A 57,671-nucleotide genomic window follows, 5' to 3' on the forward strand; every position below is an offset into this window, starting at 1 on the left:
ATTTATATTCCAGTATGGATAGATTAGAAACACTTTTTGTTTCTAAACAATTAATCATTACTTTTGTATTTATATTCCAGTATGGATAGATTAGAAACTATCAGATTTAATGTAAATGTAGTTTTACCATCGCCATTTATATTCCAGTATGGATAGATTAGAAACAGAATTAGAAGCTGATGAAATAATACTAAAAAAGTAATTTATATTCCAGTATGTATAGATTAGAAACATTAGCTAACCTTTTACAAGTTCGACCAAAATTATAATTTATATTCCAGTATGGATAGATTAGAAACCTGTAAATCCAACTGCAATGCCTGCAACTGGTGCGGATTTATATTCCAGTATGGATAGATTAGAAACAATGGACAATCATAAAATTAATAGCTTTAAGATTTAATTTATATTCCAGTATGGATAGATTAGAAACGCCGCACGTTCTCCACCCAGATAAAAAAAGTTTTTATTTATATTCCAGTATGGATAGATTAGAAACGATACATCTACAAACGCAATATTGAACAGCGGAGAAATTTATATTCCAGTATGGATAGATTAGAAACGGAACATTTTAATGCTATTATACCTATAGAGAGTTTATTTATATTCCAGTATGGATAGATTAGAAACACACCTTTTTACCCTATGCTTTTTTTATAAAAAGTGTATTTATATTCCAGTATGGATAGATTAGAAACGGAAGCGGTTACAGTTTACAAGCCTTATAAAACCGAATTTATATTCCAGTATGGATAGATTAGAAACTTATCAATTAAGTGGTGTTTGTGTAGATGAAGACATTTATATTCCAGTATGGATAGATTAGAAACTCGGTGTCGATAGCCCTATATATGTCAAGTAAATACATTTATATTCCAGTATGGATAGATTAGAAACAGGTATAGCATCACTATGAAGACGAGACAAAACAAAATTTATATTCCAGTATGGATAGATTAGAAACAAGAAAAACCATTTTATCTATACTGCATTATTGATAATTTATATTCCAGTATGGATAGATTAGAAACTAAAGTAATACGTTTACCTATCTCTTTAATAAATGCATTTATATTCCAGTATGGATAGATTAGAAACCTGTTTATTTAAGACATCTAAATCTAAAGTGTGTAAATTTATATTCCAGTATGGATAGATTAGAAACCTATAATAAAAGAGTGTATACAATGAATAAAACAAAAATTTATATTCCAGTATGGATAGATTAGAAACCAATTACAACATACTGTATAATTATCGAAATGAATAATTTATATTCCAGTATGGATAGATTAGAAACAAACAGTAGCTTTTAGGAAACAGCAAGGGCAAGTTAAATTTATATTCCAGTATGGATAGATTAGAAACTTTTATTATATGATAAAATATATAAAATGATATATCATTTATATTCCAGTATGGATAGATTAGAAACACATAAATTATTTAATATACAACATTCTTTTAATATATTTATATTCCAGTATGGATAGATTAGAAACTGTTATAGATGATTATTATAAAACTATAGATTAAAGATTTATATTCCAGTATGGATAGATTAGAAACTAAAATAACAGTGTATGAAAATACAATAACTAAAGAATTTATATTCCAGTATGGATAGATTAGAAACCCGTTTTATCATCATAAACACTATCATTTTGAGAAAATTTATATTCCAGTATGGATAGATTAGAAACCCTAATAATGTTTGCATATTAAACTCCTTTTAATATATTTATATTCCAGTATGGATAGATTAGAAACCAAAATTAAAAGGAGTTTAATATATGGAAACAATACAATTTATATTCCAGTATGGATAGATTAGAAACTACTAATTCTAAACAAGATATTACTATTGATAGTAAATTTATATTCCAGTATGGATAGATTAGAAACCCATTGAAAAAGCTGTTTATATTCTTCAGCTTTCAAATTTATATTCCAGTATGGATAGATTAGAAACGCTTGCCCCTTCGCCGTCTCTGCCCATAACAGTGTTATTTATATTCCAGTATGGATAGATTAGAAACATTAAAAGAAATTAGCAACATATTAGAAATACATATATTTATATTCCAGTATGGATAGATTAGAAACCTTATTTTTTAGATTTATATAATAATACTATTGTGTATTTATATTCCAGTATGGATAGATTAGAAACGCAGCAGAAGTTATTAATTCTATTATTTGTTTATAATTTATATTCCAGTATGGATAGATTAGAAACAAAAGCAACAATAAACATTGGTAAGGAAATAAAAGAATTTATATTCCAGTATGGATAGATTAGAAACTGAATTAGTTTGTGTTGGTTCTTTTGATCGTGCCTCATTTATATTCCAGTATGGATAGATTAGAAACTCAGATTTCTGAGCCTGGTTTGTTAGATCATGTTTAATTTATATTCCAGTATGGATAGATTAGAAACCAAGCTTACCATCAGTCAAACCGTTTGCATATCCTGCATTTATATTCCAGTATGGATAGATTAGAAACATTAGTATGGAATAAACAAACAGGTAATCTAGTGAGATTTATATTCCAGTATGGATAGATTAGAAACTTTTATTCTTCTAGTTGTAAGTGAAGAGTTTATGCGATTTATATTCCAGTATGGATAGATTAGAAACTAAAATGAAGTATACATAATAAATATATATAGTAGATATTTATATTCCAGTATGGATAGATTAGAAACATATACTTCGTAATCTTGTAAAGAGACGTCAACCTCATTTATATTCCAGTATGGATAGATTAGAAACCCTTATAGAATAACATTTAATAAAGATAGTAAAGGATTTATATTCCAGTATGGATAGATTAGAAACAACTATGTTTGTAGCAACAGGGCTTGTAAAAATAGAATTTATATTCCAGTATGGATAGATTAGAAACTTTATGGTCTAGTATATATAATTCGGATATGCTTTGATTTATATTCCAGTATGGATAGATTAGAAACCAACAAAATCATCTGACTTACAATAAATATTTTCATCATTTATATTCCAGTATGGATAGATTAGAAACAAATTGTACCAATTCTATTTGTTGTTTGTTATCATCATTTATATTCCAGTATGGATAGATTAGAAACATTTAATTAACCTTTACCTACTTCAGCAACAACAGCATTTATATTCCAGTATGGATAGATTAGAAACCCTTACTTGGTAGCAGATGAAAATAAAAATGCAGTAATTTATATTCCAGTATGGATAGATTAGAAACTCCCAAGTATCTTGGTCTTTGAAGTGTCTCATCTTTATTTATATTCCAGTATGGATAGATTAGAAACCAGTCAATTTGATATTGTAGATAGTCCCATAAACTACATTTATATTCCAGTATGGATAGATTAGAAACAAAACTGTATCTAACAAACAAAGTTATTAAAAATATATTTATATTCCAGTATGGATAGATTAGAAACTTACAAGACTGTAAAAATGAAAACTTGTATTTAAGATTTATATTCCAGTATGGATAGATTAGAAACATAGATAAAAAACAACTACAATCATCATCCATGTAATTTATATTCCAGTATGGATAGATTAGAAACAGAAAACAAGTAAAGGTTATAAAAGTGTGCAGTTGAAATTTATATTCCAGTATGGATAGATTAGAAACTTGACAAAAGAATAAAAAAAAATAAAATAAAACTAATTTATATTCCAGTATGGATAGATTAGAAACCAAATTGACTGTATACCAGACGAAGAAACATTACCACATTTATATTCCAGTATGGATAGATTAGAAACTGGTCGATTCTTCCAGGTGTTCCGAACTGTGATATATTTATATTCCAGTATGGATAGATTAGAAACACATAGCTCATTGACACCCCTTTTTCGTTAGAAAAATTTATATTCCAGTATGGATAGATTAGAAACGTTAATGCGTTTTCTGTGTCTACCCCTTTTATTAGTATTTATATTCCAGTATGGATAGATTAGAAACTGTTTAATATATTTAGTGTCATTCCTCCCAAGTATCGATTTATATTCCAGTATGGATAGATTAGAAACTTCAAATGGGAGGACAAGAAGCACCACAACTAGGAAATTTATATTCCAGTATGGATAGATTAGAAACCCTACATCAATCATAAAATCTCCTAATTTTCGACATATTTATATTCCAGTATGGATAGATTAGAAACAATGCATAGTATTTATAATTCTGCTACTTCTGTTGTATTTATATTCCAGTATGGATAGATTAGAAACACAAGCAGAAAAAGCAGAAAGAGAAGCACACGAGACCATTTATATTCCAGTATGGATAGATTAGAAACCCGTAAATTTGCGACTTTTTCATAATTTATACTGTTAAATAATCAATATACAACAATACATAATGATAAAACAGTTAATAAACATATTTTTGATAAAAAATATCTGTCGATAAAGTGTAATTTTTTAATAATTAGACATCGACGATAATAATATTCTATATAAAATTAGAAGTATTGTCAATACTTTCTTCTACCAAAAATTCTTTATCAAGCCATTTTTCATTACGGCTTTTAAAAACTATACAAGAATCTTTTCCTTTTCTTAAAATGTCAAAGAGCTTATTTTTTAATTCCAAATACTGTACTTTTGAAAGTTCTCCTTCAAATACAGATTTTTGTATATGATTAAGATACGCCTTGCAAGTTTTAAAAACAGTTCTTGCAACTCTGGCACCATCTTCGTCATCTGTTTGTATATCATAAACTAATATTAAATACATTTATTTTACCACCATATTATAAAAGGTTTGTATTCCTTTTCATTAAGCAAATGTTTGGATATTTTATATAATTCCAATCTAATCAAATGTTTATATGAAACATCTTTATTTAAACTTCTATGTTTTATTGTTGTTAATAATCTTTTTTCCAATTCTTCCATTATAGTTTTTAATGCTTTATCTTTAATCCTCAAAAAATTACTTTCTTTATCAAAATCATTTTCATTTATCATATTTTTATTTAGCAGTGTGAATATTAATCTATCTACTATTAGTGGTTTAAAAATTTCTGCAGCATCAAGAGATAATGAAAATCTTTTAGTTGATGGTTCATGTAGATAACTTATAGTAGGATTTAATTGTGTTTTATAAATCTCTGATAATACTTTTGTATAAAGCAGTGAGTTTAAAAAACTTATAAGTGAATTAACCATATTATCCGGCGGACGTTTTACTCTTTTTTCAAAGTCTATTTCCTGATTAATAATTTTTTTCCAAGAACTATAATAAACTTTATGAATGTTTCCTTCAATTCCCATTATTTCATTTATATTATAATAGCTATTTAAACTAGATTTTAATTTTTCTATTGATTCAATTTCTTCCTGCAAATCTTTTCCTCTATTAGCATAATATTTTAAATTTCTTAATATATTCTCTGCTGCTCCATAAACAAATTTTTTGGCAAGCAGACTTCGTTTATCATAATCACTGTAATGCATAACCTGATGAACAAGTAAATCACCAGAAACTAATTTTTCTCTAGGATAAAAACTTCCAGCATAAAATTCATAATAATTAAAAAAATGTACACATATTCCCATTTGTGATAAAAAATTAAGCAGTTTAGTATTAATTGTTACTTCAGAAAAAATATATATGTCATAAATTACTTCTATAGGTAAATCTCTTTTTTCTCCGTTTGATTTTATAAACTGTAAAGTATTATCTTTTCTCTTAAGTTCTCCGCTTGAAAATAAATAATAAGATTTACTCATAAAAATAATTCCCCCTATATATAACAAAACTCATAATAAGCACATTTTTTACAGGAACTTTTATTAATAGTCTCTGGTATATTTTTTTCAGATAGAGTTTGATTTATAATTTCAAGTCTTTCCAAAATTTTTTCATTATCTCTTTCTTCAAGTAACACTTCTTCTTTATATCTTTTTGAAGGTATATTTAATTCGCCTTTTATATTATCAAATCCATGCTGTTTTAATATAAATAAATAATATTTTATTTGATTAATAGCCATTTGTTTTTCTTTATCAGATTTTTTTACTTCATGTACAATATTATCTTTTAAAAAATCAATATTTACTTTATTATCTATCATAAAGTTATGTTTTTGATTTGTATAAGTATTTTCATCAATAAACTTTCCAATCTGTACAAGTTCATTTTCTCCTTCAAAAGATAAATTATGATAAGAAAGCCATACCTTTCTCATACATAGAAAACTATAAGAATAAATTGTTCCTGTTACATAATTTATATTTTCATCATTCATAAATTAATCCCACATAAGAGAATCATCTTTTTTATCAAGAAGTCCAAATTCATCATCATATTTCAAATCAACAATAAATATTTTATTAGTTTTATTTCTGTTCAGATTTATTTCTATATTCGTATTGCTTTTAAATCTTTTATAAGTTTTTATTGAAGTTGTAAAGCCTAATAATTCTTTTTTCTTTCTTATTAATTTCTCATAATCTTCTTTAGTTAATTTTTTTAAGTTTAATAATTCATCATATTCTTTTATTATATTATTTTCTTTACTAATTAAATCTTCGTAAATATTTAAAGGCATTACTGTTACATTATCTATTTTTCTAAAAAGCTCATCGCATTCTCCTTTATCAATAGCAGCAGGAGTAAGATTTGTAATATCTTTTAACGCCTCTTTTATTTTTGATAAATATTCACTATTTTCTAATTCATCATAATCATAAACTTTATTTATAAAATCCTGTTTATCTTCTTCAGTAAATATTTTATTATCATAGCTTTTTATGTAATCAACAGATCGGTCATATATTTCTTTATCATATACATAAGGAACACCATTTTCACTATTATAAATAAATATATTAGGTTCATCTTTTTTATAATTTCTGTTTCTGTAAACTCTACCCATTCTCTGAAGCAAACTGTCAGCAGCAGACATATCAGTATGAAGTTCATCAAAATCTATATCCAAACTAGCCTCTACTATTTGAGTTGATATCCATATACCGAAAGTTTCATCTCTTTTATTTTCATCATTAGGAGCGAAGTTTTTTATTTGTTCTTCTTTTGATTTTCTGTCTTTCATTATGAATCTTGAATGAAGAAGATTAATTGTTATATCATTATTTTTTTCTTTAATTAAATCTTTCAAGTACTTATAAATCTCTTGAGATTGATTAACCGTATTACAAATTATAAGTACTTTTTTATTTTCAGCACTTTTAAGTATTTTATTATAATCAAATTCTTTTTCATCAATAAATTTTATGAAATGCCTTTTAATACTTTTGTTATCATTATCAAGTTTAAAAAAAGCATTATGAGGCATTTCAAATTTAATATTATTTTCTTCCATCAATTTTTTTATTATAGGAGGAAGTGTGGCAGTCATAATGCAGAACTTGCCTCCTATATCATTTATCACCTTAAGCCCATAGATAATAAAAGCAGTTATTTCCGGAGTATATGATTGTATTTCATCGATTATCAATTTACTATATTTCAAAGTAGCTGGGAAAATTTCTGTTCCTAAAGATTTAAACACAAAATAAAAAAGCTGATCTATAGTACAAACAGTAAAAGGAAAAGAAAGTTTTTTACTTTTATTATATTTATCAAGCACATCATCGATACTCATATCATTATCAAGCATATCGTTAACGCTGTCAGAATGTAAGAAAGTTATTTTTTCACTGTTATAATAATTTTCTTTTATCCTATCATAAATAGCATTGATAGACACTTTCAAAGGAAGAGTATAAAAAGTTTTTGAATTTCCTGCCCAAAGCAAAGCCCCTTCAGTTTTACCTATACCAGTAGAAGCAATCACAACTATATTATTATTTTGATTTTTAAGCATATACTCTTGGCATTCATTGGGCTTAAACTTTCCTAAAACTTTTTTGGAAGCGTCATCACTTTGTATTTCTATTTTCTCATCATAAGCACTAGCAGCATAATCCAATTTGTTAAGCATTCCTTTTATAATGATATAATTTTTCCAAATATCATAAGAAGGATTATAATTTTCTTTTATAGCATTCATTGATACGCCTAAATATTTGCATTTAAGTTTATCATTATAAATTTTTTTATAAAATGCAACATCATTATCAACGATTGTTTTTATATCAGCAGAACTTATTTCTAAACCATTATTATTTAAAGCTTTTCTTGTATGATGATTATAAATAGCACTTGATAATGCTTTTATTTCATCTTCTGAAAATTTTTCTTCTAATTCATTAATATTCAAAAAAGCACAGCTTAAAATACCATGCGGAATTTCTTCAATGTTTAGCTCTTTATATAATTTCTCTAAATCATTATTAATTTCAAAATTTTGATTTATACTTTTATAAATTTTCTTTTGAAATTTATAATTCATCTTTCCCAAGTCATGAGTTTCGCATGCTATTTTTATAAGCTCTAATTCTTTTTCATTAAAATATTTTTCATACATACTTTTAAAATCTTCAAATAATTTTATAAGATTTTCAGTATGTTTTTCAATGCTTTCTGTATGATATGAATCATTATATTTATTGCTTTTCGCTAAAAAATTTTCTTTTTCCATTATGCTAAAAATAATCCTAACTTACTATTTTTTTCTTTGATCACATCTTTTTTAAAAGTTAATACACTTCCTTTATTTATATATTTTGCTTTAACTTTTTCTTTCCAATAGCGTATATTAGTTTTTTTATTAATATCAAAAACTTTATTCAAATTATAAACGGTGCCTATTAATTCTTCTTTGTTTCTTATATTATCAATCATACTGTAAGGCATATAAGCATCATAAAGCATTTCTATTTCATCAGTTTCTTCAGTTTCAACTATACTTACTTTATCGATTCTTAATATATCCTCATGACGTCCTAAAGCAGGATATACGGAAGGTCTTTTTAAACCATTCTCAATAACTTCAAATAAACTTTCATCTTCAGGAACAATATGAATAATTAAATTAACATCAACTATTACTTCAGCATATCCAAGTCCTTTAGTAATGCCGTCAAAACCTCTGTCATCATTTTTTACTTTTAATTGATGCCTTGAAGGATCGTATTTAATTCCGAAGAAATATCTAGTATACAAATCAGTTAATGAACTTTTTGTTTCTCCTTGAATACTTATTTTCATTTCTCTGTATCCGTCTAAAAAATTGCAAACTTTATGAATCATTCCTATAACAGTAGAGTAGGGAGGAAGTTTAAAGCTTTCCTGAAATTGTATACTAGAAGGCCTTTTATAATTTGGCATGTTTTGATAACATTCTAGTTTAATAGCTTTTGTTATATTTTTATCATGCATAATATTCATCAACCTTTTTAGATAATTCATCTATAACATAAGATACACTTTGTGCTTTTAATTTTTCTTTTATTTCTTCAGTATTTGAGAACATTGAATCTACTAATCCGCATATAGTGTTATTTTTTATTTCTGTATCCAAGTCAAGAACATTTGTTATAGTTTTTATTTCCAAATTATTTTTATTAACTTTTAATCTATTTTCAAAGAAAGGATTTTTTATATTATAAACTCCGCCTATTATGAATATAGGACTTAAATTTTCTCTCCTTCCTCTTATATCTCTGTATAAAGTTTTTAATACTTTTAAAAGCTCTTTAACTCTTTTGGCTTTTTCTTTATTATCAATTTCATGTTTGTCTTTGTTGTTTTCTTTATCTTTTATAATTTCATCTATTCCAACTTTATCCAAATCTATAGTTACAGTGTATGCATAGTATGATTTATGTATTTCACTTTGAGCAATAGCATTATCCATACCGCCTCTTTTAGCAAGTGCCATATTAGTAAGAAAATCTAAATCAGAATTATAACTTTCTAAAGCAATGGCATTACTTAATCTAACAACTGCATTTCTAGTATTTGAAGAACCATTTACACTGTTTTTTCCTGTTTTCATGTATCCGAAAAAATCTATTTCAGGATAATTTTCAATAGAAGCATCTTTTTCAAATTGTACAACCTTATCAGCATTAGAAACTTTTGTATTATCCCAACCTAATTGATTTATAATATTATATCTTAATGCCTGTCTTGATATATAACTGTAGCTGTTTCCATCTCCTCTGCTTAACTTTTTTAAAGAGCTTATATTTCCGAAACTCTCTCCATAGTTTGCACTTTCTGCTTCAAATATTATACTTAATGTTAATCCTTTATTTTCCATGTTGTTATTCTCCTTTAATTAAAATAATTATTATTTATTACATATCATTTTCTTTTGATTCATCATTTTTATCTTTATCATCTTTATTGTCATTTGATGAGCCTTTGAGTCCTAGTATATAAGCATTACCAATGGTTTTAAACTCTTCATCGCTTTTAAAAATATTTAGAAATATGTTTGGTATGCTTAAATTCATTCCAGCATAAAGCCTTGTAATATTACTCAAAAATAAATCTCTGTTTGAAGTATGAACATAATTTATTAATTGATAAACTAAGCCTCTTAATTTGTTATCAGCTTCTTTATTCTGCTCATTTGTTAAATTAGCATTATCTTTAGCACCTATTAATTTGTGTCTCATTTCATTGCCGTTTTTATAGGCTATATATGCTAAATCAAATTGTTTTTGCATATTCTTATCCTCCTTCAAAATTTTATTATCCAAAAACATAGTATCTTTTGCTATTTGTATTCTTAATATTTTAAATATTGTTCTTATTAAAAAATTATTGTTTTCAATTTTTAATAATGTAAATATTAAATTCCATTGATTTCTAAAGTTTAAAATATTTTCCAGACAATCTTTATAAATATCAATCCAATAATCATCAGTTATTTTTATTGATTTTATTTTTGCTATATAATTAAGTTCTTTTTTCATTGACTCAATAATTTGAAGCGAGTCTTTTCCTATAGTATTAAATAAATAGTGATTTTTATCTCTTATAATTACTTGAATGGATTTTAATTCTTTAGTTTTTTCAGCTAATAGCCTTCTTATTATTTCATTGTATGCAGTATAAGTTTTATTTTCTTCATTGTTATTTGAAAAGTCTATTCTGCCATTCATTTTTATTAATGCATCTATACTGTCATTTTGATTAACGAATATCATACTATTTGATATATCTATAAATCCTAAAGGAGTACATGCATATATGTAATTGCATAAAGCACATATAAAACTGTCCGGATTATAATTCCAAAATGCAGATTTTTTTCTATTTGTATCAACACCAACTTCAAATAAAAAAGTAGTATCAATATCTTTATTTATGCTTTCATTACAAACTACACAATTATAATTATATTTCTTTTTATTATTGATAAGTTCTTTTAATGGCTTTTCAAATGATTGATAAAACATTTCTTTTATATCTTTTTTTGAATTTGCAGGAAGTAAGAATGCTTTATTTTCCCAGAACTGATTTATTTTAGTATACATTATATTTTTCATTAAGAGGGTATCTCTTACTTCTTTATTATTTTCAAAATCTGATTTTATTTCTTTTAAGTAAGGTTTTATCTGTTCTATATCAAAATTTTTTGCTTTTATAATTTCTTTTATTTTTTCTATATTATCTTGTATATTTACTGAAATACCTTTAGCCGTTAAAGTTTCTAATCCTGTTTTTATACTTGCGGCAGAAAAGTAATCTATTATATTTTTTATATCATCTTTATAATCTTTATTTTCTTTGTCATTTAATATGATATCAATTTTTTTAATGCTTTCTGATATATTAGTTTTATCTCCAAATTTTTTAACTATTCTATCAATATACATTTGAGATAAATCTGTATTGAGTAAAAATTCTTTTTTTACAAATAGAGTTTGACCATATAAATAGTAATCTTTTTTGTCTTCTAAACTTTCGCCTTTTTTAGCTTTTGATTCTTCCAGCACTTCAATAAATCCAATAACTCCAGCATTGAAAAGGAAAGTATCAAGATTAATTTCAAAATATTCGCTTTCAAGTTTATTGTTTTCTTTATCTTCTAAAGTTAATTCTTGTTTAGTATCTTTTTTTGTTCTTGGCATAAAAAATCCTTAAATAAAAATATCATAAAACTTCAAATAATCCGAAACCCTCGCTTCGTCTGCTTCCTATTCCTGTTTTGTAGAGATTGTTTAATAGGGTAGTGTCCCCTTCCAAACAGAATTTTCCAAAAGAGGCACTGATTAAATTTTCTTTGAATGGTACTACTGTTGTTTTTGATTCTTCTTTTATTATATTTCCATTTTCATCTGTTGTTTTTACAGTTATTAATTTTATTTCAGAGCTTTCAAAATTGAACTCTTTGGCAATTCTTTCTACTGATTGATTTAATATAGAGTTAAAATTTTCATCTTTGAAAGTTAAATAAATGTCTTTGTTAGTTTCTCTGTTATGATTGCGTAGTATTAGAGGGCTTAAAAATTTTATTAGTACTTTATTTTTGTTTATAGCTTTTTCATTTAGCATAGTTATTTTTCTTAATGTCATAATCATAGAATTATTATTATATGTGTATTTTTTATTTATCATGCTGTTGAATGAATTATAAAGTTCTATAAAAAGCTCATTATCAAATATAGAGAAAGTTATATTAATGTATGTTTGATTATTATATGTTTTAGAAATTTCTATGCTGCTGTCATTTATTTTAGCATTTGGAAGGAATACCCCGAAAGTAAAAGCCTTCATTTTTGTATTGTCTTTATATAGATCATTGTATGTATTAGGATATTGATTTTCTAATGCATGTTTAATAAAACTTATAATGGCAAGTCTGTATTCTTTAATAATGATATTACTTTCTAATTCAAAGTTAAGATTTATTCTCATATATGTATCCTTATGTATATTTATATAATTAAGATTATTATATAAATGTTATGTAAATATAATATAGTAAAAATAAATAGTATTGTCAATGAAAAATCAGTGATAATTTATAAAAAATATAGTATAAATATTTATCGATTAGCTAAATTGTAATTATATAATATGAAATTAAATTATAAACAATATATAGTTCTGTATTTAGGTAATTAAAAAAGGATTTAATTTACATAATATATGGATAAAATTTATCAAGCAAATTTGTATTATACCGAAAATATTGAAAGTAGATTTTTTGCAAGTGTATTGCCAAAGGCGGTTTATATTTATGTATAAATATGTGATAGAAGGTTCAAACAATATTGGAGGCGTATTAAAAGTATCAGGTTCTAAAAATGCATCATTGCCATTGCTTGTTGCATCTATTTTAACAGATGAGCCTGTTATACTTCATAATGTGCCTGATTTGGTAGATGTAAAGGTTCTTATAGATATATTGGAGCCTTTAGGAAAGAAAGTAGATTTTAAAAATAATACTACTGTAATAATATCTCATAATGGAAGAAGCGAAGAAGCACCATATAAATTGGTGAAAAAAATGAGAGGTTCTATCATAGTATTAGGGCCGCTTTTAGCTAAACGCAAACATTGCAGAGTGTCTTATCCGGGCGGATGTGCTTTCGGGCCAAGACCAATAGATTTGCATTTAAAAGGAATGGAAGCATTAGGTGCTAAAATAGATATAACAGCAGGATATATTGATGCTGTAGTTGAAGATCATCTTGTAGGTGCTGATATGGATTTATCAGGAAAATTTGGCCCTACAGTACTTGGTACAGATAATGTTATGATGGCAGCAACTTTGGCAAAAGGAACTACTATTATAAGAAATGCTGCTATGGAGCCCGAATGTACTAATTTAGTAGATTTACTTAATGCTATGGGAGCAAAAATTACAGGCGGCGGTACTAATACTTTAACTATAGAAGGAGTTGAGGCTCTTCATGGAGCAGAATTTACTGTTATACCAGACAGAATAGAAACAGGTACTTTCTTAGCTATAGCTGCTGCAGGCAGAGGAAAGTTGAGATTAGAAAATGCTGAACCTAAACATTTAACTTATGTATTAGATTTACTTTCAGATATAGGCTGTGATATAAAAACTACAGAAAATACTATAGAAATAGATGCTAGAGATAAAGAGTTAAAGCCATTTAAAGTTGAAACACTTCCATATCCTGGTTTCCCTACAGATTTACAGGCTATTTATACTACATTAGCTTGTACAATCAATGGTAAAAGCGAACTTATAGAAGGTATATATCCGGATAGATTCAGTCATGTTCCGGAGCTTGTACGTATGGGGGCTGATATAGAATTAAATACTTCTGATATAGTAGTAAATGGCGGAAAAAAACTTTCAGGTGCCGATGTACAGGCTAGTGATTTACGTGCTGGTGCTGCTTTGGTTGCTGCCGGTGCTATTGCTGAAGGTGTAACAAATGTTCATAGAATATATCATATTGAACGCGGATATGAAGATTTGGAAAATAAATTAAAAACTATTAATATAAATACAAAAAGAGAAAAAGACGATATTTTATAATAAATTTAGGGGGATTATATAATGGTAAGAGGCGTTTATACAGGTGCAAGCGGAATGATGGCTGAACAAGCTAGATTAGATGTTGTAGCTAACAATTTGGCTAATGTTGATAAACCTGGATTTAAAAGGGATACAGTAAGTTTTAAAGCTTTTCCAGAAATGATGGCAGCAAGAACAGAAGATGACGGAGTAGTAATATTTCCTCTTGGTTCTACAGATGTAAGACCTTATGTAGGAAGAATGGGAACAGGCGTTGAAGTTAATGAAGTTTTCACAGAATGGGAGCAAGGTTCTTTAAGAGAAACTGGAAATCAGCTTGATATAGCTTTGGCAGATAAAGGATTTTTTGCAATAGAAACTCCTCATGGCGAAAGATACACAAGAAATGGAAGTTTTTTAATAGATAAAGATCATTATCTTGTAACTAAACATGGTTATAAAGTAATGGGAGAAAATGGTTATATACAAATCAAAACTAATAACTTCAATATAGATGAAGAAGGCAGAGTAAGTATTAATAGAAGATATCAAGACGGCAATACATTTGTACAGTTCAATGACAATGAATGGGAAGATGAAGAAATTCTTGATACTTTAAAAATAGTAAGATTTGACAATGAAAGATATTTAAAAAAAGAAGGCGAATCTTTCTGGGTTGATACAGATATCAGCGGTCCAGCTTTCATAGCTCAAAAAGGTGTTGACAGACCTAAAGTATTATCAAGATTCTTAGAAATGAGCAATGTTAACCCTGTAAATGAGATGGTAAGAATGATAGAGGTTCAGCGTGCTTATGAATTAAACTCTAAAACTATCTCTACTCATGATACATTAGTTGGCAGAGTAATAAATGAGGTTGGCAGAGTATAATTTTTTATAATATATGCATCTTTTTTGATGAATAAATTTTGATAAAAAATAAACGATAATATATAATAGTGCAAATTATAAAATAGTATTATATCTTAAATTTGTTGAGATATATTAGAGTTAGAGGATATTATGGTTGCAGATAAAATCAAACAACATGTTATTAATAGACTTAAAATTATAGTTATTCCAATCTATTTATTAATAGATATATGTCTTTGGAATGCTGGTCTATTTTTTATATTAAAAGAAGTACCACATATTTATGGTGTAAAAATAATATTTGCTGTAATTTCCTTTATTTTCTTCTTTAAATATTTAAAAAGATGGAAATCTAATATAGAAGTAAAATTGTCTATTAAAGTCATACTAATTTTCTTCCTTATGTCATTATCCGGCAGTATCATTGAGATCGCTATTTATGCAATAGTTAATAAAGTGTTCTCATATATGGTGATGATGATTATATTTGCTGCTACTATTAATTCAGCTTTTTTAGTATGTACATTTATGACATTATTTAAACTTTTCTCACGTAATTTTGAATTGGAAGATAATATTGTTACATTCTATATACCATTAATAGTAAAACTTGCTTTCATTGTATATATGTTCTTTTCTGTATTGGTATTGGTTTTCTTATTGAACCATATTTCTATAGAAGAAGAAACTTATTTGAATAATATGAGCAATATAGCATTGAATGAAATATTAGATATAGCTAATAATATAGGTCAATTTAATAATGATATAAGAGAAGATATGATATCTTATAAGGATTTTGTATATAGTATGTATTCTAATAGAGCTACTATAAATAAAGATATAATACAGACTGAATTTGTTAATAGACTTCCTTATTTTAATAGTACTTTAAAAAATTCTTATGATACTCTATCTTTGAATCTTGAACAAAAATATCTTGATACAGATTTACCTTATTCTCTAACTTTGACTAAAGATTCTGGTACAGAAAGATTTACTACTAGAACATCAGATGCTTTATATATGCATAGTTTCTCAGAAAGTGATATAGAAAATAGTGATATAGTTTTAAATGTAAATATTTATGATAGAAATAATATATTTGTTTCAGCTTATTCTACATTAAAACTATTTGGAAACAATTTAGGATATATTATTGCTGAGGCTAATATATCAACTTTAAATAAATTAATTAAAGATAATGATTTACTTTCAAAATGGTCTTATGTAGCATATAGGAGAGAAACAAGAGATATAATACTTTGTTCAGACAGCAGATATATAGCAGAAAATTCAGCAGAGGTTTTATCTTCTTCAAAAAATTTAGCTATATATATGGACGAGTTTGAAAAATCTAATACTCAGTTTAGAATACTTCCTACAACAGATATAGCAGGTAATGAATCTATAGCTATTGCCTATTATATACCAGAGCTTAAGCTTGTTGGTTTATATTATAAAGATATTAATTCTATTGTAAAAGATTCTGATATAGATAAAGGTATATTCCAATATATATTCCTTCATATAGCTGTATTTGTATTCTTGTTCCTTATATATTTGTTAATTTTGAAATTCTTATTATCTTCTATAAAGAAAGCAAATATATCAGCAGAATCTTTAATAGGTAAGAATGGAGATTTAAGAAAAAGAATTCCTTCTAAAAATAATGATGAAATAGGTCTTTTAATATATAACTTTAATTTATTCTTATCAAGATTGGATAATCTTATAGGTGAATTAAAATTAGAAAGTTATAAAGTATTTGATGAAATAAAAGTAATAGAAAAAGTTATAGATGAAAATACGAATAGAATTAATGATCAAAGTTCAAGTATAACAGAAAGTGTAGCTAGTGTTAATAATATTATTACTTCTATACAAAATGTTACAAGTTCTACAGATCAGCAAAGACATGCATTTTCATCTGCTTCTATTGCAGTAGAAGAATTGCTGCAAACTATTTATAAGATTAATGATAACATGGAACGTCAGTCATCAGCAGTAGAACAAACTTCAGCTTCTATTGAGGAGATGATATCAAATATTACATCAGTAGCAAAAAGTGTTAATAAAGCAGACAGTTTTTCTAAAAAGCTTCTTCTAGATGCTCATGATGGCGGTGATACAGTAGATGAGGTTATTGAAGCGGTTAGAGGTATTGAGGAAAGTTCAGACCAGATTAAAGAGATCGTTAACGTTATTCAAGGTATTGCTGAACAAACAAACCTTTTGGCTATGAACGCTGCTATTGAGGCTGCACATGCTGGTGAACAAGGTAGAGGTTTCTCTGTAGTTGCTGACGAAATTAGATCTTTGGCTGAACACACAGCTGATAACACTAAATCTATTACTAACATTATTAAAGCTATTACTAAGAGAATTGAAGAAACAGTGGAACTTGCTAGTAACAGTGGTAAGTCACTTGATAATATACTTGATATGTCAGAAAATACAGCAAGAGTTGTTTCAGAAATTAATACAGCAAACAGCGAATTAGAGGTTGGCGGTAGAGATATTCTTGAAACAATTAGACACTTGAATAATATTACAACCGGTGTTAAAGACAGTGTAAAAGAACAGATGAACAGCGGTGATGTTGTAGACAGCCAAATTACTTTACTTGACCAAATAACTAGAGAAGTTTCTGATATCATAGAAGCAAACAGTGCTGGTGCTAAAGAAGTAATGCATGCTATGAGTTTCTTGAATGAATTATCTGTAAAAACAGTTGAAGGAAATAAAGAATTCTATAATGCTACAAGTAAATTAAATGAAATATTCTCTAAGTTTAATGAACTTATGGGCAGATTCATTACTAATGTTGACAATGTAGATGAGTCTAAGAAAGATGATATTATTTCAGATACTGATTCTTATTCAGTTGATAAGAGAATGGATATGGAACTTAAGAGTCTTGAAGAAGAATTCAAAAAGGATAATGAAGATTTCCAAAAAGATGAAGATGTTTTGGAAATGCTAAAAGAAGACTTTAAGAATCCAGAGATGTTTACTATGTAAGATAATATTATATATTATATACTATTAAGTGAGATGTTATATTATATATAATATCTCACTTTTTTTATGTCTTAATAGATATTTTTTTCACAATAATTATCTATTAATAGTATTATTTTATTGACAAACTATAAAAAAACGGTTATACTACAAAATAAATCTATTTGGAGTAATGTATGTCTAATTATACTATAGCAGAAGTTGATTTGTCACTTTTGCATAATAATATAAAAATAATACGCTCTATAACTGATAATGTAAAATTACTCAATATAGTAAAAGCTAATGCTTATGGACATGGCATAATAGAAATCTCTAAAGCTTCAGAAAGATTCGGTGCTGATGTTTTAGGAGTTGCTACAGTTGAGGAAGGAATAAGAATAAGAGAGAGCGGCGTTTCATTACCAATAATAGTGTTATTTCAGCATTTCAAAGATGAGTCAGATTTGGTTTGTAAATACAATTTGATTCCTATTATAAGCAATGCTGATTGTTTGGAGTATTATGATAGATATTTAAAGAAATATGGAGGAAAGTTAAAACTATATATAAAGGTTGATACCGGTTTAAACAGAATGGGAGCAAGACCGGAAGAAGTTGTTCCTTTAGCTAAAAAAGTTTTATCTTATGATACTCTTAGCATAGAGGGTATAAATACTCATTATGCTGCGGCTGATATGCAAGATGAATATTCTAAAGACTTTACTAATAATCAAATAAGAATTTTTAATGAAGTATTAAATGAATTGAAATCTAACGGCATAGAAATAAATAGTGCCCATACTGCCAATTCAGCTGCTTTGGTATCTTATAGAAATACATATTTCGATATGGTTAGGGCAGGAATAATATTATACGGCTATATTTATGATGATTATGATCTAGGTATAAAACCTATTTTGAATTTGAAATCAAGAGTTGCTTTATTAAGAAATATAAAGAAAGGTGAAAGTATTTCTTATGGTATGACTTGGAAATCAAATAGTGATACTAAAGTGGCTGTAATTCCAATAGGCTATGCTGACGGAGTACCTAGAGGTTTATCAAATAATTGGGAAGTAAAAATTAACGGCAATTATTATCCTATAAGAGGCAGAGTTTGTATGGACACAATCGTTGTAGATATAGGCAATGGTAATGTGAATGTTGAAGATGAAGTTTTGATATTTGGTAATGATGAAAGGATAAATGCTAATACTTTGGCAAAGAGAATTAATGGAATAAGTCATGAAATATTGGTAAACATAGGGGAGAGAGTTACAAGAGTTTATAAAGAGTAAATAATTTAAGTATATTAAGATTTGTAATTACTATAAATGAAAATTCAATTTTTAAGGAGTTATACCAAAATCTAATATAAAATAAACAAAAAAGGAGCGTATTATGGTAGAGATGATAGCAAAAATCAATGGCGTCATTAACAGTTTTGTATGGGGACCGGTTATGTTAACCCTATTGGTAGGAACAGGTATATTCCTAAGCATTAGAACAGGTTTTTTGCAAATAACAAAGATTCCTTTGTGGACTAAACACACTTTTGGAGCATTAGCAAAAAAACAGGATGCTGATGATAATATAACACCTTTCCAAGCTGTTAGTACAGCATTAGCTAGTACAGTTGGAACTGGTAATATTGCAGGAGTTACTACAGCTATAGTAGCAGGCGGACCTGGGGCGTTATTTTGGATGTGGTTTGCTGCATTCTTTGGTATGGTTACTAAATATTCGGAGGTTCTTCTAGCAGTACATTATAGGGTAAAAGATGATCAAGGACATCATCACGGCGGCCCTATGTACTATATTTCAAAAGGAGCTAATTTGCCTTGGCTTGGCAGTATATTTGCTGCTTTTGCTGCTTTAGCTTGTTTTGGTGCTGGTAATATGACACAAACTAATGCTATGGCTGCAGTTGTTTATCAAAACTTCGGAGTACCTCATTTAGTTACAGGTATAGTTGTTGTAGCTTTGACTGCTGTTATTATTATAGGAGGTATTAAAAGAATTGCTACAGTTACAGAGAAGTTAGTTCCTGTAATGTGTGTTATTTACATACTTGCTGGAATAATAATATTAGTAATGAATATTGATAAAATACCTCATGCTTTCCAACGCATATTTGAAGAAGCATTTTCTTTGAAACAAGTTGGTGCTGGTTTTATGGGATATACTATAATGATGGGTATGAAATTCGGTTTTGCCCGCGGAGTATTTTCTAATGAAGCTGGTTTAGGTACTGCTCCTATGGCTCATGGTGCTAGTAACTCAAAAAACCCTATAGAACAAGGTTTATGGGGAATATTTGAAGTATTAATAGATACTTTCTTTATATGTACATTAACTGGTCTTATGGCTATAATATTCTTAGAAGCAAATCAAGGTACTAAATTAAATGGTGCTGAACTTATATCTGCATCATTCGGTTCTAATTTAGGACATTTTGGTTCTATAGTTCTTACAATATCTTTGATATTATTTGCTTTCTCTACTTTTGTAGGTTGGTCACATTATGGAGTTGTAGCTTTAGGTTATCTAACTAAAAGAAATAAAATAGCTTCATTTTCTTATAGAATAATATTCTTAGTTATTGGTATAGTAGGTGCTATCAGCCAATTAGATTTAATATGGGCTATAGCTGATACTTTGAATGGTCTTATGGCTATACCAAACTTGGTAGGTCTTTTGATACTTTCTCCTAAAGTAGCTCAGCTTACTAGAGATTATATGAAAGATCCTACTTCTACATTGATGAAAGATTAAAAGGTTAATAATTATTTTGGTGTCTGTGAAACAAGTTTTGCAGATGCCTATAATTTTTAATGAATATTTAAAGTCCTGTTTTTTAACAGGGCTTTTTTATTATTTTTTATTTTTATCTTACTATTTAGTATTGATTTTTTATAGAACTGGTATATAATTAGTAATTATTATTAATAAGGACTGCAATATGAACACTTTTGCTTTAACTAAACTTTCTTATGGAATGTATATTTTAACAACTCTTGATGGTGATAAACCAGTAGGCTGTACTATTAACACTTCTACTCAAATAACTTCAACACCTACTACCATCATGATTAGTGTTAATAAAAGTAATTATACAAATGAATGTATAAAGAAACATGGTAAATTCGCTCTTTCTATTCTTTCAGAAAAAAGTGATCCTACTTTAATAGGCGGTTTTGGTTTCAGAAGTTCAAGAGATAATAATAAATTTGAAAATGTTGATTATGAAATGAAAGAAGGTTTGCCTGTAATAAAAGCAGCTAATGCATATTTAATCTGTAAAGTAGTTGATAGTTTAGAAGTTCATACACATACTATATTTATTGGTGAGCTTTTAGATGCAGAAATATTAGACAATGATGCTAATTCTATGACTTATGCTTACTATCATAATGTTATTAAAGGAAAAACTCCTCCTAAAGCTTCAACAGCTAATGCTTACGAAAAACAAGAAGAAAAGAAAGAAGAAGTTAAAGCAGTATATAAATGTAAGACTTGCGGATTTGAATATAAAGGAACTGTACCATTTGAAGATTTACCTAGTGATTGGGTATGTCCTATATGCGGAGAACCTAAAAGCAATTTTGAAAAAATCTCATAATAATAAATCAAACTAAATTTTTACCCCAACGGCAGTGCATATTCCCTATGTACTGCCACTTTTTTTGCATTAAAACAAGTTACAAACTTAAAGATTTTTAGTATATACCTAAACAACTATATTTTGTCAAAAATAAAACTATAGTTTCTTTTTAATATATGGGGCTTTGCCCACCGCTCTGCGTACTTCGTAACACCCCAGTTCTTTTGTGACCGAAGGGAGTACCTTTGGCATGGCACAAAGAACCTATATCATCGACAGGCTTGGATACGCTTCGCGAAAGGTTACATTTTGACTTTAATTTAATAAATTATATTACATGTAATACAATTTTAGTATGATTTAGTACTAATTTTATACTTGCACTTTCGCGAAGCGTGCCTGCGGCAGCAACTTTGACGAAGTCCGCAGAGCGTATGCGGCGGGAAAAAGAACAATAAAAAAATGACAAACTTAAAAATTTTCAGTATATACCTAAATAACTATATTTTGTCAATTTTTACTTTTTTGTAAATGTAATTTTTGTTTATTAATAGTATAAAATATTATTAAGTTTTGTTTGAAATGTGAAGTAAAACCAAGATTTGTGTCAAAAAATGCAGTCCTTTTGCTTCTTTGGGTCACCAAAAGAAGTAGGGGTTCGGGGACTAGTCCCCGAAAATAATAACAATATAAAAACTAATTTTGACAAAGTTAAAAATTTTTGGTATATATTAAATTATTGTGAGTAAATTAGAGTAATCGTTTTTATATCCCATTTGATCAAGGAGTACAGAGATTTCTCCTCTATGATGTGTATCATGATTTAGTTCATGCATTATCAAATGATATCTTGATTTTTTTATTTCTCTGTTTGGTATTGTTATTTTGCCTGATATACTGAAATCATCTATTGAATTAACGATAGCTATTATTACATCATCTAATTTTTCTCTTATATCTATAAAAGTTTTGAAATCTTTATCTATATCTATTTTTAAACTGAAATCATTATTAAGATAAGTTAATATTTCTTCATTAGGTATATTTTTTTTATTTGAATATTTTCTATATGCTCCAAAGAAATATATATCGCATTGAAGTATATGTTTTAATATTCCGTATATTGATTTGAAATGAGCACCAGTTTCTTTTTTTAAATCTGATTCTTTTACGGTTTCTAAAATATCAATAAGTTCTCTATTAGCATTTTTATTGTATAATGCCATCATATTCATAATTTTTTTTGCTGTTTTATCTACCGGCTTTTTTACAGTTTCTTTTTCTTTTACATTTGTTTTTTTAGTATTTTCTATTTGTTTATCTACTTTGCTGGTTGTGCTTTCTTTTTTAGCATCTATTAAATTGCTTTTCATTTGTTTTACTTTATCTGTAATATTTTTCTTTTCTTCCTGTAATTTTTTTAATTGTTTGCTTTTTAATTCTTTTACATTTTTTTTCAAATCTTTTGTTATGCTTGATTTTATTTTCTCTATATCTTTTATTTTTCTATCCAATTTTTTTGATTCCATTTCTATTTTTCTAGTCAATTCTTTAATTTGAGATTCAATCATAATAAAAAATCCTTATGCAATTTAACTTTATTATATTATTTTTATTTTGATAATTCAATATTCTTATTTAAAAATATGATTCCTATAACAAAAAACTAAACATTCCAAATAATAATCAAAATTAAGTTTTTTGAATAGTTTAATAACTTCTTTGATAGTTTCTCCGGAAGCATAAACATCATCTATCAAAAGTATATTTTTATTTTGTAATTTTTCATGCTCTATCAATTCAAAAGCATTATTTATATTTTCTTTTCTCTCTTTTAGGCTTTCTAAGAATTTTTGCTCTTTTATATCCTTTACAATTTTTATATAATTATAATTTGGTATATTAAATTCATTTGATATAAAGTCGGCAAAGTAATCCATAAAGCCGTTATTTTTATTTGAAGGTATATAAAGCAGTATATCAAATTTTTTATCATTTGTTTTTATAAAACCTGATATATTATTAAGTATATTAATAGGATTATTAATTTCTTTTTTCTTTAAAGCTCTTATTTCATCTCCAAGCTCTTTATCCAAATCGCCAAGAGCTGTAATTTTAATATTATCTTCTAAAAAAACTTTATACGGCATTAGTATTGTTTTTCTCTAAATATAAAATATATAGATGCAGAAAATATAAAGTTTACTATAATTCCTTTATAACTTCCTATAAATCCGGAACCCCAAGTATTTATATTTACATCAAATAAGAATGTTAATATAACAGATGAAAGTCTTGCTAAAACAAATGCAAATAAAGTAAGAAGTACGAATGGTATATTTTTATTTTTTAATAAACTTATTATAGAAGCAAATACCACACCTTCAAATATTAAGAAATATAATGTAGGAGGCATAGGCATATTTGTAAGAAAATAATTTATAATAGGTGAAACTACAGCAAGTGTTATTAAAAATATAGGATTTAATATATATGCTCCCAAGGATAAGGCAAAAAATATTGGGAGGAATTCTGTTCCTTTTAATCCGAAGTAATGAACTGCTATAGGGGAAACTAAACTTATTAATGAAAGAAGTACAAGCACTATAGCATTAATATTTGTTTTTTTTATAGATAAACTTGTCATAAAATAATCCTATAATATTTTTTTATTATTATACAAGACTATTTCAAATTGTCAAAATTTTTTATAATAGATTTATAATCATTAAAATATTATTCTTTTTTCTGTTCTATTTCTCTATATTTATCAAAATCTTTTTGAGCTTCTTCTATACGATTTAAACTTTTATTAATATTTCCTCTTACAAAATATATATACGGATCATTAGGATGTAATTCTATAATTTTATCAAAATCTTCAATGACTTCTTCACCATTGCTATTTTTTAATGCCATTTTAGAAAGTCCTCTATGATAATATGCTTGAGCATAATTAGGATCTAATTCTATAGCCTTATCAAAATCCTGAATGGCTTCTTCATTTCTATTTAGTACTAATTTAGCATGTCCTCTATATAGATATGGTTTTATATAATTAGGATCTAATTCTATAGCTTTATCAAAATCCTGAATGGCTTCTTCTATGTTATTGTATGCTAATTTTACGTTTCCTCTGTAAAAATAAAATTTTGCCTGATTAGGATCTAATTCTATGCCTTTATTAAAATCTTTTACCGCTTCTTCTACTTTTCCTGATACTAATTCGCATACGCCTCTATATAAATATGATTTAACATGAGTTGCATTGATTTCTATAGCTTTACTAAATATTTCTATAGCATCTTCATATTTCTTTTCATTATATGCATTAACACCTTCATCATAATATGCATCAAATGATTTTCCTGAATTACTTTCAGTTATTCTTTTATTAACCATTTCTAAATTTATTTTAGCTTCTTCATAATTAGGATTTAATTCTATAGCTTTTTTATAATCTTTAGCAGCATCTTCATAAAGATATAAATCTAATTTTAAATCTCCTCTATATTTATATAATTCTATTTTATATTTTTCGAATTCTTCATTTGACATATCTAATATTTTTTCTAATATTTGATAATACTTTATAGAATGTTTTGAGATATTATTGATTAATTTTCTATAATCAAATTTTTTCAATTTTATTATTTCTTTTTCTTTAATTATTGAAGCATCTGATATACTGTTGATGATATTTTCTAATTCTTTATTTAAATTTTCTATATATTTATTGAATTCATAAAAATCATTCAAATCTTTAAAATTTTCAATTTTAACATTTTCCAAATATTTATTGGCATTGTCAAGAAATTGTTTACTTTTTAAATCTTTTATAGATTCTGAAATATCTTTTAATCTTTTTTGGCATTTTTCAATATATCTTTTAAAAAAATAGTTTATAGATTCCATATAATATCCTCAGAATTATTTGCATAGTTTATTATAACATAAAAAAATAATATTATAAATATGAATTTAGTTGTTTGATTTATAATACAAATTAAATTATGTTTACTATTTTACATATAATACATATTTTTCTTAAATGAATATTATGATATTACAGAGCTTATCCACTTTGAAAGTTCATCAGGTGTTATTGCTGCTACCTTAGCACCCATTTTAGCAAATTTAGCTGCTGCTGTTTTATCATAACTGGCATCAGCATTATAATCCAGTGCCGGTAATATAAAAAGTTTGGATCTTGATTCTATTATATCATTTGCTGAACCATACATATATTTATAATCATTACCGTCATACAAATCGCTTATAAGAAGCACAATAGTTTTATCAGGAACAGTTGTGATTTTTTTAGCATATTCTAAAGCTTTGTATATATCAGTACCGCCTCCCAATTGTACTTTAAATAATATATCAATAGGGTCTTTGACATAATCTGATAAATCAACTATCGCTGTATCGAATATTATAAGTTTAATAGATAAGTATGGAAGATTTGAAAATATAGATGCCATTACTGATGAGTATATTATAGAATCAAACATAGATCCGCTTTCATCTATAAGTATTATTATATGCCAAGGATTATATTTCTTTATATTCTGATTGAAATATAATTTATCTACAAATATAGTTCTGTCTTCTACATTATAGTTTTTTAAATTGTTTCTAATTGTTTTTTTAATATCAAGATTTTTGAATATTTTATTTTGTGTGGTGGAGTTAGGAAGCTTTTTTCCGTAAAATACTTTTTTAACATCGCTTTCTAATTTCTTTTTTAAATCATTAACAACTTTTCTTACAATCTCATAAGCTAACTTTTTAACGTTTCCGTCCATCATATCTTTGAATGTGAGAATATTTTTTAAAAGATCCATATTAGGCTCCATCTCTTTTAAAATATCCTCATTTGTAATCATTTCTGTTAGATTATATTTTTCTAATGCCTGATTCTGCATTATCTCTACAGTTTTTTTAGGGAATAATTTTTTTACTTTTGCAACCCAAGTAGGAACGGTTAATGTACTTTTTCCTCTTCCGCCTCTAGTTTTATCTTCTTTATCAAAATTAGCGTATCCTGATTCTTCGCTGTATTCTCTGTCATACAAGAATCCTAGAGCTTCATCTATTTCAGAATATTCATTATTTAATTGTATATTATTTTCAGCGAAATTTCCTAATATAAGGCGCCATCTATTTAAATTGTTGTAATCTATATCTTTTTTATCCATTCGCTTATGATATAAATAAAATTATAAAAAAGCAACTATATTTATATTTTTTAATACAAAAATAATTTTGCAATAAAAATATATTAATTATAAAATATATAGAAACTATTAATAAAAAATAAAAATAAATATGAATGAACATAACTCAAAGCAAAGATATTTAGGTGAATTCTATACGCCTCTTAGTTTTTCAAAAAAGTCTTTATCGTATATATATAATGTTATTTCCAAAAAAGATTTAGAAAGCGGAAAATATAGAATATGGGATATGTCATGCGGAAAAGGAAATTTGGAATATTATTTTGATGAAGAAATTCACAAGTATATATATATGTCTACCATAGATGATGAAGATATAGAATATTGCAAAGAACATTTTAAAAATGCATGTTTATTTCAGTATGACTATTTAAATGATGATATAGAAAATAATTCTTTATGCTATACAAAATTACCATCAAAGCTTATAGAAGATTTAAATAACAAAAATATAAAGTGGTTAGTTTTTATAAATCCGCCTTATGCTACAAGTCAAGTTGCAGGAGCAAACTCAAAAAGCAAAAAGAGTGTAAGCATAAGCAAGATAAGAGATATAATGCATAGTGAAAAATTAGGTGATGCTTCAAGAGAATTATATGCACAATTTATGTTTAGAATACATAAAGAGTTTGAAAATAAAAATGTTTATTTGGCAATATTTTCTAAAACTAATTATATTAAATACAATAACAATGAAAAGTTTAGAGATAAGATTTGCAATTATAAATTTAAAAAAGGATTTATATTTTCATCTTCCAATTTTGATAATACTTCAAAAACAACTCCTTTCCCGGTTAGTTTTATTGTTTGGAAAATAGATAAAAAATCAAATATAAAAACGCAAAATATAATATTAGATGTATTAGATGATGAGGCTAATTTCTTATACAAAAAAGATTATAATGTAGTTGATAGTAATAAGCTTCTTAATAAATGGATAAAGAGAGTAAAAACTTCTCAAACATTTGTGCCTTTATCATCAGCAATAAAGGTGAGAACATCTGGAAAAGATATAAGGGATAAAGTATGCGAAGGTTTTATAGGTTCACTTATGAGCTGCGGAAGCGATTTACAGAAACAAAATCTAACGGCTATATTTTCCGCTCCTCAGGCATCGGCAGGTTCTTTATCTATAACTAGAGATAATTTTGAAAAGGCTATGATTATACATGCGGTAAGAAGATGCACAAAGGTTGATTGGCTTAATGGAAGCGATCAATTTTATATGCCTAAAAAAGAATTGGATAAAACTTTTATACTTGATTGTGTTGTTTGGTCTTCTTTTTCTACTTCCAATCAAAGTTCGGCTATGGATAATATTTTATATAAAAATAATTATTATAGAATAATAAATCATTTTTACCCTTTTGATTATAAAGAAGTATATTCAGGCTGCAGTTTATTTGAATATGATAATGAAAAAAGATTTGCATTTTTATATTTAGAAGAAAATAAAAAATATCTTTCAAAAGAGGCATTAGAATTGATTGAAGTTACTAAAGAGCTTTATAAGTTTTTTTATTCTAATATAGATAAAGTCAATATAGAAAAATTTAAAATATCTTTATGGGACAGCGGATTTTGGCAAATAAGAAAATCTTTAAAAGATGCAAAATTAGCTTCGGATATATTAAAATCGATTAAGAAAAAAAGAGAAGCTTTAAAGAAAAATATTTTAAAAGAGATAGATAATTTCATAAGCTAAGCTTTTAGGGTGCTGAATATATTTTTATACTTAATAAAAACTTGGGCGGGTGTGCTTTTTCTAATTAAGTAATAAAGTTAATTTAAATTTTAAATTCAAAATAAAATAATATAATATAAAGGGCGGGGTATGTGAATAATTTTTTTAACTTAATTACATTATCCCACCCTATATCTTTTTAATATCATACTACAATTTTTAATCATTTTTTCTTTATAATTTTTTACTGTCATTTTAGCTGCCCACCCAAGATTTTTTTAAATTTATAGTTTATTTACCGCCCAATATAAGACATATAGTGTGTAAATTTTATAATAAATTTGAATTATCAAATAAAAAAATAATACGATAAATAATTATTAAGAGTATTTATGATAAATGCAAGTAAAATTAATGGATAAAACAAAATGATAATAAATGAAGAATTAAAGCAAAAAATATTAAACAGATTTAAAAATAAAAAGATTGCAGTTTTACATGGCGGACAAAATGAAGAAAGAGAAGTTTCATTAAGAAGCGGACAGAATGTTTTCAAAGCATTAAGCAGTTTTGATGAACTTAAAGATAATTGTATTTTAATTGATGTTCAGGATTCTTATGAATTAGTAAAAACTTTGAAAGAAGAAAAAGTTGAATACTGTTATAATATATTACATGGTACTTCAGGAGAAGACGGAACTATTCAAGGACTTTTAGAAAGCCTTAATATTAAATATACAGGCGAAAATATATTGGTTAGTGCAGTTTGTATGAATAAAGTTTATACAAAAAGAATTTGGAAATCTTCAAATGTATCTACTTGTGACTTTATACTTCTTGAAGACATTAAAGAAATTAGCGAAAACGGTGTAAAAGATTCAAATACATCTTTTAATTTCCCAGTTATATTAAAGCCTATATCAAGCGGTTCAAGTGTTGGAGTATCATTAATAAAAAATAAAACTGAATTTGATAATGTATACAGTAAATTAGAAGATGTAAAAAATTATTTTCTAGAACCTTATATAAAGGGTAAAGAAATTACAGTAGGTTTAGTAAAAGAAGAAAACGGCATTTATGTATTTCCTATATTGGGCATTAATCCTAAAAATGAAATATATGATTATGATGCTAAATATACACCAGGAAAAACTGAAATGGAAATGCCTGCTAAACTTTCAAAAGAGGTAGAAAATAAAGTAATAGAAACTTGTAGGAAAGCGTATACAGTTTTAGGCTGTGCAGGACTTTCAAGAATAGATGCCATAATAGGTGAGGATAATGAAGTTTATTTGATGGAAGTTAATACACAAGGCGGTATGACAGATACTTCAGATATACCAGAAATGGCAAAGCATATCAAAATGGAATTTAAATATCTTGTGTTATATATTTTAAGTCTCCTTAAATAATATCTTTTTAAAAAGCAGCTTTATTTTTTTGAAAATAGAGCTGCTTATTTTTTATTTATTTTCGTTAAGAAATTATTTTATTTTTTCTTTTACAATACCGCTTCTGTATGCATCTAAAAGTTCAAGCAAATCATCTATACGTTTTGAAATATCTTTTCCTATATCAGTTTCTCCTACAGTAATTCTAGTTATGAAACGTTCTACTATTATAGATTTAGGACTTAATCTAAAACCAGATTCTACAACTTCAGCAAATGGCCTATGCTCTGCTATAAGCATCATATTTGAATTTGATATTAAAGTATATCCTCCAATTCCAGTGCTTTTATGATAAGCCTTTGAAAGACCGCCGTCTATAACTAAAAGTATTCCTCCTCCTTTTATAGGACTTTCTCCTTTATGAGTTTTTACAGGAACATGCCCATTAACAATATGAGATTTATCAATATCTAAATCAAATTCTTTTAATATATTCTGACAGTATTCTTTATGGTCTATATGATAGTAGTATGGATTATAATTTTCTTTATGAGTTTCTTTATCTTCTATAAAGTACCTTTCAAAAGTAGTCATCTTATTTTTACCAAATAAAGGAGATTTAGGACCGCACCATAAATACCAGCAATAGTCAAGAGCATTTAATTGTTCTTCGCTTCCTGCTTCACAATAGAACGCTTTTCTAACTTTATCTTCTACTTGATTTAAATATTTTTTACCTGATAAATATTGACCGTCTATATAAACATCATCAAAAGTTCCATCATCTTTTGTAGGTATGCATCCATGATATAGAAGATTGCCGTTAAATATTTTATATATTCCTCCTTTGGCATATATATAATTTACATGCTTTTGAAGTGTTGGACTATTTACGAATGAAAATGCCAAAGTTTGTATTAATGTATTTTCTCCATCACTTAATTCAAAAGGATTATTTTTATCTATTGTAGGGAAGTTTTTATCTTTAAGCTCATAAGTTTTTCCATTTATAGTGATTGTTCCATTATCATAATTTATTTTGTCAAGTAATATTCTATCGTCCATACTATAATTAGGGTGCCTTTTTATAAGCTGGCATTCTAATTTGAATTGTATTATTGATATAGCCTTATGCATTTTAGCAGCTAAATCTTTATCAACTTCATCATAAATATTTTTGTCTAATGTATTTGGTTTGAATACTTCGCAAGGATCATCTTTATAAACATCATTGGCAAATGAAGATAATGATCTTAAATTTATTCCGTAGCTATATTCAAGTAAATCAAAATTATTGTATCTTATAGCCAAACGCACAGCATTAGCCACACATATTAAACTTCCTTTAGCAGCACCAAGCCAATGTATATCATGATTACCCCAAGCAATATCAACCTCATTAAAAGTCATTATGCTTTCCATAACTTTATCAGGGTGAGGGCCTCTGTCGTAAATATCTCCTACTATATGAAGCCTATCAACACTGCATTGACGTATTAGCTGACATAATGCTATTATAAATTTATCTGCGGCAGATATTTCTATAATTGAGTTTATTATAGAAAAATAGTAATTCTCTTTATTTTCTTCAGAATCAGTTTGAAGAAGCTCATCTAATATATATGCAAAGTTGGCAGGCATTTTCTTTCTAATTTTAGACCTTGTATATTTGCTAGTAACGAGTTTGCATATTCTTATAAGTCTGTATATGGTAATACGGCACCAATCAGCAAAATCATTTTCATTTGATTTTTTTTTATTTATTAAGTTTTTTGTATCTACTATTAATATTTGAAGTTCAACTCTTTCATGTTCAGGCAAAGTGTTTTTAAACAGCAATTCTATTTTTTCTCTAATAACCCCAGAAGAAGTTCCAAGTAAATATTCAAAACCATCAGATTCGCCATGTATATCGCTTAAGAAGTATTCAGTACCTTTTGGAAGTTTGGAAATGGCTTTTAAATTGATTATTTCTACAGAAGCATCATCTATTGTAGGGTATTTTTTTGATAATAATTCTAAATAATCTCTATCTCTCATAAACAACTCCTAAAATACTATATAATAAGTAGTATATAAAAAATATATACAAAATCTATTAAATTAATGAAAATAAATTTAATAAACTTATTGACAAAAAATTATATTATTATATAATAACATCAAACTTTCCGGGATGTAGCGCAATTGGTTAGCGCACCTGCTTTGGGAGCAGGGGGCTATGAGTTCGAGTCTCGTCATCCCGAATGCGCTAGTAGCTCAATTGGATAGAGCAACTGCCTTCTAAGCAGTAGGTTACAGGTTCGATTCCTGTCTGGCGCGTATAAGGGCTTAATCAAGCTCTTTTTTATTACTAAAAACGGCGAATGTAGCTCAGTTGGTTAGAGCGCCAGATTGTGGATCTGGATGTCGCGGGTTCAAGTCCCGTCTTTCGCCCTTCTTCTTTTATTCCAATTCATATATTTCAATTACTATCTTGATATTTCCTTATATTAGTATACCATATTATATATAACATATAATACGGAGGGCATTGGTATGAGAAAAATGAAAAGATTATTATTGATAGCTGCAGCATTATTAATAACCAATATTAGTGTATTTGCAGCAAGCGGTTTTGAAGCTATTGTTAATGTGCCTTTAGGTTTATCTGTTGGAATACCTACTGGAACTTATGAAGCTATTGATCTTGGTAGTATGCCAGGTTTTGATTCTGGGGTAACAGCTCAGCTTGGATATATGATAGGTATTGGTAAAATAGGTGTAAGTATTTTAGGCGAACTTGGATATAGTTATGATAGTTATAGATATTATTATAGCGAAGAATTAGTAAACTTTGCTAAAATAAAAACTACAAGAAGTTTATATACTCATAGTTTCCAAATAGGTTTGCTTCCTAAAATAAATATAGGACAGTTTGCTATAGGTGTAGGTGCCGGAGTAAAAATACCAGTGTCAGGATATACTATTTCTAAAGTAGAAGGTTCAGTAGCAGGAGTTGAGGGAAGTTCTTCTTCTGGAAAAACAGAATTTAAAAGAAAAGATATAGAAAAAATGGATAGAAATGTTATACCATATATGAAGGTTACTTTTGATTATTCATTCTTCTTTGGAAATAAAATGGCTCTTAATGTAGGTGCATATTTGGGATACGATTTCGGACTTGCTGAAAAAAGCTATATAGACAATGAATATACAGGTGTTGATAGTTTTGATATAGGACTACAATTAGGTTTAAGATTTGCTCCTAAACTATAAACTTAAATAAATTTAAAAGTGAAAGAATCTATCAATAAATATTGATAGGTTCTTTTTTATATGACAATATCTGTTCTATATTGTTATATAAATATAGAATAAAATTTATTAAAGGAGAATATATGAAAAAAATAAAAAGAATATTTCTAGTTATTTGTGCATTAGCTGTAACTAATATCAGTGTATTTGCAGCTAGCGGTTTTGAAGCTATAGTTAATGTTCCTTTAGGTTTATCTTTTGGGGTTTCTGAGGGGCTTCATGAATCATTAACTCCTAAAAGTGCAGTAGGTTTTGATTCCGGAGTAACAGCACAGCTTGGATATATGATAGGGCTTGGAAAAATAGGTATAAGTATTTTAGGCGAACTAGGATATAGTTATGACAGTTATAGAGTTTATTATAGCGGTGATATAGGAAACTTTGCTAAAGGTAAAATAACTACAGGTTTATATACTCATAGTTTCCAAATAGGTTTGCTTCCTAAAATAAATATAGGTTCATTTGCTATAGGTGTAGGTGCCGGAGTAAAAATACCTGTATCTGCATATTCAACAACAAAAACAGAAGGTTCTTTAGGTAATTGGGGCGGAACTGTCAATTCTGGAGAATCAAAATTAAATAGAGATGATATAGAAAATTTGTATTCAAGAAATGTTATACCTTATCTTAAAGTTACATTTGATTATTCTTTCTTCTTTAATAATAAAATGGCTTTTAATATAGGGGCTTATTTAGGCGGAGATTTTGGATTGGCAAATAAAAATACTGTAAATGATAAATATATTGGTGTGAATAGCTTTGATATAGGTTTACAGTTAGGCTTTAGATTTGCACCTAAACTATAAAAAATATTTTGTAAATTAACTTGATTTTATTGTATACATTTACTATATTTATAACAATAAATATTAATTATAAAAATATTACATAAATAAAAACAAATATTTTACTTTGAAATAAAGACAAATATATAAAATTTACAGTTTTATAAAGATTTAAATCTAATTGTAAACTCTTTTACATAATTGCCGAGAATAGAAAATAACATATAATATCAGCGTCTGTGGCTCAATTGGATAGAGCAGCGGATTTCGGTTCCGTCGGTTGGGGGTTCGATTCCTCTCAGACGCGTTATAAAATTTGATTATTTAGTTAAATATGTTAGAATTATCATATTGATTTTAATAAAATAAGGGCTTTAAAAAGGGAATGAAGGAAAAAAATTTAAGAAAATTTAATTTCATTATATTGATATTATTTCCTATAATACTCTTAATTTTTTCAGTTACTTATAACATTTATAGTGTTGGAACAAGTAATCGTATTAAAAAAGAATTGGAGAATTTTACAAATTCACTTTCTTTAAGAATGGAAAGTAAATATATGGATATGATGACTCTTTATTTTAAAGATGAATTGAATAACTATGCCATAGCTAATGAATTTACTAACCTAGTTAAAGAACAAGTAAGATTAGGGGTTACTCCGCATTTTAACTCTTTGAAATTTTCTATAGATTATACAATGAAAACTAATATAAGAAATACAACTTATGCTTTATTGTTTATATCTATATTGATGTTTATATTAACTTTAATACTCAATTTTACAAATAATAATTTTTCATCAGCCAATAATGGTAAGCCTATTGTGGCAGAGCCTGTGGCTGAAAAAGCTGTTGCAGAAAAACCTAAGCCTATAAATAATGTTTTGAATACATCTTCAGCTGAAAGCATAAAAGCTGAAATAGAGGCTATGTATAAGGAACTTGTAAAAGAAATAAAAAATTCCCGGGACGATCAGGCTTTGGAAATATTGGAGAAAATGTTCCAATTAGACGACAGAAATTATTTAGCTTTGAATGGTGCGGGGATACTTCATACTAAAATATACAGCAGAGATAATAAAGAAGATCATTTCAAAAAAGCTGATAAATATTTTGAATATGCATTATCTTTATATAATCATAATGAAAATGTATCAAATAATAAGGCTATATTATATTCTATCAAGTATGAGTTTAAAAAGTTAGAAGACGATTATGAAACTGCCTTAATAATATTTAATGATGCTTTATCTGCTAATCATTTAGATACTGAACTGCTTAACAATAGAGCTACTTTATATTCTGTAAAATATAAAATAAGCGGTGATGAAAATCTATTTGAAAGAGCATTGAATGATTATGATGAACTTATAAAAATGGACTTCAATAATATCTATGCTTTAAACAATAGAAGTGCTATTTACTTCAATAAATATAAAAATTCCGGAGATAAAAAATATTTCGACAAATCTATAGAAGATTGTAATACTGCTTTCAAAATAAATTCTTCTGAAGCTTTATATGATAATAGAGGCTCTTTATATATTTATAAATTCTAATTTCTATTTTTTTAATCCCAAATGATTTTTTCTGTACTCTTTTTCTAAGTTGTACATATTTATATTTTTAAATTGATCTGCCCTGTATATTTGGCTTATATTATCTTTTTTATTGATTATAAAATAATTATAAAGATTGGCATCATCAATACTCATAAGTGTTACATCATGAGTTGATAGTATTAATTGAGATGTTTCTCTTTCTATATCATTAAAGGCATTGTTTCTAAATAGTTTTACTGTAAACTCTAAAAGTTCAGATTGTATGCCGTTAAATTCATCTACTATTGATAAGGTTCCGTTTATAATAGAAGTTAATATATAAATAAGATTAATAGCATAAACTTTACTTCCTTCAGATTCAATTTCATCAAAATCATTGCTATAAGAATCATGCCTTGAAACTAATCTCTTATTGTCCAAGATAAAAGAAAATTCATTTACTCCAATACCATCTACAATATTTAAATCATCAATATCAATCATAGAAAGAAGTCTTTTATACATATCCCAAAGATTATATTTACTGAAATATTCAAATGCATCAACTATAGCATAAGATGAAAAGTCGGCTTCATTTGTGAAAGGAAATAAAAAACATAAATTTTTAAATAATGATATATAATAATTAATTTCTTCTCTGTACTTATCCGCATTGCCTTCATTACTATTATTAAAGAAGCTTAAAAAAGTATTTGTATCAGGTACATCAATATCATAATCGAATATTCCATTTGTTACAATATTTTTATTCCTTTCAAATATTACAGTGTTATCTTTGCATAGTTTCTCTAAATATATAGATTTATTATTATTGTCTAATATTAATTCATAAGTGTAAATTATATATTCATCATAAGAATAGAATTCCAAAAAGAATCTGGTATTTTCATTTTTACCATAAATCATATTAGGATCTAAAAGTCTTTTTATACTGTCATTACTAGAAACAATATATCCATTATTAGAATAGAAAATATATTTTAAGGCATTAAGTAAATTACTCTTACCGCAGCCATTATACCCGTATAAAATACATAATTTAGATATATATTCTTTATTATTTATTTTTTTAGTATAAACACTGTCGCTTGAGGCAGTTAAATCCAAAGTCATTTCATTGTAGAATGACCTATAGTTTGAAATAGTAAATTTTCTTAGCATAGTTTATCATTGTTTATTTGTTTTTATTTTTTATCATACTTTAATAATAACAAAAAAATCATTAATAGTAAAGCATTTATGAAAATATAATAATCAGTTTTTATTTATGCTTTTTTATAAAAAATATATTATTTTGCTTATATATAAACTTATAATTACTAATATTTTTTGTTAATAGTGTAAGGATTTATTTTAATCAATTAATTAATATAAATTAAAAAGGTTTATGATTATGGAAAATATAGAAAATAAACAGTCACAAATAGAAAAAATTATTGAAGAATATGATAATAAATTGAAAGATAAAAACAGAGAGATAGAAAAATTAAATGATGAATTAAACAGAATATCAACTAACAATTATAATGCAGGCATTCCAAATGTAATGTCAAATAGGGGAGATGAAAGCGATGATTTTTCATTTCCTCATAAATGGGCATTAACTTGCAAGAGAATGGAGAACTCTATTTATCTTGAGCCTATACTCCAGTTTTACAGAGGAGTTTTTAATTCTTTTAATTATTTTTTGGAAATGCCAAAAGAATGCGAAGATAATGAAAAAGTAAACAATGCATACGATTTTTTTATAAGCCAATTTGAAAGAGCAGGCGGACTTAAAAACTTAATAGTTAATGTTTCTTATAATGCATTAGTTTACGGCTTTTGTTTTTTTACTCCTAAATTAGAAGTTCTGCCTGCTAGGGCTTATGGATTTAAAGGAAGGATTGATGGCTTAAAAGGATTTAAATATTATGATCCTTCTTCAATATACAGGTTCAATTTTGATGAAAATGACAGCGATGAAATAAAAAGCATAAGCATCATAAAAAGACATAAAGAATTTTTTAATGGTTCTTATGATGAGGCTAGTATTATAGATATAGATTTTGATTTAGCTTTAGCAGGGTATGCGAGTTATGGAAGTATTGAAGGCGACATTATAGGAAAGCCATTTTTATACAGTGCATATTCACTTTGGCAGATTTTAGAATCTATGGATAATAGTTTCAACCGTAATTTAAAAAATATAGGTGAGCATAGTTTTAATTTTATAGCAAACACTGAACTTAATGATTCGAAGCGTAAGGAGGCAGAACGTGAGATAAGGAATTTTATAAATAACGGCGGCGGAATTTTTATTTCCAAGTACGGCAAAATAGAAAAAATAGAAAGTATTGATGCTAATGAATGGTATAATTTTAGAGACAGCATGCTTTCAGCCTTATTCAAAAATAAAGGTGTAGATATTAAAGCACTTGGTCTAAACAAAGGAGCTACTAAATCATTAGCTGAACTTACTCAAGACAATGCACTTCTTATGGCAAGCGATATTGTTTCAGGTATAATCAATTATATAAATAATAGTTTTATTAAAAGATATTTTGATTTGAATTTCAAAAGTTTAAGGCTGTCAGGACAATGCGATTATTTTAGGATTTCTCATTCATTAGAATAAAAATGATTAATTTATTAAATATATATACTTAATTTATAACAAACATTAACTTTTATATTCATATACAGTTGTCAATTATTTTAAGTTGTATATACTATATTTGTAAAGAAAATATTTACATCTTTTGTAACATTTTAGGTAATTAAATATTATTTGTGGGAGGTATTTATGGCAGTTAAACTTTTCAGTAAAGAAGAATTGCAAAAATGCACTACAGAAAAAGAAGTAGAGGCATATTTTGATTCTTTAGGTATCGATGAAGAAAATTATGAACAAAAAATAAATGCTTTGACTGAGGCTTTAGAATCCCAACAGATTAAATGTTTTTCAGAAACTTCTTTAAAAAATAGATATAAAGATATATTAAGTATATTTTTAGATGAAGAAGTTAGAATGTATAGGGGATTTTAATTTGATATGGATAAATTAAATTTACAAGAAATAGCTGACAGATGCGGATATAATAATGTTTATAATGAGGCAAAAAAACAAGAAATTTTATTAAATAGTTTGCAGAATAATTTAATAGATAGTCTTATAAATAGATATATAACAAAATCTTTACTTTCACATTGGAAAAGTGCAGTAGAAAGTATAGTGTTAGAAACAAGACAATATAAATTTAAAAATTTCTGCAGAGAAACTTCATATACAAATCCAAAAGTAATAAAAATAATGAATGTGGCACTTTATAAAATATTCATAAAAGAGAAAAAACTTTTTGAATATGGATATACTTTAAAAGATAAATATAATTGGGTTGATGTTATTGTTATAAATGAAGAAATGACAATTAAAGAAAAAAGATGTGTTGTTGCTCATGAACTGGCACATATTATCATAGATAGGATATTAAAAGAGAATATAGATATAATTCCTAACATGGATTTTTATAATCTTAATGAGGAAGAATTAGCAAATATATTAATGTGTTATATACTTTTAGATAAATCATTTTTTTATAAAAATGCACAATTTGAAGATTATGTAATTACAGATGTTTTAGATTTGAAAGAATTAAGAAACAGCATATTAAAAAAATATAGAAAATAAATTGTATTAAATAAAATTAAAATAAAAAGGCTTGGTATTAATTTACTGAGCCTTTTTTATTTTGTAATAACTTATAATCACTTATATTTTTTGCTATAGGTATAGAGATAATAAATAATATCTTCTTGATTAGAACATTAAATCAATAATGATTGGTATTAAACCGCACATATTTTTGGATTTGTATAATAAGTATTACCGTGCGGGATGCCAGTATGGCTAGTACTTTTTTGCTATAGATATAGAGATAATTAAAAATCATTTCAATATAATTAATATTTTAAGGAGATAAAATGCTTAAAAAGAAATATAAAATTTTAGGGGATAGTTTCAAGCAATATATACCGCTTTCAAAAAATACTTTTGCTGAAACTAAAACTAATAAAATCACAGAAAAAAATATTGATGAGTTAATAAAATCATTTGAAAAAAAGAGCATAGAAATATTTGTCTATAAGGGGCATAAAGAAGATGAAGAAAGGGAAGCTATTGGAAAAGTTTTAAGTTTGGAAAAAGATAATGAGGCAATAGGGCTTTATGCTGTTATAGAATGGTTTGATGACAGCATAACAGAGAAAAAATCTTTTTATCCTTCTATTGAGATGGTTGGAAAAAAATCTTATGAAGATAATGATTTTATTTATTGGGAGAATTGTGAAATCAAAGCTGTTGCTGCAGTGGAATATCCTGCAAGCCGTAATGTTGATTTGCTTTGTGCTAGTGCAATTATCAGTAATGAAGAAAATATTAATGGAGAGTATATGCAAAAATTAAGAACAGTATTAGAAAAATTAATTAGCGAAGAAAAAGAAATTCAAAAAGAGGCTAGAAATGAATTTGTTTATTTGTTTAAAAATGATGAAGAAATTCAAAATATTATTATTGATATGATAGTAAAGAAATTAAAAGAAGATAATTCAAAAGAAAATAATAAAGATAAATCAAACAAAGATTTCAATAATTCAGATAACAGCAATAAAGAATTAAATTTATCAGCTATAACTTACGGAGATTGGTGCAATGAATATGCAGAGAGTCAGAATGCAGTAAGATGTTCTTCAAAATCAGAAAGCTCTACATTTATAAAGGCAAGAAAACTTTTCAAAGCAGGATTAAGCAAAGAAGAAATAATGTCAATAGTAAGAAATGATTTAGTGCCTATTGGAGTAGGAGGCGGAGAGAAAATTAACTTATCGGCATTAAGCGAAGAAAACAAATACAGCGAGATAGCAAAACTATTTAAATAAAAATTAGTAGATAGTTAAATATTTCAATATATAAATAGATTAAATCATACAAATGTGCAATAAAAAAGTTAGTCGACCAATTGGCACCCTTACAGTTGGTATAACAATAATAAGCGAGCCGACCAAGTAGGCACCTTTATAGGTGGCATAACAATAATAGGAGTTCGAATGGCACAAGGTTCTATAATAAAAGCTGGTATTCATAGCGATGAAGCCAATTTACCAAAAAGAGGATTTCCTGTATCAATAAAAGATGATAATGGGAAAGGAGTTTTTTCACTTTATAGTGAAGGTTCAGTATTTATAGGGGTTGCTTTGGAAGATGCATTCTCTTATAAAGAATTCGGATTAAAGCCAAATACAATATCAGTTTGCTATGATGGAATAGTTAATGCAGTTGTAGCTGAAAGTGTTATAGCTGGCGATATTGTAACGGCATCAGATAAAGGATTCAAAAAATCATTAGACGGACATGGAGTAGGAATAGTTATAAGAGGCGGAAGCAATTATGCAGAGATACTTTTGAAATCTGTATGATTGTATTGTAACTAAAGTTTCAAAAATATATCAAACATAAAAATCTTGAATATATTATTTTTGTAATAATCTTAAATATTTTTTAAAATAATTTTTATTAGCAACAAAATAAAGTGAGCTGTCCAGTAGGTAGCCTTACAGTTGGTATAACAATAAATATAGTGAGCCGTATCAGTCAGCAACTGAAGTTGCTGGCTAATATTAGCGAAGGCGAACATAACAACAATAGGAGTAATAATGAGCATACCTAATTTACAAAATATACAAAATAAACTTTTTCCAATAATCAATAAAGAAATGCCTAGATATATGGGGCAGACTAATTTCGTGAGTAAATATATACCTGAAATTTTTGTCGGTGTTTCTCAAGGAGCCATTGGAGGCGATTTAGATAATACTGCTTTCAATTTAAAAAATATGTACGGCGGTACTTCATTAGGAGATTTAAATATTTTCAATGAGTATCCTAAACATGAGGCCAGAGTTTTTAAAATGGAGCCTGAGGAATATTATATCGGAATAGATATTAACAGAATAGAAGAAATCAATGAGCTTTATGCAAGAGATGAGAAAAAAGCCGGAGAAGAAATTTTAAATTATATTGCACAAAAACTTGTTTCAAGACTCGGGCTTTTAAGAGAAAGAAATTTAGCAGCAAAAGTTACAGATGCAGAACTTTATGGAAGTACAAACACTGTTGATTTAACTGCTAAGCCAATAAGCACTTGGACAGAGGCTGATATTGATAATTTCTTTTCTTCATTTATAGATTTGGCAAAATATTTGAATTATGCTGTAGGCGGAAATTTATTTAATGATAAAATGGAGCTTCAGGATAATGGACAGAAACTTTATATAGTTATTCCAATAGATGTATATATAAAACTTCAAGGCTTATTCAGATTATTTTCTAATTATATATCAATGATAGGAAATGATGCTAACGGAAAATATAAAGCATTCAGACCGGATATTTTTAATGCAGTAACAAGCGGAATCACAGTTGTAGGAACTGCATTCAGGGTTGCTGATGATCATGAAGTTGATCAAAAGTATCAATTAGAAAATCTTACAGATATATGGACAGGTTCATCAATTTATATGTTTACAACTTCATCTAATGTTTTGGATATGGCTTCAATAAAAGAGGTCGTATATTTAAATCATGATATAAGAGAGGTTGATATATTAGGCAATAATTTGTGGAGAACAAGAACAAAGAGATGCACAGTAGCTTCTAACCCTTACGGCTTCTGCAAAATAGATTTGAGCTTGTCTTAATTTAAATCAAGTATATATACCAAACAATTATATTTTGTCAAAATAAGTTTTTAAATTTTAATGTTTGCGGGGACTAGCCCCCGCACCCCCAGTTCTTTTATTGGTATAAAAGAACCAAAAGAACTGTATTTTATATAAATTATCATTTGAAAATAATTTAAATATATATTTTAAGTTTTAATTATAAATTATGGACTTGCTATTTATATAGATTATAGTATTGCGTTTTTTGGTACTTTGGCGAAGCCCGCCTGTGGCGTGAGCGACAAAAAAGTACATTAATAAATATAATTAAGAGGCGGTATGTCAAAGAAATCTTTATTATTCTTTTTAGAAAACAGTATTACAAATAAAGAAATAAAAGCTAATGATTATGTTGTATCAAGAGTTGGTTATTTCTTTAGAGATGTGCATGAAAGAAGATGCAAAGTTATAGTGGAAAGCGATTTAAATATATCTTTAAGCGATTCATTTTTGATTATAAGCAAAGAGGAAGCAGAGGAGCTTATAAGAGAGAAGATGAAGCCTAATGATGTAATAAATTATCTTAAAGAAGAAAACAAAAAATTAAAAGAGAAAATAAAAGAGCTTGAGGCTTAATATATTATTTTATCATATATAATTTTTTATAAAAATAATTATATATGTTTAGTTTGATATAAAATATAATTTTGGGCTTAAAAAATGCAGTCCTTTTGCTTCTTTGGGTCACCAAAAGAAGTGGGGACTGGGGCAAAGCCCCAGATATAAATTTTTAAAAAGGTGAAATTAATATGCAGGAATATATTTATGAGCCTGATATAGATTATTTTAAAAGCATATTTAAAATGTTCAACTATGATGATATTGATACAGAATTTTTAAAAGAGCAGTTAAAAAATTATACCATTCAATTTAGAAGAATGATTTTAAATATGAATTATACAGAACCTACAGAAGAAAACGGACTTCCTTTTATATCTATAAAAAATTATATATGCTATGAGGCAGCGAGACTTTTAACCGTTAATTTTGTTTCAAACAGCGACTTAATAAATTTCATTCGCACAGAAAGTTTGCGTTTAAAAGAACTTGCTATAAAAGATTTATCAAGCATTGTAGTTGGAGAAAATAGTTATGACAGTGTTCGTTTGGACGGCGATATAAAGAAGCCCTAATATAAAAAATAAAATATATACTAAAAATTTTTAACTTTGTCAATTTTTTATTGTTCTTTTTCCCGCCGTAAAAAGAACCTATATCCTCGACAAGCTCGGATATGCTTCACGAAAGTGCAAGTATAAATTAGTACTAAATAATATTAATTTTGTCTTACATGTAAGATAAAATATTAAATTTAAGCTAAAATATAGCCTTTTTGCTTCTTTGTGGCACGCCAAAGGCACTTCCTTCGGTCGCAAAAGAAGTGGGGTGCGGGGCAAAGCCCTGCAAATATTTTATAAAAAATAAAAGTTTTTAGTATATGTAAAAATAAAAATTAAAAAGGTTATGATATGATACATTTCAAAAATAGTGTTATATATGTTTTAGATAATTTCATGAACTTTATGGCTGATGAATATATAGATTTTTCAGGAAATAAAGTTCAGGGAGAAAATAATTTAAACAGCCTATTAGATGATAAATTAAAAATAGATTGTTTTAGTTTAGGTGCTGTTAAATCTATGAGTAAATCATTTCTTTGGGCTACAATATCAGAAGGTGAGAGCAGAGGGGATAAATCATATATAGGTGACTCATCAGGTTTTGCAGATGACATATCTTTAAAAGCTACAGTATATAAAGAGCTTAAAGCAGGAGAATCATTTCTTGCATATACTATGATTCCTTTAGCACTCAATCAGGCTTCTCGTTATTGGATATCAAAGTTAAATGATGAAGGAGAACGCATAGCTTTATCGCCTGTTATTAAATGGGAATCTCCTTCCTTTGACAGTGAAAACAATAAAAGACAATTTAATGATTTTTCATCTATTAGAGGCGTGAGTTTTTCTCTTGATATTAATTTTAGAATTATGACTGGGAGTTATTTAAATGAAGTTCTTTACTAATTTAATTAATAAAGCATTTAATAAAAAAGTTTATGATTATGTTCAAAACAGAGATAAGCTTTATAAAATAAAAATCACTTCTTCTCCGGAAAATGCTGTCATCACAATGAATGAAGAAGAAAAATATTTTGGTGCTTATAAAAAAGGTGAAGTTATAAATTATCAAGTGAGTATGGAAGGCTATCAAACAAAAGAGGGCAGTATAACAGTTGATAATAGAGATGTTTTGGAGAATGTAGTTTTAGAAAGTGTTTGATTTAATATATTAATTTTTTAAGCACGCGGTGAATAAAATTTTATATATAGTTGAAATTATAATTAAAATTTTATTTATATTTTTGTATGAGTTTAACGCGTGTTAATTATAGTGTTTATTTAATTAAAATTTGGGGTGGGCGGGCGGGGGTGATAATATTGAAAAAAGCGAGCTGAAGCCCTTAACTTAATTTATTAAGTTAAGCCTTTAGGAGTAGGCGAGCATAACAATAATAAAAAATATAATTTTGAAAATTATATTTTATATGTGAGAGTATAACAATGAGCATTTTTGATTTGAAAGGTAATTTAATGAATGATGAGGACGGCTTAACAGTTGTAAGCGGTTCTAGTTATAAAGTTAGAATAGCAAAAACAAAAAATAGAAATGAAAAAGTAGATTTTACTTCTGATGATGTTAAAGGAAAATATTTAATATATCCTTCATCAGTGGGACTTACTCCTACTACAGAATCAATGAGTAAAGAATATGTAGGTGCTCCTTCTTCAGAAAGTTATGCAGGTGCTACTACTTATGCAGGCGATATTTCTTATGGAGCTTTCCCAAATACAAATGCATATTACGCTAGTTTAATATGGGCTAATGTTCATACAAAAGAAACTACAGGTAATTTACTTTGTATTAATTCTTTTAATAATTTTGCTGTAAGGTTTAATAAATCTTCAGATGATGAAAGTATTAATATGCTTGAAATTATAACTGAAAATGAAGAAGGTTATAATAGTAATTTTATTGATGTATATGATTCAATGAAGCATAAAGATTTAATTGAATCCATAAATAAAATAAAAGATATGAAAGCATTTTTAATAACAGGAAGCGAAGAAGATGAAGTTGATTTTAGTAATTTAATAAATGAATTAAAAGAATATAACAGCGAAAATAATCAAACAGAATATTTACTAAGTTTTAAAAGAGTTGGCTTAATAGAAAGCGGTATATTTAGTGATAAGGCTAAAAAGAAATATCCAAGATATCAAAGCATAATAGCTCCAAGATTTGGAGAGGCACAATATTATAATATAGCTTTGTATGATAGTTCAAAAAATATGGACGGCAATCAATATATAGGCTGTGAAAGTAAATCTATGAATTTTAATTTTGCTAATAAAGCTATGACAGAAATCAGTTCTTCTTTATGGGCTTTAGATGAAGTAACAATAGATAAAGATTCTGTTTTGTATGAGGAGAGAGCAGAAGAAAGAGATGTTGTTATGGCTCAGACTTCAAAGTATCCTACAAAACTTTTTATCAATGGCACTGAAGCTACTTCTGTGAGTGATGTTGCTTTAGCTTTTGAATGGACAAAAGAAGAAAAGTTTAATATTTCAGCTAAAAGATACGGATTTCCAAATTCTAAATTTACATTGAGTTTTTCAGGAAATGCGGTTTTTAATATTCAGTCAAAAGAACTTTTTTATGATAGAGTTTTAAATGGCAACAGACAGTCATTTATAATATCATCAAAAACAAGATTTAAAAATAAAGATTATCCTTTTATATTTGTAAGTATAGATGTTGGAGGAAGCCCGTCTTTTCCAGCAATAGAGCCTAAAGAACTTTCAATATCTTTGAATAATTTTAAAGCCATTGAACAATCAAATGATATGAATAGTAATTATTTGATTGCCTTTACAGATAGAGAAGATTTATTTTAATTTATTTTTTTATTAATGAATTATATTTATCTTTTTCTAATGTTGTCATATTGGATAGGAATGTGCTGTTTGAATATTTTAAATTAATTTTATTAGGTTTGTATTTAAAGTCGAAAGTACTTTTTGATAATGAATATAAATTATAATAGATATTTGATTGATTATGTATAGTTAATTCATTAGTTGAAATATTTTTATTATAGTCTATATCAAATATAGTAAAATAACTATTTATATTTTTAGAGAAGAAAATATTATTGTATGTATTGTAGAAATTAAAAGAATATAATTTAAAGCAGTAAAAAATAAAAATTAATATAATAGCTTTTCTTTTCATAAAAATATTATAGAACAAAAATTAATTATATCAATATAAAAGCTTTATTTATTTTAAAATATTATAAATTGTCACATAGTTTTAGAAAATTAAGTATTATATAAAATAACTCGTTATATTTTTAGAGCCTATGACAATTGAAAATTGGCATAGCCTTACAGCGAAAAAATTAAGGAGAATTTAAAACCCTCCTTATATTTTTAGAGCCTATGACAATTGAAAATTGGCATAGCCTTACAGCGAAAAAAATTAAGGAGAATTTAAAAACACTCCTTATATTTTTAGAGCCTATGACAATTGAAAATTGGCATAGCCTTACAGCGAAAAAAATTAAGGAGAATTTAAAAACACTCCTTATATTTTTAGAGCCTATGACAATTGAAAATTGGCATAGCCTTACAGCGAAAAAAATTAAGGAGAATTTAAAATGGAAAAATTAGAATTTAAATGCATTGATTTTTTTAATAGATATATTGTAGAAGAAATTGTTTATAAAGATGACGGAGAAAATATTGTTCCTGTTAAAGTATTCAGCCGTTCTACTTTGGGAAATAAATTTAAAAGTGATGATGTTATAAGTATTAATCGTCCAAGCTTTAATGAAAATATAAAATATGTGAGAGATAAAGAAGAAAAAATTATTGATGATGATATTTTTAAATGGCTTGATGTAAGAATAAATAATAATCTCGCTACAAGTCTTCTTGATGAATGGAGTACAAAAGATATTAATGAGTTTGCTCAGGTGATAAAAAGTTTTTTGTTAGAGAGACGAATTATGTAATAAATAATTTGTCAAAGTTTTCTGTAATAGAGCAGACTGAAATTGATAATCTTGTGAATTATGCTTTTTATAATAGAGAAGTTAAATACGATGACTTTTGTTATTTTAATGACGGACTTATTAGTTTGTATACATCTTCTTTGTTTTGGAATAAAATAATATTAGAGGCTTGGTATCAAATAATAAGCGGAAGATTTGTTTACTGTGTTTATGATGAAGATGATTATTTAAGATTCGGACTTAATTATGCAGTATTCAGATTTAAAATTTTGATAGATAAGTCTATACGTAATAATTAATTTTATTATAAGTTTAGTTTTGATACGGTATGGCTTTTAATAAATAATAAAAATACTTTATTTTAAATTATATTACATCAAATATAAAGTTGTTGTATGTGCGTTTTCGCTTTGCGTGCCGTAGGCAGCAACTTTGGCGAAGCCCGCCTGTGGCGTGTGCGACAAAAAAGTTGATAATATCTCTATAGTGTACAGAAATTGTCAAAATGTAATCATTTCAGAATATGCATACATTTAATAATTTTTAAGAGCGGTAAAATATGATTAATAATAATTTAAATAAAAATCTTTCTGATACAAATAAAGAATTACAAAATATAGAAAACAGTATAAAGAAAATAAATTCTGTTTATGAAACTTCTTTATTTTTTAATGATTCAAAACAGTTATTTAATGATTTTTCAAACGGAGCAGATGAAGCAAAAAGCAGTATAGAAAATATTGAAAGCTCAATTAACTCTCTTGATAATAGTATTAATAGTGTAGATTTAAAAAGTTTTTCTGATGATATAAAAGATTCTCTTTCAAGCGTATCAAGCATATATAAAGATTTGAGTGCAAGTTTTTCTGATTTCTTTTATTATGATTTGAGTTCTTATGATGCTGCTATTGAAGAAGCTAAAAATAAATTGCAGGAGTTTGACGATTATCAAAGAGAGTTAAAAGAAAATAAAAAATATGAAGATGATGAAGATTATGAAAATTATTTAGCCAGACTTGATGAAGAATTAGAGCTAGCAATAAATAATAATGATTTGATGAGTGCCGAAGCTATACGAATAAAACAGGAAGAATTAAAGAAGAAACAGGACAAGGAAAAAGAAGATTTACAAAAAGAAAAAGATATACAAACTCAAAGAGAATTATTAGAAAAACAGTTAGCACAGGCTGAATATAATAAAGCTTACGCTCAATGGGATAATCAAGTAAAATTAGCTGAGATGGAAAAATCAAAAGCGATAGCAGATGCAGTTTTAATACCTTCGCTTGCTATTGCTCAGTCAGCTTTAGGTGTGGCTGCTTCATTTGCACAAGGCGGTCCTGTAGGTTTTGCTGCAGGACTTATAATATCAGCTACTGCAATATCATCTGCACTTTCTGCTGCTTCTGGTATAGTGTCATCAGCTAATGCATTGGACAGTGTTAAATCAAATCCTCCTACAGCTCCTCAATTTGCATTCGGTACTACTGGATACATTATTCCAGATGGAGGTTCGGCAATTGTAGGGGAGATGGGAGCGGAAATTGTAAGCAATAAGTCTGGAAAAATTTCAGTTCAAAGCAATGCTCAATTACAGGAACAAGGATTTCCTAAAGGTGATATTTGGAATGTTACTATTAATGTGGAACAGGCTTTAAATCCGGATGAGGTGTACAGATTGATGAATAGTTATAAGGCTAGAAACAGTCAGATGTATACAAGATAAAAATTTTATAAACTATTCAAATTTATTTAATATGAATTATAATAGTTTGGTAAGGAGATTTATATGTCAAAAGTTATTATGCAAATAGAAATAGATGATGAATTAAAAAAAGATGCAGATAAGCTTTTTAGTGAATTGGGTTTGGATACAAATACTGCTATTAATATATTTTTAAAGAAATCTATTAATAATCAGGCAATACCATTTAAAATTGAAAAAGATAGTTTTTATAATGATGAGAATATTAATATATTAATACATAGATATAATAATTTGAAAAAAGGAGAATGTGTAGAGATTAATTATTAATATAAATTATTTTTATTAATCATTGTTATTTAAAAAATTATCAATATTTTCTGTACTGTTATAAAATTCTTTAGCTTCGTTAATATTTTCATTTAATAATTTTTTTATATATTCGTTTAAATCTTTTAATATTTCATTTCTTTCTTTTATGATACTCATTTTGGATGCAGCATTATAAGCTTCTTTAACTGCTGAAAAACCTTCCTCATATCTTTTTAATTTAAGAAGTATTAAAGCTTTATTTATATATCCTTTTTTAAAATATAATTCAGTATCTATTTCTATAAGTTTACTATAATTATTCAAAGTTTCTTCATACTTTCCAATGCTTTCATAATATAGTCCTTTATTAAAATATACACTGCTGAATTTTGAATCTAATTGCAATGCATAGTTATAATCATTTATAATATCTTCTTCTTTATAATTTAGTTTTGATTTTGTCATAGCTCTATACAGATAAGAAGATTTATAATTTTTATTTAAACAAATAGATTTATTAAAATATTCTAAAGCCTCATTATAATTTCCATCTATATAATTTTTAAATCCTTTATCAAAAACTTTTTGGTAAGAATTATTTTCTATAAATTGTTTTGTATTTTTTATTTCTTCATAAAAATTTTCTAATCCTAAAATATTTTTATTTATTAATTCTTTAGTGCGTTCTTTAATTGCATTAAGTTCTTTTTCTTTATTAATATCATATTCAATATTATCTTCTTCATAAGATAAAAGTTTCTCTATTCCTTTTTTTTATAAATGATAATCCTTCATCACTTTTATTTAATTTGCAGTATATAAATCCTTTATCAGTATAAGCCTTTATAATATAATAAGTATTATTATTCAATTCTATTATTTTATTATAATCTTCTAAAGCTTTATCATAATTTTTTATATTCTCATAAAGTAAAGCCCTTCTATATAATAGTTCTGCATTTTCACTATCTCTTTTTATAAGCTCGTTATAATCTTTTATAGCTTCTTCATATCTATTTAAATCGGTTAATAATTTTGCTCTGTTGTTATATGCTGTTAAATTATTATTGTCTAATTCTATTGACTTGTTAAAATCTTCCAATGCTTCTTCTAAATTATTTTCTAAATATTTCATGTATCCTCTATTATTGTAATAGTAGGATTTATTTTGATTTAATTCTATTGCTTTGTTGTAATCTTCAATAGCTTCTTTATTTAAATTTAATCTGCTTTTTGCTATGGCTCTGCTGTAATAAGCTTCATCATAATTGGGATTAAGTTCTATTGCTTTTGTAAAGTCCTCTATTGCTTCTTTATTAAGATTTAAACCAAGTTTTGAAAGAGCTCTGTTCTGATATGCTAAACTATAATTAGGATTTAACTCTATAGCCTTATTATAATATTTAATAGCTTCTTCATATTCTTCTAAATTATGCCTGATAAGAGCAATATTATTATAGCATATATCATAGTTTGGATTTAATTCAATAGCTTTGTTATAACATTGAAGTGCTTTATCATATTGATTCATTTCATAATATGATAAACCTATATTATAATAAGCGTTATAATGATTGTTATCTAATTCCAAAACTTTTTTATAATATTTTTCTGCTTCATTATATTGTTTTAGAAAATGTTTTGATATGCCAATATTATTATAGGCTTCTATATAGTTTGGATTAATTTCTAAAGCTTTATTAAAATATTGAATAGCTTCTTCATAAAATCCCATATCATTTTTTACATTACCTATTTCATTATAGGCATGATAATTTTGATTATCTATTTCTAAAATCTTATTTAAAGTTTCAAGGCATTTTTCTTTATTGCCTAAATTAGATTCCATTTCATAAATTTTAAAATAAGTGTTTATATTATTTGGAGACATTTCTAAAGCCTTATTTAAATACTCAGATTCTTTATCAATTAAACCTAAGTAATGATATGACAATGCAATATTATAATGGGCATTTAAATATTCTGGATATAATTCAATGGCTTTATTATAATCTTTGATAGCTTCTTCATAGAGTCCAAGCTGAAATTTTGCAAGTCCTCTGTTATTGTAAATGTATGTAATTGAATCATCTAATTCTATAGCTTTATTATAATCATCAATTGATTCTTTATAAAGAGATAAATAATATTTAACTATTGCTCTTTCAGCATAAAGTTCTGGATCATCATTTTTTAATTCAATAGCTTTGTCATAATCTTCAAGAGACTTTTCATATAATCCTAAATAATTTTTTGATAAACCTCTGTCAGCATAAATATAAGGATCATCGTTTTTTAATTCTATGGCTATGTCATAATCTTTAATAGCTTCTTCATATAAAGCTGAATAATGTTTTGATAAAGCTCTATTAACATAGATGTAAGGCTCTGTATTATTTAACTCAATAGATTTATTATAATATTCTATTGCCTGTTTATATAATCCTAAATTATGTTTGTTTAAACCTATGAGATTATAAGTTTTATAATTATCGCCTTGATAGAATAAAATTTTCTCAAGGCATTCTATGGATAACTCATAATTTTCATTGTCAAAGGCTTCTTTAGCTTTATCAAATAATTGTTTAATAATATCATCAGCCATAATTTATTCCTATTATTGCTATGCTCGTCTCCGCCTATAATTAGCAAATAAATAAATTTATTTGCTGGCTCCGACTCGCTTTATATTATTATTGCTATGCTTGTGACGAAGTGCCGCATGTAATTAGCTAGTGAGTAAACTCACTAGCTGTCTTCGACTCGCTTTTATATTTAAAGTCTAGTATTAAAAAATTATTATTGCTAATAAAAATTGTTCGCTCTAAGGCTCTGCCAAGTAAACTTGCCAGAGGCTCACAATTTTTATAATTAGCTTTACAATATTTAAAAATTATTATTTCTTATTATTGTTATGCTAGTCTATGCCTAAAGGCTTAACTTAATAAATTAAGTTAAGGGCTTCGGCTCGCTTTTATATTTCAATTCTAATATTTAAAAATTATTATTTCCAGTTATTTTCATTGCATATTTTTATAGCAGCTTCATTATTGTATTTAGATAAATAAATAATTTTTTGTTTGTATTCATCTTTTAATTTCTCATTAACTAAATTATAACTATTAATAAAATCATTATAAGCTTCTTCTATTAATTTGTTATATTCTTCTTTATTTTCTGTGTTATTTGCTAATAATTGTTTTGATAAAGCTTTATTAAAATAATACTTTGAATAGTTAGTATTTAATTCTATATCTTCTTCATATAATACTAAATTTATTTTATTTAATCCAATATTACTATAAGTATTTGAATAGTGAGGATTTAATTCAATGGCTTTATCATAATCTTTTATAGCTTCTTTATATAGTTTTAAATTATATTTAGTATTACCTCTATTATTATAATAATTTGAATTATTTGGATTTAATTCAATAGCTTTATTAAAATCTTCAATAGCTTCTTTATATAGTCCTAAATTATATTTATCTTTACCTCTATTATTATAAGCTTCTGAATAATTAGGATTTAATTCAATGGCTTTATCATAATTTTCTATAGCTTCTTTATATAGTTTTAAATTATTTTTAGCTTTACCTATATTATAATAAGCTGCATAGAAATTATTTTTATATTCAGAATATTCTTCAGAGTTTTCATCATATTCTTTTAATAAATCATCTGTCATTTTTATAATTTGATTATAATAATTTATAGATTCATTATATTCTTTATTATTATATGCTTGATATGCTGAATTGAATAAATTTGATATTTGTATATTTGTATTATTTTTTTCTATTAATTTTTTAGTTTCTTCTTCTGCTTTATCTTTTATTGATTTTATTAATTGTTCGCTTTCTTTTTGTGCTTGTTCTTTTATATCTGATATTATTTGATTTGATTTTTCTTGAATTGAGTTAATAGAGTTATTAAATTCTATTTTTAATTTATCTATTGAATTTAGAGCTTCGCTGTTTTTTTCGTTTATTTCTTTCAAAAATTGATTTGAACTTTTTTCTAATTCAAATATTTTGCTTTGTGTTTCTGTATCAATTTTTAAATGTAAATTTCTAGTATCAAGTTCATAATGTTGTATTTTATCTTTGTAGTTTTCAATATCTTTTTTTAGGCTTTCTATATATTCCAGATTTTCTTTACTTTCAGATAAAATATTATTATTGATAAATATGCCAGCAAATGTGAATACTATCATTATTACAGATAAAAATGCAAACCAGAAACTTAATACATCGTTTGAGTTTTTCATTATTTCAGACATTGAGGATTCAAGCATTCTTGTATTTATATCGAATGTTGATTTGAAATTATTTGCTATTTCTTCATTAACTATAAATTCATTGTTTATTATAATTGTCTTTTCTGATTCATTAGTTATAACAGTTTTATCTATAGTTGTATTGCTTATTATAGTTTGTATATTTAGAGAATAATTTTCTAATGCTTTATTAAATCTGATTTCTATATTTTTAGTATGCAAATAATACATTATGGCAAATGCTACTAAAGCAACTATAAATAATATAATCATTATGCATGTATTATTTTTATATTTGGAATTATTATTTGTATTATTATTGTTGTTGTTGTTTGTATTATTGACTTCCATAAATAAACCTCAGATGATTTGTTATATTATACAGCATTATCAAAATTATTAAACAATATATAAAAACTAAGTATTAAAAAATTATTGATAAGTTCTATACTTTTTGAGGCGGAACAAAGAACAATCAAAATTTGTTATGATTATAATAATTTATAGATTATTATATTAAAATTTTTTCCTGTTTATGATATGATGCCATTTATATTGTTTATCAATGTCTTTAAGAAATTTATTATCATTATTGTTATTAATATTATTATTGTTGTTATTAATAATATTATTATTAATATTCTGTTTTTTTATGTTTTTTTGTTTCCTTATCATATACATATCAAATGAAGTTTTGGCAAATTCGTACATTCCTTCACTGATTTTTTCCATTTTTCGATTACCTTTAACTAGATTATACCATATAAGTATTGTCATCATCATAGACAAGAAAGCAGACAAGTAAATTAAAATATCATTTGAGTTTTTTGTTATTCCTAATATTATGTTGCCTGTATTTTTAGCAATTTCTAAATATATTAATGAAAATGTAAATATTACTTTAAGAAATAAACTTATAATTATAGATATGCTTGCTGTGTTTCTCATAAATAAACCTCAAGTAATTTATTATATTATACAACATTATGAAAAATATTAAAGAATATTTAAAAATTAAGTATTAAAAAATTATTAAGAAACCCCGCCCTTTATGTTTGATAGTTATATTTTTAATTATAATTTTATTTATATTTAAAACTATAATTAAAAAAGCACACCCTCCCAAGCTTTAATTAGATTTAAAATCTTTATACCGCACGGTGAACAGAGTTTTTAATATAATTAAAATTGTATTATTAATTTATTTATATTTTTAATTTAGTTTAACGTGCGTTGTGATAATTATGAATTTTAAAAAAATCTTGGGGGGGTGTTATAATTTCTTTGTAAGCATAGAAGAAATAAAATACATAAATTCCATAGTGAAATTTTTAAGAATAAAGGGTGGGGCAGAGAATAAAATTTTATCCTGTATATTCTTCTATATATTTACGCATTAACATTTTTATCGTTTCTTTGTCAGCATCAAGTGAAGCAATATCAAATGCATCAATCATCACTTTACGTTCTTCAGGACTTAAACATTCTACAGGGTCTTTTGCTATGAATAATTTTTTATACTGTGACGGTATCAATGTTTCATCGTCCATTAGAATTTCTTCATAAAGCTTTTCGCCTTCTCTTATTCCAGTAAAAACTATTGGTATGTCTTTTTCTGTAAGTCCATACATTTTTAGCATGTTTCTTGCCAAGTCTAAAATTTTAACCGGCTTTCCCATATCTAAAGTAAATATTACTCCGTCAGTTAAAGTACATGCTTTTATAACAAGTCTTGCTGCTTCTCTTATAGACATGAAGAATCTTACCATTTCAGGGTGAGTAACAGTTAATGCTTTTCCTTCTCTAATCTGCTTTTCAAATACAGGAATAACACTTCCGCTGCTTCCTAATACATTACCGAATCTTGTAATTTTGAATGCAGTATTATTTTGTTCATGCGATAAAGACATTATCATTCTTTCACATATTCTTTTACTTGCTCCCATTAATGAAGTAGGGCGTACTGCTTTATCTGTTGATATGAATATAAAATTTTTAATATTATTTTTTATTGCAAGGGTGGCTATATTTTCAGTTGCAAGTATATTATTCTTTATAGCTTCTTCTGGATATGCTTCCATAAAAGGTAAATGTTTATGAGCTGCAGCATGGAAAATAATATCTGGTTTTTCTTCTTTTAATATTTTATCAACTTTGACATAATCTCTTACATTTGAAATTATATATTGAAATTTATGTTTGTTTTTTTCGTTCTTGCTGTCATTCAAAGACATTATTAAAGAGTGTATAGCACTTTCGGAATTATCTAATGCCATAACTTTTTTCACAGGCAATGTTATTAATTGTCTTACAAGTTCGCTTCCTATAGAACCGCCGCCGCCAGTAACAAGTATTGTTTTATCTTTATAATAGTTTGAAATTTCTTTTTCATCAAATCCTATTTCTTCACGTCCAAGTAAATCAGAAGGTTCGAGATTTCTAATATCTTTAATTGAGGCATTACCTTTAATTATTTCGAAGAAACCTGGTAGTATTTTATATTTTATTCCAGTAGGATATATAATATTTAAAATTTCTAATAATTGTTTTTGTTTGAGTGTAGGTATAGCTATTATAATTTCTTCTATATCTATATTATTTTTTTTATATTCTTCTATTATAGAGTTTATATCTTTAACTTTTCCATTTACTTTAATAGAATGATTATTTATTTTAACTTCTTTTTTATTGTCATCATCATCTAAAAAACAAAGTATATTATATTCATTATTTTCATCAGAAGTTAATACTTCATAAGCCAAGGTTTCCCCAGCATTACCAGCCCCAATTATAACTATATTCTTCATTATACATCCCAATATATAAAAAATTATTTTATTTAGATGATAGTATATATTTTTTTGTATTATTATACAAGGATTAAAAGAGATTATTTATATTTAAAAAGTTTATATTATAATTAAAGTTTAGCTGTGGGAGTTATTTTTTATGACTATAATATTTAGATATTGTAGTTTACTATGTCATCGCAATATTTATTTATTATGCTGTTTATATTATTAATGTTATTTATATATTCTTTTTTTATAGGGTTTTCCAATTATAATCTTTTATAATATATAGAATGAATTTATTTGAATAAAATCCAAAATCAATAATATAATTTTTGTATTCTAATTGAAGCATATCTTCTTTTAATAAAGATTCATCAAAAGTAGATAAATATTCAGATAAGTTATCTAAATTAATTTTAAAATTTTTATTGTATACCATATTTTTTATAATTTACCTTTGAAATTTATTAAGAAACCCCGCCCTTTAGATTTTATAAATTATTTCAGTATTTTAATTTATTTAATATTTAAAAGTTTAGATTAGAACTTATAGCACCCACCCAAGTTTTGTTTAGATTTTAAAATTAAATTACCGCACGTCTAATTTTATATATTTATATGATAAAATTAGAATTATAAAGCTGCTGTATATTGTAGCTTTATTTAACGTGCGGTTTATTAATTAAAAAATATAAATGAAATTATTTTTTATAGTTTGTATTAAATTGAATTATTCAACAACACCTATATAAGGAAGGTTTCTATATTTTTGAGCATAGTCAATTCCGTATCCTACAACAAACTCATCTTCAATATCAAAACCATTGTAGTCGATTTTGATGTCAACTTTTCTTCTTGAAGGTTTGTTTAGAAGAGTGCATATTTTAAGAGAAGCAACATTT

At 26.3% G+C, this 57,671-nt stretch carries 49 protein-coding genes, 4 tRNA genes and 1 CRISPR repeat array (1 of these 54 running past the window's edge); of the genes, 30 read left to right on the plus strand and 23 right to left on the minus strand.

The window, feature by feature from the left end; translation table 11 throughout:
• A CRISPR array of direct repeats spans positions 1-4,321; the repeat unit is 31 nt; unit sequence ATTTATATTCCAGTATGGATAGATTAGAAAC.
• 155 nt (positions 4,322-4,476) lie between these two features.
• From cas2 to cas6, 8 genes are read right to left on the minus strand one after another with little or no spacing between them, the layout of a single operon-like run.
• Positions 4,477-4,761 carry a CRISPR-associated endonuclease Cas2 gene (cas2, locus tag Q0K52_RS00860; RefSeq protein WP_297295504.1) on the minus strand — a complete coding sequence of 95 codons (285 nt, stop codon included), beginning with the start codon at positions 4,759-4,761 and terminating at the stop codon, positions 4,477-4,479.
• Positions 4,762-4,766: 5 nt separating this feature from the next.
• Entirely contained in the window at positions 4,767-5,759 is a 993-nt protein-coding gene (gene cas1b, locus Q0K52_RS00865) for a type I-B CRISPR-associated endonuclease Cas1b (RefSeq protein WP_297295506.1), read from the minus strand.
• Between the two features lie 14 nt (positions 5,760-5,773).
• On the minus strand, positions 5,774-6,277 hold the full coding sequence (locus Q0K52_RS00870) for a CRISPR-associated protein Cas4 (protein ID WP_297295508.1): 504 nt from the start codon (positions 6,275-6,277) through the stop codon (positions 5,774-5,776).
• Positions 6,278-6,280: 3 nt separating this feature from the next.
• Complete coding sequence (gene cas3 / locus Q0K52_RS00875) at positions 6,281-8,575, minus strand: CRISPR-associated helicase Cas3' (protein WP_297295510.1); 2,295 nt, start codon at positions 8,573-8,575, stop codon at positions 6,281-6,283.
• The gene (cas5, locus tag Q0K52_RS00880) at positions 8,575-9,315 is read right to left on the minus strand and encodes a CRISPR-associated protein Cas5 (protein ID WP_297295512.1); all 741 of its coding nucleotides are present in this window, start codon (positions 9,313-9,315) and stop codon (positions 8,575-8,577) included. Before cas5 ends, cas3 begins: the two co-directional genes overlap by 1 nt.
• Complete coding sequence (gene cas7i / locus Q0K52_RS00885; protein WP_297295514.1) at positions 9,308-10,201, minus strand: type I-B CRISPR-associated protein Cas7/Cst2/DevR; 894 nt, start codon at positions 10,199-10,201, stop codon at positions 9,308-9,310. Before cas7i ends, cas5 begins: the two co-directional genes overlap by 8 nt.
• A 37-nt stretch (positions 10,202-10,238) precedes the next feature.
• Positions 10,239-12,023: a Cas8a1 family CRISPR/Cas system-associated protein gene (locus Q0K52_RS00890; RefSeq protein WP_297295516.1), complete on the minus strand. Its 1,785-nt coding sequence runs from the start codon at positions 12,021-12,023 to the stop codon at positions 10,239-10,241.
• Between the two features lie 22 nt (positions 12,024-12,045).
• Positions 12,046-12,810 carry a CRISPR-associated endoribonuclease Cas6 gene (gene cas6, locus Q0K52_RS00895; RefSeq protein ID WP_297295517.1) on the minus strand — a complete coding sequence of 255 codons (765 nt, stop codon included), beginning with the start codon at positions 12,808-12,810 and terminating at the stop codon, positions 12,046-12,048.
• A gap of 325 nt (positions 12,811-13,135) precedes the next feature.
• On the opposite strand from cas6, the gene murA reads away from it, so the two are divergent.
• The 6 genes from murA to Q0K52_RS00925 all read left to right on the plus strand — a co-directional run bounded on the left by murA (position 13,136) and on the right by Q0K52_RS00925 (position 21,893).
• Positions 13,136-14,413 carry a UDP-N-acetylglucosamine 1-carboxyvinyltransferase gene (murA, locus tag Q0K52_RS00900; protein WP_297295519.1) on the plus strand — a complete coding sequence of 426 codons (1,278 nt, stop codon included), beginning with the start codon at positions 13,136-13,138 and terminating at the stop codon, positions 14,411-14,413.
• Between the two features lie 21 nt (positions 14,414-14,434).
• Complete coding sequence (gene flgF, locus Q0K52_RS00905; RefSeq protein WP_297295521.1) at positions 14,435-15,283, plus strand: flagellar basal-body rod protein FlgF; 849 nt, start codon at positions 14,435-14,437, stop codon at positions 15,281-15,283.
• 132 nt (positions 15,284-15,415) lie between these two features.
• Positions 15,416-18,289, plus strand: coding sequence for a methyl-accepting chemotaxis protein (locus Q0K52_RS00910; RefSeq protein ID WP_297295523.1), 2,874 nt, complete (start codon positions 15,416-15,418; stop codon positions 18,287-18,289).
• Between the two features lie 176 nt (positions 18,290-18,465).
• Entirely contained in the window at positions 18,466-19,569 is a 1,104-nt protein-coding gene (gene alr, locus Q0K52_RS00915) for an alanine racemase (protein WP_297295525.1), read from the plus strand.
• 103 nt (positions 19,570-19,672) lie between these two features.
• Positions 19,673-21,046: a sodium:alanine symporter family protein gene (locus Q0K52_RS00920; RefSeq protein ID WP_297295527.1), complete on the plus strand. Its 1,374-nt coding sequence runs from the start codon at positions 19,673-19,675 to the stop codon at positions 21,044-21,046.
• Between the two features lie 187 nt (positions 21,047-21,233).
• On the plus strand, positions 21,234-21,893 hold the full coding sequence (locus Q0K52_RS00925) for a flavin reductase (protein WP_297295529.1): 660 nt from the start codon (positions 21,234-21,236) through the stop codon (positions 21,891-21,893).
• Positions 21,894-22,606: 713 nt separating this feature from the next.
• Here Q0K52_RS00925 and Q0K52_RS00930 read toward each other — a convergent pair.
• The 5 genes from Q0K52_RS00930 to Q0K52_RS00950 all read right to left on the minus strand — a co-directional run bounded on the left by Q0K52_RS00930 (position 22,607) and on the right by Q0K52_RS00950 (position 27,076).
• The gene (locus Q0K52_RS00930; RefSeq protein WP_297295530.1) at positions 22,607-23,446 is read right to left on the minus strand and encodes a DinB family protein; all 840 of its coding nucleotides are present in this window, start codon (positions 23,444-23,446) and stop codon (positions 22,607-22,609) included.
• 63 nt (positions 23,447-23,509) lie between these two features.
• The gene (locus Q0K52_RS00935) at positions 23,510-24,025 is read right to left on the minus strand and encodes a ComF family protein (RefSeq protein WP_297295531.1); all 516 of its coding nucleotides are present in this window, start codon (positions 24,023-24,025) and stop codon (positions 23,510-23,512) included.
• A complete protein-coding gene (locus Q0K52_RS00940) occupies positions 24,025-24,522 on the minus strand; it encodes a hypothetical protein (protein WP_297295532.1) in 498 nt (165 codons plus the stop codon). The genes Q0K52_RS00935 and Q0K52_RS00940 overlap by 1 nt, the downstream gene beginning before the upstream one ends.
• Positions 24,523-24,611: 89 nt before the next feature.
• Positions 24,612-25,790, minus strand: coding sequence for a tetratricopeptide repeat protein (locus Q0K52_RS00945; RefSeq protein WP_297295533.1), 1,179 nt, complete (start codon positions 25,788-25,790; stop codon positions 24,612-24,614).
• Between the two features lie 143 nt (positions 25,791-25,933).
• On the minus strand, positions 25,934-27,076 hold the full coding sequence (locus Q0K52_RS00950) for a VWA domain-containing protein (RefSeq protein WP_297295534.1): 1,143 nt from the start codon (positions 27,074-27,076) through the stop codon (positions 25,934-25,936).
• 130 nt (positions 27,077-27,206) lie between these two features.
• Here Q0K52_RS00950 and Q0K52_RS00955 point away from each other — a divergent pair, with 130 nt between their 5' ends.
• Positions 27,207-28,820, plus strand: a complete 1,614-nt coding sequence (locus tag Q0K52_RS00955) for a hypothetical protein (protein ID WP_297295535.1) — start codon at positions 27,207-27,209, stop codon at positions 28,818-28,820.
• A gap of 407 nt (positions 28,821-29,227) precedes the next feature.
• Positions 29,228-30,211 carry a D-alanine--D-alanine ligase gene (locus Q0K52_RS00960; RefSeq protein ID WP_297295536.1) on the plus strand — a complete coding sequence of 328 codons (984 nt, stop codon included), beginning with the start codon at positions 29,228-29,230 and terminating at the stop codon, positions 30,209-30,211.
• 72 nt (positions 30,212-30,283) lie between these two features.
• Here the strand turns inward: Q0K52_RS00960 and Q0K52_RS00965 are convergent, their stop codons facing one another.
• Positions 30,284-32,230 (minus strand): fructose-1,6-bisphosphatase, encoded by a 1,947-nt coding sequence (locus Q0K52_RS00965; RefSeq protein ID WP_297295537.1) that lies wholly within the window; start codon positions 32,228-32,230, stop codon positions 30,284-30,286.
• A gap of 132 nt (positions 32,231-32,362) precedes the next feature.
• Between Q0K52_RS00965 and Q0K52_RS00970 the strand changes: the two genes are divergently transcribed.
• The 7 genes from Q0K52_RS00970 (at position 32,363) to Q0K52_RS01000 (ending at position 35,833) form a co-directional block, all read left to right on the plus strand.
• Positions 32,363-32,436, plus strand: a tRNA-Pro gene (locus tag Q0K52_RS00970).
• A 2-nt stretch (positions 32,437-32,438) separates the two neighbouring features.
• Positions 32,439-32,512 (plus strand) — tRNA-Arg (locus Q0K52_RS00975).
• Between the two features lie 39 nt (positions 32,513-32,551).
• Positions 32,552-32,627, plus strand: a tRNA-His gene (locus tag Q0K52_RS00980).
• Positions 32,628-32,728: 101 nt separating this feature from the next.
• Entirely contained in the window at positions 32,729-33,448 is a 720-nt protein-coding gene (locus Q0K52_RS00985; protein ID WP_297295538.1) for a hypothetical protein, read from the plus strand.
• Positions 33,449-33,570: 122 nt separating this feature from the next.
• Complete coding sequence (locus Q0K52_RS00990) at positions 33,571-34,293, plus strand: hypothetical protein (RefSeq protein ID WP_297295539.1); 723 nt, start codon at positions 33,571-33,573, stop codon at positions 34,291-34,293.
• A 212-nt stretch (positions 34,294-34,505) separates the two neighbouring features.
• Positions 34,506-34,579 (plus strand) — tRNA-Arg (locus Q0K52_RS00995).
• Positions 34,580-34,657: 78 nt separating this feature from the next.
• Positions 34,658-35,833 carry a hypothetical protein gene (locus Q0K52_RS01000; RefSeq protein ID WP_297295540.1) on the plus strand — a complete coding sequence of 392 codons (1,176 nt, stop codon included), beginning with the start codon at positions 34,658-34,660 and terminating at the stop codon, positions 35,831-35,833.
• Between the two features lie 3 nt (positions 35,834-35,836).
• Here the strand turns inward: Q0K52_RS01000 and Q0K52_RS01005 are convergent, their stop codons facing one another.
• Positions 35,837-36,997: an ATP/GTP-binding protein gene (locus Q0K52_RS01005; RefSeq protein ID WP_297295541.1), complete on the minus strand. Its 1,161-nt coding sequence runs from the start codon at positions 36,995-36,997 to the stop codon at positions 35,837-35,839.
• Positions 36,998-37,229: 232 nt separating this feature from the next.
• On the opposite strand from Q0K52_RS01005, the gene Q0K52_RS01010 reads away from it, so the two are divergent.
• The 11 genes from Q0K52_RS01010 (at position 37,230) to Q0K52_RS01060 (ending at position 46,557) form a co-directional block, all read left to right on the plus strand.
• Positions 37,230-38,453: a phage capsid protein gene (locus tag Q0K52_RS01010; protein ID WP_297295542.1), complete on the plus strand. Its 1,224-nt coding sequence runs from the start codon at positions 37,230-37,232 to the stop codon at positions 38,451-38,453.
• Between the two features lie 168 nt (positions 38,454-38,621).
• Complete coding sequence (locus Q0K52_RS01015; protein ID WP_104617763.1) at positions 38,622-38,864, plus strand: hypothetical protein; 243 nt, start codon at positions 38,622-38,624, stop codon at positions 38,862-38,864.
• A gap of 6 nt (positions 38,865-38,870) precedes the next feature.
• Positions 38,871-39,506: an ImmA/IrrE family metallo-endopeptidase gene (locus Q0K52_RS01020; protein ID WP_297295543.1), complete on the plus strand. Its 636-nt coding sequence runs from the start codon at positions 38,871-38,873 to the stop codon at positions 39,504-39,506.
• A 293-nt stretch (positions 39,507-39,799) separates the two neighbouring features.
• The gene (locus Q0K52_RS01025; RefSeq protein WP_297295544.1) at positions 39,800-40,753 is read left to right on the plus strand and encodes a phage capsid protein; all 954 of its coding nucleotides are present in this window, start codon (positions 39,800-39,802) and stop codon (positions 40,751-40,753) included.
• Between the two features lie 168 nt (positions 40,754-40,921).
• The gene (locus Q0K52_RS01030; protein WP_297295545.1) at positions 40,922-41,290 is read left to right on the plus strand and encodes a phage capsid protein; all 369 of its coding nucleotides are present in this window, start codon (positions 40,922-40,924) and stop codon (positions 41,288-41,290) included.
• 237 nt (positions 41,291-41,527) lie between these two features.
• On the plus strand, positions 41,528-42,571 hold the full coding sequence (locus Q0K52_RS01035) for a hypothetical protein (RefSeq protein ID WP_014486618.1): 1,044 nt from the start codon (positions 41,528-41,530) through the stop codon (positions 42,569-42,571).
• Between the two features lie 303 nt (positions 42,572-42,874).
• The gene (locus Q0K52_RS01040; RefSeq protein ID WP_028329105.1) at positions 42,875-43,171 is read left to right on the plus strand and encodes a hypothetical protein; all 297 of its coding nucleotides are present in this window, start codon (positions 42,875-42,877) and stop codon (positions 43,169-43,171) included.
• Positions 43,172-43,344: 173 nt separating this feature from the next.
• A complete protein-coding gene (locus Q0K52_RS01045) occupies positions 43,345-43,728 on the plus strand; it encodes a hypothetical protein (RefSeq protein ID WP_297295549.1) in 384 nt (127 codons plus the stop codon).
• Between the two features lie 336 nt (positions 43,729-44,064).
• On the plus strand, positions 44,065-44,622 hold the full coding sequence (locus Q0K52_RS01050; protein ID WP_297295551.1) for a phage capsid protein: 558 nt from the start codon (positions 44,065-44,067) through the stop codon (positions 44,620-44,622).
• Entirely contained in the window at positions 44,606-44,878 is a 273-nt protein-coding gene (locus Q0K52_RS01055) for a hypothetical protein (protein ID WP_297295553.1), read from the plus strand. The genes Q0K52_RS01050 and Q0K52_RS01055 overlap by 17 nt, the downstream gene beginning before the upstream one ends.
• A gap of 281 nt (positions 44,879-45,159) precedes the next feature.
• Positions 45,160-46,557, plus strand: a complete 1,398-nt coding sequence (locus Q0K52_RS01060) for a phage tail protein (RefSeq protein ID WP_297295555.1) — start codon at positions 45,160-45,162, stop codon at positions 46,555-46,557.
• Position 46,558: 1 nt separating this feature from the next.
• Here the strand turns inward: Q0K52_RS01060 and Q0K52_RS01065 are convergent, their stop codons facing one another.
• Positions 46,559-46,894, minus strand: a complete 336-nt coding sequence (locus Q0K52_RS01065; RefSeq protein ID WP_297295557.1) for a hypothetical protein — start codon at positions 46,892-46,894, stop codon at positions 46,559-46,561.
• Between the two features lie 427 nt (positions 46,895-47,321).
• Here Q0K52_RS01065 and Q0K52_RS01070 point away from each other — a divergent pair, with 427 nt between their 5' ends.
• The 4 genes from Q0K52_RS01070 (at position 47,322) to Q0K52_RS01085 (ending at position 49,713) form a co-directional block, all read left to right on the plus strand.
• On the plus strand, positions 47,322-47,678 hold the full coding sequence (locus tag Q0K52_RS01070; protein WP_297295559.1) for a hypothetical protein: 357 nt from the start codon (positions 47,322-47,324) through the stop codon (positions 47,676-47,678).
• Between the two features lie 8 nt (positions 47,679-47,686).
• Complete coding sequence (locus Q0K52_RS01075; protein ID WP_297295561.1) at positions 47,687-47,977, plus strand: hypothetical protein; 291 nt, start codon at positions 47,687-47,689, stop codon at positions 47,975-47,977.
• 263 nt (positions 47,978-48,240) lie between these two features.
• Positions 48,241-49,404 carry a hypothetical protein gene (locus tag Q0K52_RS01080; protein ID WP_297295630.1) on the plus strand — a complete coding sequence of 388 codons (1,164 nt, stop codon included), beginning with the start codon at positions 48,241-48,243 and terminating at the stop codon, positions 49,402-49,404.
• 63 nt (positions 49,405-49,467) lie between these two features.
• Positions 49,468-49,713: a type II toxin-antitoxin system RelB/DinJ family antitoxin gene (locus Q0K52_RS01085; RefSeq protein ID WP_297295563.1), complete on the plus strand. Its 246-nt coding sequence runs from the start codon at positions 49,468-49,470 to the stop codon at positions 49,711-49,713.
• Positions 49,714-49,728: 15 nt separating this feature from the next.
• Here the strand turns inward: Q0K52_RS01085 and Q0K52_RS01090 are convergent, their stop codons facing one another.
• The 7 genes from Q0K52_RS01090 to hpt all read right to left on the minus strand — a co-directional run.
• The gene (locus Q0K52_RS01090) at positions 49,729-50,160 is read right to left on the minus strand and encodes a hypothetical protein (RefSeq protein ID WP_297295565.1); all 432 of its coding nucleotides are present in this window, start codon (positions 50,158-50,160) and stop codon (positions 49,729-49,731) included.
• 277 nt (positions 50,161-50,437) lie between these two features.
• Positions 50,438-52,300, minus strand: coding sequence for a tetratricopeptide repeat protein (locus Q0K52_RS01095; protein WP_297295567.1), 1,863 nt, complete (start codon positions 52,298-52,300; stop codon positions 50,438-50,440).
• A 399-nt stretch (positions 52,301-52,699) separates the two neighbouring features.
• On the minus strand, positions 52,700-54,325 hold the full coding sequence (locus Q0K52_RS01100) for a tetratricopeptide repeat protein (RefSeq protein ID WP_297295569.1): 1,626 nt from the start codon (positions 54,323-54,325) through the stop codon (positions 52,700-52,702).
• Positions 54,326-54,490: 165 nt separating this feature from the next.
• Complete coding sequence (locus Q0K52_RS01105; RefSeq protein WP_297295571.1) at positions 54,491-54,922, minus strand: hypothetical protein; 432 nt, start codon at positions 54,920-54,922, stop codon at positions 54,491-54,493.
• 416 nt (positions 54,923-55,338) lie between these two features.
• A complete protein-coding gene (locus Q0K52_RS01110) occupies positions 55,339-56,781 on the minus strand; it encodes a nucleoside-diphosphate sugar epimerase/dehydratase (protein ID WP_297295573.1) in 1,443 nt (480 codons plus the stop codon).
• Positions 56,782-57,019: 238 nt separating this feature from the next.
• A complete protein-coding gene (locus Q0K52_RS01115; protein ID WP_297295575.1) occupies positions 57,020-57,208 on the minus strand; it encodes a hypothetical protein in 189 nt (62 codons plus the stop codon).
• A 291-nt stretch (positions 57,209-57,499) separates the two neighbouring features.
• Positions 57,500-57,671, minus strand: partial view of a hypoxanthine phosphoribosyltransferase gene (gene hpt / locus Q0K52_RS01120; RefSeq protein WP_297295577.1) — the final stretch only. 359 nt of this gene lie beyond the right edge of the window; only the last 172 of its 531 coding nucleotides appear in the window; its start codon lies beyond the right edge, outside the window — the gene reads right to left on this strand; the stop codon is at positions 57,500-57,502.

Source organism: uncultured Brachyspira sp., from assembly GCF_944390845.1.
GTDB classification, from domain to species: domain Bacteria; phylum Spirochaetota; class Brachyspiria; order Brachyspirales; family Brachyspiraceae; genus Brachyspira; species Brachyspira pulli.

Excerpts from the sequence above, each read along its gene's own strand:
- Q0K52_RS00990 (WP_297295539.1), top strand. The coding sequence starts at position 33,571 with ATGAAAAAAATAAAAAGAATATTTCTAGTTATTTGTGCATTAGCTGTA.
- cas6 (WP_297295517.1), bottom strand. The coding sequence starts at position 12,810 with ATGAGAATAAATCTTAACTTTGAATTAGAAAGTAATATCATTATTAAA.
- cas1b (WP_297295506.1), bottom strand. The coding sequence starts at position 5,759 with ATGAGTAAATCTTATTATTTATTTTCAAGCGGAGAACTTAAGAGAAAA.
- Q0K52_RS01110 (WP_297295573.1), bottom strand. The coding sequence starts at position 56,781 with ATGAAGAATATAGTTATAATTGGGGCTGGTAATGCTGGGGAAACCTTG.
- Q0K52_RS01105 (WP_297295571.1), bottom strand. The coding sequence starts at position 54,922 with ATGAGAAACACAGCAAGCATATCTATAATTATAAGTTTATTTCTTAAA.
- Q0K52_RS00930 (WP_297295530.1), bottom strand. The coding sequence starts at position 23,446 with ATGATTGAATCTCAAATTAAAGAATTGACTAGAAAAATAGAAATGGAA.
- cas2 (WP_297295504.1), bottom strand. The coding sequence starts at position 4,761 with ATGTATTTAATATTAGTTTATGATATACAAACAGATGACGAAGATGGT.
- Q0K52_RS01010 (WP_297295542.1), top strand. The coding sequence starts at position 37,230 with ATGGAAAATATAGAAAATAAACAGTCACAAATAGAAAAAATTATTGAA.
- Q0K52_RS00950 (WP_297295534.1), bottom strand. The coding sequence starts at position 27,076 with ATGGATAAAAAAGATATAGATTACAACAATTTAAATAGATGGCGCCTT.
- Q0K52_RS01030 (WP_297295545.1), top strand. The coding sequence starts at position 40,922 with ATGGCACAAGGTTCTATAATAAAAGCTGGTATTCATAGCGATGAAGCC.
- Q0K52_RS00925 (WP_297295529.1), top strand. The coding sequence starts at position 21,234 with ATGAACACTTTTGCTTTAACTAAACTTTCTTATGGAATGTATATTTTA.
- Q0K52_RS01085 (WP_297295563.1), top strand. The coding sequence starts at position 49,468 with ATGTCAAAAGTTATTATGCAAATAGAAATAGATGATGAATTAAAAAAA.
- Q0K52_RS00935 (WP_297295531.1), bottom strand. The coding sequence starts at position 24,025 with ATGCCGTATAAAGTTTTTTTAGAAGATAATATTAAAATTACAGCTCTT.
- Q0K52_RS01115 (WP_297295575.1), bottom strand. The coding sequence starts at position 57,208 with ATGGTATACAATAAAAATTTTAAAATTAATTTAGATAACTTATCTGAA.
- Q0K52_RS01055 (WP_297295553.1), top strand. The coding sequence starts at position 44,606 with ATGAAGTTCTTTACTAATTTAATTAATAAAGCATTTAATAAAAAAGTT.
- flgF (WP_297295521.1), top strand. The coding sequence starts at position 14,435 with ATGGTAAGAGGCGTTTATACAGGTGCAAGCGGAATGATGGCTGAACAA.
- Q0K52_RS01070 (WP_297295559.1), top strand. The coding sequence starts at position 47,322 with ATGGAAAAATTAGAATTTAAATGCATTGATTTTTTTAATAGATATATT.
- cas5 (WP_297295512.1), bottom strand. The coding sequence starts at position 9,315 with ATGCATGATAAAAATATAACAAAAGCTATTAAACTAGAATGTTATCAA.
- Q0K52_RS00985 (WP_297295538.1), top strand. The coding sequence starts at position 32,729 with ATGAGAAAAATGAAAAGATTATTATTGATAGCTGCAGCATTATTAATA.
- cas3 (WP_297295510.1), bottom strand. The coding sequence starts at position 8,575 with ATGGAAAAAGAAAATTTTTTAGCGAAAAGCAATAAATATAATGATTCA.
- alr (WP_297295525.1), top strand. The coding sequence starts at position 18,466 with ATGTCTAATTATACTATAGCAGAAGTTGATTTGTCACTTTTGCATAAT.
- Q0K52_RS00960 (WP_297295536.1), top strand. The coding sequence starts at position 29,228 with ATGATAATAAATGAAGAATTAAAGCAAAAAATATTAAACAGATTTAAA.
- Q0K52_RS01060 (WP_297295555.1), top strand. The coding sequence starts at position 45,160 with ATGAGCATTTTTGATTTGAAAGGTAATTTAATGAATGATGAGGACGGC.
- Q0K52_RS01045 (WP_297295549.1), top strand. The coding sequence starts at position 43,345 with ATGCAGGAATATATTTATGAGCCTGATATAGATTATTTTAAAAGCATA.
- Q0K52_RS00920 (WP_297295527.1), top strand. The coding sequence starts at position 19,673 with ATGGTAGAGATGATAGCAAAAATCAATGGCGTCATTAACAGTTTTGTA.
- Q0K52_RS01000 (WP_297295540.1), top strand. The coding sequence starts at position 34,658 with ATGAAGGAAAAAAATTTAAGAAAATTTAATTTCATTATATTGATATTA.
- Q0K52_RS01015 (WP_104617763.1), top strand. The coding sequence starts at position 38,622 with ATGGCAGTTAAACTTTTCAGTAAAGAAGAATTGCAAAAATGCACTACA.
- Q0K52_RS00910 (WP_297295523.1), top strand. The coding sequence starts at position 15,416 with ATGGTTGCAGATAAAATCAAACAACATGTTATTAATAGACTTAAAATT.
- cas7i (WP_297295514.1), bottom strand. The coding sequence starts at position 10,201 with ATGGAAAATAAAGGATTAACATTAAGTATAATATTTGAAGCAGAAAGT.
- Q0K52_RS01025 (WP_297295544.1), top strand. The coding sequence starts at position 39,800 with ATGCTTAAAAAGAAATATAAAATTTTAGGGGATAGTTTCAAGCAATAT.
- Q0K52_RS00940 (WP_297295532.1), bottom strand. The coding sequence starts at position 24,522 with ATGACAAGTTTATCTATAAAAAAAACAAATATTAATGCTATAGTGCTT.
- Q0K52_RS00870 (WP_297295508.1), bottom strand. The coding sequence starts at position 6,277 with ATGAATGATGAAAATATAAATTATGTAACAGGAACAATTTATTCTTAT.
- Q0K52_RS00955 (WP_297295535.1), top strand. The coding sequence starts at position 27,207 with ATGAATGAACATAACTCAAAGCAAAGATATTTAGGTGAATTCTATACG.
- Q0K52_RS01020 (WP_297295543.1), top strand. The coding sequence starts at position 38,871 with ATGGATAAATTAAATTTACAAGAAATAGCTGACAGATGCGGATATAAT.
- Q0K52_RS01035 (WP_014486618.1), top strand. The coding sequence starts at position 41,528 with ATGAGCATACCTAATTTACAAAATATACAAAATAAACTTTTTCCAATA.
- Q0K52_RS01050 (WP_297295551.1), top strand. The coding sequence starts at position 44,065 with ATGATACATTTCAAAAATAGTGTTATATATGTTTTAGATAATTTCATG.
- murA (WP_297295519.1), top strand. The coding sequence starts at position 13,136 with ATGTATAAATATGTGATAGAAGGTTCAAACAATATTGGAGGCGTATTA.
- Q0K52_RS01095 (WP_297295567.1), bottom strand. The coding sequence starts at position 52,300 with ATGGCTGATGATATTATTAAACAATTATTTGATAAAGCTAAAGAAGCC.
- Q0K52_RS01065 (WP_297295557.1), bottom strand. The coding sequence starts at position 46,894 with ATGAAAAGAAAAGCTATTATATTAATTTTTATTTTTTACTGCTTTAAA.
- Q0K52_RS01090 (WP_297295565.1), bottom strand. The coding sequence starts at position 50,160 with ATGACAAAATCAAAACTAAATTATAAAGAAGAAGATATTATAAATGAT.
- Q0K52_RS01040 (WP_028329105.1), top strand. The coding sequence starts at position 42,875 with ATGTCAAAGAAATCTTTATTATTCTTTTTAGAAAACAGTATTACAAAT.
- Q0K52_RS00945 (WP_297295533.1), bottom strand. The coding sequence starts at position 25,790 with ATGGAATCTATAAACTATTTTTTTAAAAGATATATTGAAAAATGCCAA.
- Q0K52_RS00890 (WP_297295516.1), bottom strand. The coding sequence starts at position 12,023 with ATGCCAAGAACAAAAAAAGATACTAAACAAGAATTAACTTTAGAAGAT.
- Q0K52_RS01100 (WP_297295569.1), bottom strand. The coding sequence starts at position 54,325 with ATGGAAGTCAATAATACAAACAACAACAACAATAATAATACAAATAAT.
- Q0K52_RS00965 (WP_297295537.1), bottom strand. The coding sequence starts at position 32,230 with ATGAGAGATAGAGATTATTTAGAATTATTATCAAAAAAATACCCTACA.
- Q0K52_RS01005 (WP_297295541.1), bottom strand. The coding sequence starts at position 36,997 with ATGCTAAGAAAATTTACTATTTCAAACTATAGGTCATTCTACAATGAA.